Below are 50,029 nucleotides of genomic sequence, written 5' to 3'. Positions count from 1 at the left end.
TGCCCGGTGCTGCGAATGGCGTGCCCGAAAGCGCGCCGCCCCGAAGTGCGGTTCCGCCCGGCGTGTACAGCTCACCCGAGAGCGCAGTGCCCGGTGCTGCGAATGGCGTGCCCGAAAGCGCGCCGCCCCGAAGTGCGGTACCGCCCGGCGTGTACAGCTCACCCGAGAGCGCAGTGCCCGGTGGCGCGAACGCCGTGCCTGAGGGTGCTGTGCCTGGTGGCGCGAACGCCGTGCCTGAGGGTGCTGTGCCCGCCGATGTCGCGCCCGCGAGCGTGCTATCCGGCGGCAACATATCGCCCGAAAGTGCGGTGCCCGGCGGCAACGCCCTGCCAGGAAGCGCCGTGCCCGAAGGCGCGCTTGCGCCCGGAAATGCCGTGTCGCCGGAACATTCCGCAGCACCAGGCGCCGCCATCGCGCCCGAGGTCTCGGTCCCGCCCGGAACCACCGTCGCTCCGACCACCGCATCAACCCCGACCCCGCCACCTCCACGCGCTCCCGCGATCCCCTCGGGCGCGCCGACGAGCGAGGAATCGGAGCTGACCGAAGAGCTCTAGTCGCCCTACCCACCGCTTGCCTCGGCCCCCGGGTGGCTGCGGCTTCCGCGCGATTACCGCTGCTCGTGCCGCGTGGCGTATCGCCCGCACAGGCCCTCATCCCCGGCCCGGCCGCACCTGCTCGCACCCATTCTCGCGGGCGCGCACCGTGCATTGGGTGTGCGGCTCACAAGGGAGTGCTGCCCCTCCGGACGATCGGCGCTGGCGGGACGCCGTGTCGACCGCTGGCGTCGGTCCCTGGGTGGCGCGGCTTGCGACCCATTTGCCGCAGCCCGGTGTCGGTCTTGGCAATCCGCTTGCGCGGCAGTAGTTGTCGGTGGCGTATTCGGCAGTCGTCGAATCAGGACGACGCGGAATCGCCCAGCGATTCGGTCAGGGTTCGCAGCAGATCGGCGAGGTGACCGCGGTCCTGCTGATCGAGTGCGGCGAGGAGGCGCTGCTCGTTCGCCATGTGCAAGGGCAGTAGGTCGTCGATCAGAGTGCGGCCGGTGGCGGTGAGTTGGACGCGGATTGCTCTGCGATCCTCTGGGCAGGGTGCGCGCTCGACGAGGCCCTTGGCTGCGAGGCGGTCGATGCGGTTGGTGATGGCGCCCGAGGTGAGCATGGCGACCTGGTTGAGGGCGCCCGCGGTGAGTCCGTCGGCGCCACCGGAGCGGCGCAGGGTCGCGAGCATGTCGAACTCCCAGAACTCCAGTCCGTGTCCGGCGAAGAACTTCTTCAGTTCCTGTTCCAGCAGGCGGGAAAGCCGCTGGATGCGTCCGATCACCGCCATCGGTGACACGTCGACGTCCGGCCGTTCCCGGTTCCAGTGCGCGGTGAACAGATCGATCGCGTCGGCCACGGTGTTCCTCTCGATAGTGATTATCTCAACATTCATCTACTTGACGGTGAGGTATGCCAGCGAGTAGATATTTCAACGTTGAGATTATCAATGAGGAGCGACCAACATGACAACAACCACCGCCGCGCGTGACTCGTACGCCGGCACCCTGGCGCTCGCCGCACTCGCCCCGATCGCATGGGGCTCCACCTACGCCGTGACCACCGAATTCCTGCCGCCGGACCGTCCGCTCTTCACCGCGCTGATGCGTGCCCTGCCCGCCGGGCTCGCACTGCTCGCCATCACCCGCGTACTGCCGCGCGGGGTCTGGCTCGGGCGCGCCGCTGCCCTCGGTGTCCTCAATATCGGCGCGTTCTTCCCGCTGTTGTTCCTCGCCGCGTACCGGCTGCCCGGCGGCATCGCCGGTGTTCTGGGCGCGGTCGCGCCGATGTTCGCACTTGCCTTCGCGACCGTCGTGCTCGCCGAAAAACCGAACGGGCGCAAGGTGATCGCGGGCCTGATCGGTGTCTTCGGGGTCGCGCTCGTGGTGCTGCGCGCCAATGCGCAGCTCGATACGGTCGGTGTGATCGCCGGACTCGCCGGTGCGGCGGCCATGGCGATGGGCACTGTGCTCACCCAGCGCTGGGGTCGACCCGAGGGTGTCGGACCGCTCGCGATCACCGGTTGGCAGCTCACCGCCGGCGGCCTGTTCATCGCACCGCTCGCCTTCCTGATCGAGGGTGCGCCGCCCGCACTCGACGGCCGGGCCGTCGGCGGCTACCTGTACCTCGGCGTCATCGGCACCGCATTGGCGTACTTCCTCTGGTTCCGCGGCATCGCCAAGGTGCCTGCGACCTCGGTCGCCTTCCTCGGACTGCTCAGCCCGGTATCGGCGGCTGTGATCGGGTGGATCGCGCTCGGCCAAGGGTTGAGCCCGCTGCAGGTGGTCGGACTCGGTATCGCGCTCGGCGGCACGCTGCTCGGTCAGGTGGTCGCAAAGCCGCGGACAGAACCTGCCGTGGTCACACCTCGGGTGCCGGTGGACGCACATTAAGGGTTGACTTTGACGTAACGTCAACTTGCAAGCTGGTTGTACCGACGAGAAAGAAGGGAGAACAGGTCATGCGAACGGGCACCGAATGGTCCATCCAGGATCTGGCCAAGGCGGCCGGTACCACCAGCCGAACGCTGCGCCACTACGGGCAGCTCGGGCTGCTGCCGCCGAGCCGGATCGGCGCCAACGGCTACCGCTACTACGACCAGGACTCCCTGGTTCGGCTGCAACGCATCCTGCTGCTGCGCGAACTCGGCCTCGGCCTTCCGGTCATCGCCGACGTTCTCGCGGGCGAACAGGACACCGCCGCCGCGCTGCGCGCGCACCTGGAACTGCTTCGGCAGGAACAGGATCGGATCCGGCGCCAGATCGAGTCGGTGACCACCACGCTGCACAAGACGGAACGAGGTGAACAACTCATGGCAGCAGAGGTTTTCGACGGTTTCGACCACACTCGGTACAAGGATGAGGTGATCGAACGCTGGGGCAAGACCGCCTACGAAAGCGGCGACCGCTGGTGGCGCTCGCTCACCGAGGCGGATAAGCAGGCGCACTTCCAGACCCACCTGGATATCGCCGCCGACTACGGCCGGGCGCACGCCGCCGGACTCGCTCCGGACAGCGACGAGGTCCAGGCCATCGTCGCGCGGCACTACCACTGGATCGGGGTCGGTTCGCAGCGCCGCCCGTCGTACGAGTACTTCACCGGACTCGGCGAAATGTACGTCGCCGACCCGCGTTTCGCGGCCAATTACGACGTACACGGCGACGGCACAACCGAATTCGTGCGCGACGCGATGAAGACGTACGCCGAGGCCAACCTGCGATAACAACAAGGTAGGGCGCCCGCATCCAGCGGACGCCCTACTCCCGGTCCGCCGGGGTCGTCGTGGCGCGGCAATTCGACAGCACGCCGGAGGCCGGTCCGCGGCCGTAGGATCGAATCGTCCACAACCAGGTGGGGAGGAGTGTCGGCGATGCTTTACCGGAGTGAGGATCGGCCGCCGAGCGGGGCGGCCGCGATGATCGGCGCGGCGCTTGCGGTGCTGTACGGGTTGGGGAGCCTGGTCGGGGGCACGGTGCTGGTCGTCGGTTTCATCGACAATCGAAGCCGGTTCGACAATTCGCTCGTCATCTTCACCACGCTCGGGGCGGCGCTGATGGCCGCTGTCATGATCTTCGGCGGTGTCCAGCTCTGGCGTCAGGACGAGACCGGGCGCTACACCCTGATCGTCGCGTCCGGTCTTTCGATCGCGATCGGCATCGTCGGACTTGCCGTTTCGCTCACCGATTACGAATTCGGGCTCGGCATCTTCTGGTGGTCCACCGCCGACCACCCGACCTGGGTGTCCCTCCTCTTCGGCCTGGTCGGCCAGATGACCGCCCTGATCCAGGAAAACCTGCTCCGCACCGCCATCGACCTCGCCCAACCCCTCCTCATTTTCGTCCTGTGTGCCAACAGATCCGCCGCCCGCTGGACCGCAGCTCGCCCCGCACGCCCGTCCCACCCCGCGCTGATCTACTGATCGCACGCGTCGAGCGAAACCGTTGGGGCGGTACAGTTTCGCGATCGAAGTGGGAGGGAGATCTCGATGGGTTACCCATACGGCCAACCCGGCCATCCGGGTTACGGTCAGCAACCACCGTTCGACTATCCGCCGCCGCAGCCCGCTGGCGGTGGCACCGGAATCACCGCGGGTGTGCTCGCGTTGGTTGCTGGGGGCTTGAACGTAATTGGGGCTGCAGCAATCGCCGCGCTCGATTCCAAGATTCTCGGTGTGACGCCCGGGAAGGTGCAATTCGCCGCGGTCGCAGCCGGATTCATCGCATTCCTCCTGATCATCGGGGGCATTCTGCTGCTCTGCCGTTTGACCATCGGACGAGTGATGGTGCTCTTGGGCTGCGGGCTGGCCCTGGTGGACTTGCTTATCGGCGTGGCCATGTTCGGTGTTTTCAGTCCGACGTCGGCAGTGGGAGTGGCCCTCATGCTCACGACGATGGCACTGGCGGCGGTCGGCTCGACCGGACGCTGGATCGCGGAGCGTCGCCGCCCGCGGGTGCCGGTGCCCCCGCCGTACGGTCAGCCGATTCAGCCGTATGCGCAACCTGCGCCGTATGGCCAGCCGGTGCAGCCATCGGCAACGCCCTATGCGCAGCTCGCGGCCTATGGCCAGCCTGCACCGGATCCCTATCAGCCGTCCGCATTTCAGCCCGGGCACTCCCCGTATCCACAGCAGCCTCCTGCTGCGCAATCACCGTATCCGTATCAGTGAGCTCGGCCCACAGGTTGTTTCGGCCGCACTGACGTACTCCGGACGAGTGCCGCGCGGGCGCATCCGGCGCTAGCCCTGGAGCGCCTGCATCAGTTGATCTTCGGTGATGGGCGGCACCGGGAGGGGGTGGGCGGCGGTGGCTCGGAGGCCGTCCAGGACGAGGGCGAGGTGGCGGCGCCAGGCTTGGGGGGCGATTTTGGCGGTGGCCTCGATGATGCGGGTGTGGGACCAGGTGATGAAGGCTATGTCTTCCAGGACCCAGTCGGGGCGTAGGGCGCCGGATTCCTGTGCGCGGGTGACGATTTGACGCATCAGCCCGTGGCCGTATTCCTGGGCGTGCGCGATCGCGGGGCTGGGGGCGCCGCGTAGGGCGAGGTCGCTGAGGAGGCGGTCGGCCGCCTGGAGTTCACAGACCTTCTCGACCAGGTAGACGAAAGCGTCCCAGGGGTCCTGGATTTCGATCGCCTCCCGGGCAATGCGGCCGCCCGCTTCGATGCGGTCCTCGACGGCGGCGGCGATGAGGTCGTCGCGGGTGGGGAAGCGGTTGTAGAGCGTGCCGATGGCCACGCCGGCGCGGGCGGCGATTTCCTTGAGCGGTGCGTCCAGGCCGCGTTCCTCGAAGACCTCGCGGGCGGCGTTGACGAGCGCGTCCCGGTTGCGTTGGGCGTCGCTGCGTAACGGCTTGTCCACGGGCATTCGCCGATCCTACAAATCCGGTACCCGACTTATCTTGAGCATAGGTTCAACTTAATGCTACCGTCGAAGCTAACTTGAACCCATGCTCAACTTAGCGAGGAACTATGACCAAGACGATCGCGATATTCGGCTTCGGGCCCGGGCTCGGCATGGGGACCGGACGCCGGTTCGGCCGGGAAGGGTTCCGAGTGGCGGTCATCGGGCGGAATCCGGATAAGGCCCGCGGACATGTCGCGGAACTGGCTGCCGAGGGCATCGAGGCCGCGGCCTTCCCAGCCGATCTCACCGATGAAAAGCAGCTGTACAGCGTGGTCGACAAGATCACGGCCGAGTTCGGGCAGATCGATGTCGCGATGCACGGCGCGGCGGGCGATGTGGTTGATCGCATCCCGGCCACCCTCGATGTCGACGCCGCCAACCTGCGCGTCCCGCTGGAATTGAAGGTCTACTCACCGATCTGGATGACCCGCGCGCTCGCGCCCGCGATGATCGAGCGCGGCGCAGGGGCACTGCTGTTTTCGTCCGGATATTCCGACAGGTATCCGGTCCCGTATCTGTCAAATTTCGGCGTCGCACTCGGCGCGCAGCGCACCTACATTCGCCAGCTCGCGATCGAACTGCAAGGCACCGGCGTCTATGTCGGCCTGCTCAATATCGGCGCGCTGATCGGCAACAGCAAGGCCGAGCGCCTGGTCGACGAGCAGCCGGAACTGTTCCCGGCCGGACTCGAGATCGTCCGCATGACCAATGCCGAACTGGGCGACCACTATTGGCGCATGTACACCGATCGCGACGCCGTCGAGTCGGATATCGGCTTTCCGGAGTAGTTCTACGGTGACGGCCGCCGGATCGCCCTGCGGTACGACTCGCGTAGACGTAGGGATGGCGACGCTGGCGATGTGAACGGTCGGCTTCAGCGCCCATTCCCGTGACGAATCCGCAGGATCCCGCGGATCGAGGTCGGGAATGGGCGCTTACGACAACTAAACCGCGCACATCGACTGCAGAACGCCCTTCAGAATCGGCGCACCGTAGGTAGTCGGCGCGAAGACGACCGTCTGCACGATGGACAACGGCGTGAGTACAGCGTTGCTCACCCCGGTCCACCCCGTCGCCAAATTTGCGACGGTGAGCAGCAGACTCGTCACATCCAACGTCAGCGTGGCCAGGTCGAAGGCGTTCTCCACCTGCACATCCGCCAAAGCGACCGTGTCGAGCGCCTTACCCTCGTACAGGTCGAAACCGAGGTTGGACAGGAAGGTCACCGGACCGTAGTCGAGCGCATCGACGATCGGCCCCAGTTCCTCGGTCCGGCGCATCAGTGCCGGCTTCGCGACCCGGTTATCGCGCAGAAAGCGTTGCAGAGACTCGGCCCCGGCGCTCAGCCCGTCTCGATCCAGCGGCAGATCGGCCTGCTCCAGGAAGGCCCTGGTGCGTTCGACCAGCGTCCGGGTGGTCAATTCGGCTATGGGAGTGCAGGTTCCGTTCGCGCGCACCACCGTGTCGGCGAGATCGACCAGCGCCCGGGGCAATTCGACGTGCTCGGTGTAGACGGATTCGTCCAACACCAACTTCGGATACGCGTTCGGCGCTGCACAATTCGCGGCGAGGAAGTCCGGCACTGTGCGCGCCAGCGACTTCACACCGGTGAACGCCGCACCGACGATCGGCTTCAGAAAAAATCCGACCGTGGGCACCAGACCGGCCGCGAACTGCGCCGGAATCTTCACGATCCGGGTCGCGAGGATGAAGACCTCGATCACATCATTCACGGTCAGCCGGGATATCGACGTGGTGGTGTCGAGCCGCCCGGTCCGCACCGCGTCCAGGCCGTTGACCAAATACGTGACGATCGGATCGTCGAGGAATTCGGTGCGCTCGTTCACCGTCGACGGCGCGACCGGCAGCCCGTCCCGATGCACCCGCACAGCGGCGATGGTGCCGCGGAAATCGGCGACCTGACGGTCGAAGGCGGCGACCTGGTCGCCCGGCACCGCCGTGCGCAGCGCGGTCGCGGCGGCGGTGACGCTGGCGATTGTCCAACTGGACATGTGATCAGTTCGCGTCCGTATGTAATAGCGGCTCTATTGCGGCGGCGTATTCGTTTCGGCGAACACCAGGAGAAATTCCGATGGCATCCGTCGCCGAGTGCGCGCAGGTCGCGACTCCACCCGGCCCGCGCGCGGACTTCCGATACGCTGGGCACCCGTGACCGTCGCATCGTCCCCGGGTAACTCCGCAAACTCCGCCTCTCAGTTCGATCTGATCGTCGTCGGCTCCGGATTCTTCGGGCTGACCGTCGCCGAGCGCGCCGCCAATCTGCTCGGTAAACGGGTGCTGGTGATCGATCGTCGCTACCACCTCGGCGGCAACGCCTACTCGGAGCCGGAGCCGCAGACCGGGATCGAGGTGCACAAGTACGGGGCGCACCTGTTCCACACCTCGAACAAGCGGGTGTGGGACTACGTGACCCAGTTCACCGAATTCACCGGCTATCAGCATCGGGTCTTCGCGATGCACAAAGGGCAGGCCTATCAGTTCCCGATGGGCCTCGGTCTGATCTCCCAGTTCTTCGGCCGCTACTTCACGCCCGAGCAGGCGCGCAAGCTGATCGCCGAACAGGCCTCGGAGGTCGAGACCAAGGACGCGCAGAACCTCGAGGAGAAGGCGATCTCGCTGATCGGCCGTCCGCTCTACGAGGCATTCGTGCGCGACTACACCGCCAAGCAGTGGCAGACCGATCCGAAGGAACTGCCCGCGGGCAATATCACCCGCCTGCCGGTGCGCTACACCTTCGACAACCGCTACTTCAACGACACCTACGAGGGTCTGCCCAAAGAGGGCTACACGAAGTGGCTGGAGAATATGGCCGCCGCCGAGCTCATCGAGGTCCGGCTGAACACCGACTGGTTCGACGTGCGCGAGCAGATTCGCGCCGAGAACCCGGACGCCCCGATCGTCTACACCGGACCGGTGGACCGCTACTTCGACTACAGCGAGGGCGAACTCGGCTGGCGCACCATCGATTTCGAGACCGAAGTACTCGAAACCGGTGACTTCCAGGGCACCTCGGTGATGAACTACAACGATTCGGACGTGCCCTACACCCGCATTATCGAACCGCGGCACTTCCACCCGGAGCGCGAGAGCTACCCGAACGACAAGACCGTGATCATGCGCGAATTCTCCCGTTTCGCGCAGACCGGTGACGAGCCGTACTACCCGATCAACACACCGGAGGACCGCGCCAAGCTCACCGCGTACCGGACGCTGGCGAAGAAGGAAACCGCAGCTGCGAAGGTGCTTTTCGGTGGTCGCCTCGGCACCTACCAGTACCTGGATATGCATATGGCGATCGGCAGCGCGCTCAGCATGTTCGACAATGTCCTGCGGCCGCACCTGGAGTCGGGCGAACCTCTTTCGGATGAAGGCGACGAATGACCTCCCAATCGATCCTGGAAGACATGACCACCGAAACCCGCGCGAAATCGCTGCTGCAGCGCATCATCCTGCCCCGGCCGGGTGAACCGCTGGACGTGCGCACCCTCTACCTGGAGGAGTCGCCGACCAACGCCCGGCGCGCGCACGCCACCACCCGCACCTCGCTGTCGGTGGGCGCGGAGTCGGAGGTGTCGTTCTGCACCTACTTCAATGCCCTGCCCGCGAGCTACTGGCGGCGCTGGAGCATCCTGAAGTCGGTGGTGCTGCGGCTGGAACTCGCCGGACACGGACGCGTGGATGTCTATCGCTCGAAGGCGGACGGCTCGCGGATCCACGTGCAGGGCAAGGAATTCGCGGTCGCGCCCGGCACCGAATCGGTGCAGGTGGAATTCGAGACCGATCTCGGCCCGTTCGAGGACGGCGGCTGGATCTGGTTCGACATCACCACCGATACGGCAGTCACGCTGCTCGCGGGCGGTTGGTACGCGCCGGTCGAGGCGCCTGGTGCGGGCACCATCGCGGTCGGCATGCCGACCTTCAACCGGCCGACCGATCTGGTGAAAACCCTTGGCGCGCTGGGCTCGGATCCGCTGGTGCTCGAGAAGGTCGCCGCGGTCATCGTCGCAGATCAGGGCAACCGCAAGGTGGTCGACGAGCCCGGCTTCGCCGATGCCGCCGCGGTGCTCGGCGATCGGCTCGCCATCCGCAATCAGCCCAACCTTGGTGGTTCCGGCGGCTACAGCCGGGTCATGTACGAGGCGCTGAAAACCACCGACGCCGAGTACATCGTCTACATGGACGACGATATCGAGATCGAACCCGATTCGATCCTGCGTGCGCTGGCCTTCGCTCGCTTCGCCAAGTCGCCCATGCTGGTCGGCGGGCAGATGCTCAACCTGCAGGAGCGCTCACACCTGCACAGCATGGGCGAGGTCGTGGATCGCGGTATCTTCATGTGGACCTCCGCGCCGAATGTCGAATACGACCACGACTTCTCGAAGTACCCGCTCAAGGACCGCGACAACTCCAAGCTGCTGCACCGGCGCATCGACGTCGACTTCAACGGATGGTGGACCTGCGTGATCCCGCGCCAGGTCGCCGAGGAGATCGGTCAGCCGCTGCCGCTGTTCCTGAAGTGGGACGACGTCGAATACGGGCTGCGCGCCCGCGATCACGGCTACTCCACCGTCACCCTGCCCGGCGCCGCCGTCTGGCATATGGCCTGGAGCGACAAGGACGACGCGATCGACTGGCAGGCGTACTTCCACCTGCGCAACCGTCTGGTGGTCGCCTCGCTGCACATGCCGGGCAACGGTCGCGGCATGGTCGTCAACACCGTCAAGGCGACCCTGAAACACCTGCTCTGCCTGGAGTATTCGACGGTCGCCATCCAGAATCTGGCGATCAAGGACTTCCTCGCCGGACCGGAGCGACTGTTCCAACTGCTGCCGAGCGCCCTCGGCGTGGTGCACGAAATGCGCAAGCAGTACCCGGATGCGGTCATCCTGCCGTCGTCCACCGAACTGCCGCTGGCCAGCCACATCGGCGTCGGCGCGGTCGGTGAACCGGCGAATCCGATCGCCAAGGTGGTCCGCCTGGCCAAGGGCGTCGTGCACAACTTCCGCCCGGCACATGCCGAGCATCACGAGCGTCCGCAGCTGAATGTGCCTACGCTGGACGCCCGTTGGTTCTTGCTCTCGCAGATCGACGGCGTCACCGTCACCACCGCGGACGGCCGCGGCGTGGTCTACCGTAAGCGCGATCCGCGTCAGGCCCTCGGCCTGTTCAAGGAGGCCATGCGGCTGCGCAAAGAGTTGGCGGCCCGCTTCCCGGAGATGCAGCAGCGCTACCGCGCCGCTCACCCGACGCTGACCAGCACGGCGGCTTGGGAGAACGTCTTCGGTATCGATACGAAGGATGAGCAGTAGTGAGTCTGGAAGCCACCGCCGCGGACGACAACACCGCGGTGCACTCGAGTGCGAACGGCCACGGCGGCCCGGTATCGGCGGTGCCGTCCGCGCCGCAGCCGCCCGAGGTCAAGATCATCAACGCGGTCCAGGCGACCATCGGCACCAAGCCCGAGGTGATCAAGGCCGCGCGCGGTATGTCGCATTTCGGTGAGCATGCGCTCGGCTGGATCGGCATCGCGGCGGCGGGCTGGCTCGTCGACAAACCGCGACGACGGCAGTGGGCCGGGGTCGCGGTCGGCGCGGTCGGCGCGCACGCGGCATCGATCGTCATCAAGCGCGTCGTCCGGCGCCCGCGCCCCAATGATCCATCGGTGCAGGTCAACGTCTCGACGCCGAGCAAGCTGAGCTTCCCGTCCTCGCACGCGACCTCGACCACGGCAGCGGCGGTGTTGCTCGGCAGACTGACCGGGCTACCCTTGCCTGCGGTGCTCGTCCCACCGATGTTGCTCTCCCGGGTTGTGCTCGGGGTGCACTATCCCTCCGACGTGCTCGCCGGTTCCGCGCTCGGCGCCGCGTCCGCCGCTGTTGTGCTTGCCGCCGAAAAGAGACTCGATAGTGACCGCACAAGAAAAGACGTTCGTTGACATGAGTGAAGAGCCGACCAGCACGGACCTAGCCGAAGCAGTAGTCAAGGGTCCGCCCAAGACACTGGGCGGCGGGCTGTTCAAGGCGGTCCGCCCGCGTCAGTGGGTCAAGAACGTGCTGGTGCTCGCCGCGCCGCTGGCCGCGGGTCCGGATACCGCGACCGAACTGAGCGTGCTCGGCCATGTCGGCATCGCCTTCGTGGTCTTCTGCATGGCGGCCTCGGGCATCTACCTGGTCAACGACGCGCTCGACGTGGAGGCCGACCGGGCGCACCCGACCAAGCGGTACCGCCCGATCGCCGCGGGCGTGGTCCCGGTGAATCTGGCCTACCTGCTCTCGGTGGTGCTGCTGGTCGGCTCGATCGCCGGATCGTTCCTGGCCTCCTGGCATCTGGCCGTGGTGATGGCCGTGTACATCGGCATCCAGCTGGCCTACTGCTTCGGCCTCAAGCACCAGGCGGTGCTGGACATCTGCATCGTGTCCTCCGGCTTCCTGCTGCGGGCGGTCGCCGGTGGCGCGGCCGCGAATATCGACCTGTCGCAATGGTTCCTGCTGATCATGGCGTTCGGATCGCTGTTCATGGCCGCGGGTAAGCGCTATGCGGAACTCCAGATCGCGCTGAGCACCGGTGCCAAGATCCGCAAGTCGCTGGAGTACTACACACCGACATATCTGCGCTTCATCTGGACTCTCGCCGCGACCGCGGTGGTGGTGTTCTACGGTCTGTGGGCGTTCCAACAGGACAGCCTCAAGCACACCAACTGGTTCGCAATCTCGATGATTCCGTTTACCATCGCAATCCTGCGTTACGCGGTCGACGTCGATGGCGGCGAGGCCGGTGAACCCGAAGAGATCGCGCTGGGGGATCGCATCCTCCAGTTCCTCGCAATCGCCTGGATCGGAGCGGTAGGTGTCGCTGTCTATCTCACCTGACGAACTGCTGGTAGAGGGAGTGGAGCGAACAGAACAAGTGACGGAGGAGCCGGCCGAAGGGCCGGCTCGTTCGGCCTTGCGGTTCGTCAGGCTATCCCGAGCCACCTTCGTCGGTGGGATCGTGCTCACCGTCGCACTATTCTCGGTCGGCGCCTGGCAGCGACGCTGGATCGCCGACGACGGCCTCATCGTGCTGCGCACGGTGCGGAATCTGTTGGCGGGCAACGGGCCGGTCTTCAACGAGGGCGAGCGCGTCGAGACCAACACCAGTACCGCATGGACCTATCTGGTGTGGTTCTTCAGCTGGCTCACCAGGGCCAGGCTGGAGTACGTCGTCCTCGGCGTCGCACTCACGGTGTCGATGCTGGCGATCGTCTTCGCCATGCTCGGTGCCGCGCGGCTGTGGGGCGGCACCATGTCGGCGCTACTGCTTCCCGCGGGCGTATTCGTCTACATCGCCCTGCCGCCCGCCCGTGACTACGCCACCTCCGGTCTGGAGAGCGGTCTGGTCATCTGCTGGCTGGGCCTGCTGTGGTGGCAACTGGTGCGCTGGAGTCAGACCGAGCGGGTGAAGCTGCCCGCGCTGTTCGGGCTGGTTTTCCTCGCCGGACTCGCACCGCTGATCCGTCCGGAGATGACGCTGGTCGGCGCGCTGTCGCTGCTGATGATCTTCCTGGCCCCGATGCCGCAGTCCCGGCTGCATCCGATCGTGTTGCGCGGCTTGATCGTTGCCGCCGCCGGACTGGTGCCGATGTGCTACCAGGTCTGGCGGATGGGCTATTACGGCCTGCCCTATCCGAATACCGCGGTCGCCAAGGATGCGGGCGGCGCCAAGTGGGGTCAGGGCTTCAAATACCTCTGGGATCTGGTCGGTCCGTACTACCTGTGGGTGCCGCTGCTGGTGCTGCTGGTCCTGGGTGTGGTCGCGGGCCGCTCGGCGCGTGCCGACAAGGCAACCGACGAACGCGGCTGGACGGTGCTCCGAGTCCGCGAATGGCTGCACTCGCCGAGTGCGGTGGTCGCGCTCATGCTCGGCAGCGGATTCGTCCTCACGATCTACGCTCTGCGCGTCGGCGGTGACTTCATGCACGGCCGGATGCTGCTGCCGCAGCTGTTCTGCCTGCTGCTGCCGGTCGCTGTGGTGCCGATCCGGCTGCCGCTTGCCTCGTTCAACCGCCAAGGTGGTCTGCGCGCGGTGACCGCGAAGGACTGGTCCTTCGCGGTGATCACACTCGCGCTGCTCGGCACCGCGGGCTGGGCGCTGTTCGCGGCCAACACCACGGCCATCAAGTCCGGCACCAAGATCAGTGCCTCCGGCATCGTCGACGAGCGCGTCTACTACGTCCTCAATACCGGCCACGACCATCCGATCCTGGCCGAGGACTACCTGGACTACCCGCGCGTGCGGGCCATGGTGAACAACATCGCCGAAACCCCCGACGGCGGTCTGCTGCTGAACTCGCCGTCGTTCATGTTCTGGTACATCGCGCCCCCGCCGCAGCCGATTCCCGATGGCGGCGCCGGGCATACCGTCTACTTCCTCAATCTCGGTATGACCAGCATGAACGTCCCGCTGGACGTGCGCGTCATCGACCAGATGGGCCTGGCCTATCCGCTGGCCGCGCACACCGACCGGCTCACCGACGGCCGGATCGGCCACGACAAGAGCCTGTATCCGGACTGGGTCGTGGTGGATACCGGCATGGTCGACCGGCATCCGTGGATGCCCTGGTACATGGACGAGAAGTGGGTCACCCAGGCGCGTATCGCCATGAGCTGCCCGGACACCGTGGCACTGAATATCTCCTACCGTGATCCGCTCACTTGGGGTCGCTTCAAGCACAACCTGATCCACGCACTGCACTTCGCGAAATACCGGATAGATCGGGTGCCGAAGTACGAGATCGAGCGGTGCGGGCTGGTGGATCCGTATCCTCAACCGCAAAGGTAAGACGCAACTCCTGTCACACGGGGCCCATGGATCTCTGTGGGCCCCAGTTCTTTCACTGACCAGGGCAAATAAACGTGGCGCATATCGCTTTATCTCTTTTTGATAACGCCACCGCATCGATGTCGCGATATGGTACGTGGGAACGCCCGTTGGGGCTTCCGATTCGACATGGGCCCATCCAGTGGTCAACGTAGAGACGCGGTCGAAGTACGACCGCATAACGAAAGGCCGAAAACCAGATGCGAGGCGTGATCGGGCGAAGGACGCACAATGGACGTCTGAAAACCCGTAGAGCCGGTTCGTGGCTCAAGCGGTCGGTGCTGATGTCGCTGGCTATCTTGCTGCCGCTCGGGGTGTCAGTAGCAGGTCCGGCGGGTTCCGCGTCGGCTGCGTTCAACCCGGACGGTTTCGATTTCTGGGTCGACTCCAGCATGGGGCCGATCAAGTCGCGGATCTTCCGCGCCGCGGACGGCAATACCGGGCGTGTGGTCTACGCGCTCGACGGTATGCGGGCCCGCGGTGACCTGAGCGGCTGGGAGATCGAGACCGAGGTCGCCCGCGAGCTGACCAAGTGGAATATCAATGTCGTCATGCCGGTCGGCGGCCCGTCCAGCTTCTACGCGGACTGGAACGCGCCGGGTAACTTCCTCGGCCTGAGCACCGGTTCGTCGGGGTCGGCCAACGGTTCGTCCTCCGGGTCCGCGATGACTGGGTCCTCGGGTTGGAACGAGACCCTCGGCAAGTCGAACACCTACAAGTGGGAGACCTTCCTGACCAGCGATCTGCGCAATGCCCTGCGTGATCGCCTGGGCTTCAGCCCGACCCGCAACGGTGTCTTCGGCCTGTCCATGGGCGGCAGCGCCGCGCTGACGCTCTCGGCCTACCACCCGGACCAGTTCGTCTATGCCGGTTCGTACTCCGGCTACCTGAACATCTCCGCGCCGGGTATGCGCGAGGCGCTGCGCGTCGCGATGATCAGCGCGGGCGGCTACAACATCGACGCGATGGCGCCGCCGTGGGGCCCGCAGTGGCTGCGCATGGATCCGTTCGTCTTCGCGCCGCAGCTGATCCGGAACAACACCAGGCTCTGGGTGGCCGCAGGCAGCGCACTGCCCGGTCCGTCCGATGCGAGCTCGCCGCTCGACGTCATCCAGGGCACGCCGCTGGAGGCGCTCGCACTGGTCAACACTCGGGCCTTCCAGGTCCGGATGGCGACGCTGGGTGCGCAGAATGTCACCTACAGCTTCCCGTCCGTCGGCATCCACAACTGGCACAACTGGGAGTCCGAGGTCTACCGCATGATCCCGGATCTCTCCGCCAATATCGGGTAAAACTGTGTTTGATTTGCAGCGCCTGCGTCGCTCGTAAGACTCGCTCGGAGCGGGGCTGGTAATGCGGTGATCTGACCGCCTGGTGTGTTCGCACACCAGGCGGTTTTTTTTGTTTGCTCGCATCCGTCCGGAACCCCCGTTGACAACGAATCAGCTGCTGGATGCCCTTCGATGGTTGTGGGTTGGATCACTTTTCAGCAACATAGAAGCATTCGCTGGAGATTGATGTGCGAGCAGCATGTATGCAGGTGGTATGTCTGTTTTGGACAGGGTTGGCTGTCTTTGTGCCCGATGAGGCGTCAGTCGAAAATTGCTTGAAGTTTGCCGACTGGCCGTCTGGATGAAAGGTCGAGTCGAATGCGAAGTGCGCGCTGGCAACGTAGGCCCGGAAGCTCGGCCGGTTCGTCGGCCGGGGCGGCCGGTGGTTCCTGGGCGAAGAAATGGGTGCTCGGTGTGGCGACGGTGATGCTGTTACCGCTCGGGATCTCCCTCGCGGGCAGTGGCGCCATCGCGTCGGCGGGCCTCAACCCGGCGGCCTTCGACTTCTGGGTCGATTCCCCGGTGATGGGTCCGATCAAGAGCCGGGTGCTGCGCGCGGCGGACGGCAATACCAACCGCGTCGTCTATGTGCTCGACGGCCAGCGGGCACCGGAAACGCTCAATGGCTGGGAGATCGAGACCAACGTCCCCGAGATCCTCGCCAACTGGAATATCAATGTGGTCATGCCGGTCGGCGGCATGTCGAGCTTCTACGCGGACTGGAATGCCCCGAGTAACTTCTTCGGCGTCACGCCCGGTTCGATGGGGTCGGCCACCGGATCCGGTGCGACGGAAGCCTTTTTGGCGGGGCCCGGGAAGAGCTATCGCTACGACTGGGAAACGTTCCTGACCCAGCAACTGCGATCGGCGCTGCGGGATCGCTTGGGCTTCAACCCGAATCGCAATGGTGTATTCGGGCTGTCGATGGGTGGCAGTGCGGCGCTTACGCTTGCGGCCTATCATCCGGACCAGTTCAGCTTCGCCGGAGCGTTCTCGGGCTACCTCAATATTTCGGCGCCGGGTATGCGGGAGGCGATTCGGACGGCGATGGTCGACGCGGGGGGCTACAACGTGGACTCGATGGCGCCGCCGTGGGGTCCGCAGTGGCTGCGGATGGATCCGTTCGTCTTCGCGCCGCGCTTGATCGCGAACGGCACCCGGGTGTGGGTCGCCGCCGGTAGTGCGCTGCCGATGCCCGAGGATCTGAATATTCCATTCCCGGTTGCCGCGGATCGTCTCCTCAGGGGCTCGCCGCTCGAGGCGCTCGCCTTGGCGAATACCAGGGCATTTCAGGTCCGCATGATGTCGTTGGGGGCGCAGAACGTGGTGTATTCGTTCCCGCCCGCCGGGCTGCATGCGTGGACCAACTGGCAGGACGAGGCCTATCGGATGATTCCGGACATGTCCGCCAATATCGGCTGAGTTATCGGCCGCCGCGACGCTCGCTCCCGCGGGCATGTGTTGCGGTGCACGAGCCGCCCGGTGCACGGACCGGGCGGCTTTGTTTTGTCCGCATCGAGCATTTGCCCCGCTGGTTGGCTGGATGATCGCTGGCTCGGGAGTCTCGGCGCCGCATGCCCGGCGAAGGTTCGTGGTAAGAGTTCGCGTCGGTAATTCCCGGACCTCATCACCATCCGACATCGCGGCGGCTTCTGGTTCGAGCACTTGCCGGTCAGAAGAGCGATAACGCCGAGACCTTCTGTGCGCGGGGAGCATCGGTGTCGAGTGTCGATCCTCATGCTCGACAGCGTGAGCAATGCTCGACAGCGGCGAGCAATGGTGCTCGCACGGGCGAAAGGTCGAAACCGCTGCGGCATCGCTGAGTGCGCTGAATAGTTGCCAGTGACTGACTGCGAAGCTCGGCGGTTGGGGTGGCATTCGTATTGGCGGATCTCCCGGGTGCTGCCGCAGTGGAATATCAACGTTGTCATTCCGGTCGGCGGGCAATCCAATTCCGCTATGCAGGTTCGTATTCGGGCTACCTGAATATTCGGCGCCGGGTATGCGCGAGGCGCTGCGGCTGGATTTCCGCGGCCTGGCGAACACGGTCTTCCGCTACCCGGCGGTCGGTGTGCACGCCTGGCGCTACCGACCCGACCGAGTGCTCGAGATGCTGCCGGATCTGAGCCGCTACCCGGGGTCAGGATTCGGACTCCCTAGTGACCCCCTAATCTTTGTCCGAAATTCCCGTTCCGACACGACATCTCCGCACGAACGCGATAAGGTCTCCGCACGATCACAGCTTGTGAACGGGCGGAATTCGGCCACTCGAATACCCCGGTCTTGCTAAGGCTTCGCACGTCGAATAACCTCCAGCGAGCGCAAGTGTGACCAGATCGTTGTAGCGCCGTCTCTTGTGCCGGAATGTCGGGTACCGGTTCGCATGTGACGCGCGTCTCGTTGGCAGCACGGGTGTTGCCCGGCCCGCAAGGGCTACGGGCAACACCACAACAGCAGAAAGAGAGCAGGATTCATGCGTTTCGGCAGGGCGGCCGCGCCGAAGAGAACCAAGTCGGGACGGCGAGGCACCCCTCGTGGTTGGCGGAATCGAATTCTGGCTGTCGGTGCGGCGGCGTTGGCGCTACCGATCGCCGCAGGCGTGACGGGCCCGACCGTTGCTTTGGCTGCGCCGGTGCACGGCCCCGCGCTGCGGACGCCGTCGGGCGGCTTAGAGGATCTGATGGTCCCGTCGCAGATGGGTCCGATCAAGGTCCAGGTGCAGTGGGCGGCGCGCGGCGGTAACGCTGCGCTGTATCTGCTCGACGGCTTGCGGGCACGTGACGACCGCAATGCGTGGTCGTTCGAGACGAACGCCCTCCAGCAGTTCGGCAACGACAACATCTCGCTGATCATGCCGGTCGGCGGCCAGTCGAGCTTCTACGCCGACTGGTACAGCCCGAGCAACACCAACGGTCAGAAGACCACCTACAAGTGGGAGACCTTCCTTACCAAGGAACTCCCGGCCTTCCTCGAGGGCTACGGTGTGTCGCGCACGAACAACGCGGTTGTCGGCCTCTCGATGGGTGGCTCGGCCGCGCTGGCGCTGGCCGCCTACCACCGCGACCAGTTCAAGTACGCCGCGTCCTACTCCGGCTACCTGAACATCTCCGCGCCGGGCATGCGTGAGGCGATCCGCATCGCGATGCTGGACGCGGGCCGCTACAACGTCGACTCGATGGCCGCGCCGTGGAGCTCGCAGTGGCTGCGGATGGACCCGTTCGTGTTCGCCCCGCAGCTGAAGGGTCTGCCGATGTACATCTCGGCGGCCAGCGGTCTGCCGGGTCAGTACGACAACCCGAACTCGGCCGTCGGCTACTTCAACACCGCCAACGGTATGGCGCTCGAGGCGCTGTCGCTGGTGAACACCCGCGCGTTCCAGTCTCGCCTGGCCTCGCTCGGCATTCCGGCCACGTTCGACTTCCCGGCCGCGGGTACCCACTCGTGGAAGTACTGGGAGGGTGAGCTGTGGAACTCCCACAACGGCATCCTCGACGCCACTGGCGGTTGGTGAGCTAAGGATCTAGACGCCGAACGGCGCCGTCTGCTTCCGAACGGAAGCGGCGGCGCCGTTTCGCATTCGCCAGGCGGATAAGCCTGTCCGCGTGTCTTACCCGCAACCGCGCCGCAACCGGGGTAGGAAACACTTGTGGCAGGACTTGCATTGGGCAGCTGGGGGCGGCGCGGGCGACGTAGCGGACGTGTGACCCGTGGCCGGGTCGCGATGCTCGCCGCCGCCATCGCGATTCCACTCGCCTCAGGGCATTCCCCGAGCACCGCACCCGCAAACGCCCAGCCCGCCGCCGCACCCGCTGTCGGTGCGATCGTGCAGCGGGTGGTGTGGCTGACCGATCGGCGGGTGGCGCTGTGGATCAATTCGCCATCGATGGCAACACCCATCCAGGTGCAGCTGCTGCTGGCCCGGGATTGGAACACACACCCGGAGGTCAGGTTCCCGGCTCTGTTCATGCTCGACGGTCTGCGCGCCACCGATGACGAGAGCGGCTGGACCCACGACGCCGGTGCGGTGGATTTCTTCGCCGATAAGAACGTCACGGTGGTGCTGCCGGTCGGCGGTCAGTCCAGCTTCTACTCCGACTGGCTGCAGCCCGACAACGGTCGCAACTACAAATGGGAAACCTTCCTGACCAAGGAACTTCCGCCGCTGCTCGAGAGTCAGTGGCGGACCACGGATGTGCGTGGCATGGAAGGCATTTCGATGGGCGGCACGGCCGCGATGTTCCTGGCCGGGCGCAATCCGAACTTCGCGAAATACGCCGCGTCGTACTCCGGTGTGCTCACTACGACCACCCTCGGGATGCCGCAGGCGATCCAGTACGCCATGCACGATGCGGGCGGATTCGATTCGGCCGCCATGTGGGGTCCGCCGGGCGGTCCGGAGTGGGAGAGCCACGACCCGTATGCGTTGGCGGACAAGCTCAAGGGCGTCAGCCTGTATATCTCCAGCGGTAACGGCTCGATCGGACCGTTCGACCAGGCCAGCGGTATTCCCGGGGTCAGCACCAATTACGCGGGCATGGGGTTGGAGATCCTATCCCGGCTGACCTCGCAGAACTTCGTCACCAAACTCGGCAAGCTGTCCATCCCGGCCCAGGTGAATTACCGTCCCTCCGGCACACATTCGTGGCCGTACTGGGATTTCGAAATGCGCCAGTCCTGGCCGCAGGCCGCCGCCGCGCTCGGGGTCGACCCGAACAAACCGGCCTGCCAGACCGGGGGCGCGATCGCCGCCCTGGCGAGCGGCAACGGCTGGCTCGGTGAATGCCTCACCGGTGAGTACCAGGTGGTGGGCGGCAACGCACAGGACTTCAAGGGCGGCCGGGTCTTCTATTCGCAGGCCGACGGCGCGCACGCGGTCGGGGGCATGATCGGCGGCGGCTACCAGGCCGCGCTCGGCCCGGGCGGTGCGCTCGGCCTGCCCACCGATGACGAACGCGGGCTGCCGGACGGCCGCGGACGCATGCAGGCCTTCCAGAACGGCCTGCTCTACTGGACTCCGCGGACCGGCGCCCAGGTGGTGCGCGGCGCGATTCTCGACGAATGGGGTCGGCAGGGCTTCGAGCGCGGCCCAGCCGGATATCCCACCGGACCCGAGACCAAGGTCCCCAATAGGGACGGTGTGGTCCAGTCCTTCGAAAACGGTCCGCTCTACTACAGCGCGAAGACCGGTGTGCATCATGTGCAGGGAATGATCTTGGGCAAGTACGCCGAATTGGGTTATGAGAACAGCCAACTCGGCTTCCCCACCGCCGACGAGGCCCCGAGCAAGGATTTCGGTCGCTACTCCAAGTTCGAGGGCGGAAATATCTACTGGAGCCCGCTGTCGGGTGCGTGGCCGGTGCGTTCGGGTCCGATCATGGATATGTGGTCGGTGGTCGGCTACGAGAACGGCAGGCTCGGGTACCCGACAAGTGACGAGTTCGCCGTTCCGGGGGGCATCCAGCAGAATTTCCAGACCGGATTCATTACGGTGCGCGATGGCAAACCCGAAGTCCACGGCATTTAATTCCAACCGGTCTGTTTGCCGACCGCCTGCACCTATGCTCGGCTTTCCTCTAGCCTGGGTGGCGACCCGTCCCCTTAGCGAACAGATCGAGGACACGAATTCATGCATCGGACCCGCGGAAAGGTTATCGGCGTAGTCGTGGGGATCGCCGCTACCGGCTTGCTCGCCGCCTGTGGCAATAACGATTCGACTGTGTCGAACACGCCGACGCTGTCCCACACCACGACGGCGGCGGCAACGACCTCCGCCTCGGCCCCTGCCTCGCCCGGCGCCGGTGCAACCGGTCAGCCGTCGCAGGCCCCCGAAACGCCCGCGGATACGGCGACGCCGGAGCGCCCCCAGCCTGTCCCGACCAATGCCGCACCTGGTGACACGTCGAAGCTCACCGATAAGGACAAGAAGTTCCTCGACGCGCTCAAGGCCGCGGGCATCACCCCGTCCAGCCCGGATATCGCGCTGAGCATCGGCACCTACGTCTGCCAGGGCGTCGCGGCGAATGCCTCCGATCAGGATCTGATGACCTTCGCCACCGCGATGGCCGGATCGGATCCGTCCTTCGATCCGGCGAAGATGCCGGTGGAGCAGGCCGGCAAGATCTACATCGATACGGCTAAGTCGACGTACTGCCAGTGAGTGCGCGCACTTCGGCCTCCCGCCGGTCCCGAAAACCGGCGGGGTGCCTGCTCTTCATCGGTCTGGTAGTGCTCGTCGTCGTCATCGCGCTGCTGCTGTGGTTCGTGCTCGCCGGACCGCTGCGCAAGCCGAAGCCTGGTCCGAAGCCGCCGCCGACACCGCCGACCTCCCAGCCGGCCTGGTGTCCCGACGTGCAGATGATTTCGATACCCGGTACCTGGGAATCGAACAGCAACGACGATCCGCACAATCCGACGGCCAATCCGATCTCGTTGATGCTCAACGTCTCCGGGCCGGTATCGCAGCAGTTCCCGGAGGGACGGCTCGATGTCTACACCGTTCCGTACGTCGCGCAGTTCTCCAATCCGATCGCGATTCCGCCGGACGGCCAGCAGTCGTACAACAACAGCCGTTCCGAGGGCTGGCAGCGCACGCAGGACGCGATGGCGAATCGATATCGCGACTGTCCGCTGACCACCTATGTGGTCGCCGGGTTCTCCCAGGGCGCGGTGATCGCGGGCGATATCGCCAACCAGATCGGCGCTGGCAAGGGACCGGTACCCGCGGACAAGGTGCTCGGCGTCATGCTGATCGCCGACGGCCGCCGCACCGGTGACAACGGACCGGGCCAGGCCATCCAGATCGGCACCGCGCCCGCCGGAGTCGGCGCCGAGGTTTCGCTCAATGGGTTGAAGGTGCCCGGGATCACGATGACCGGTGTGCGTTCGGGTGGTTTCGGCTCGCTCGCCGATCGCACCTACACCATCTGCGCGCCCGGCGACATGATCTGCGATTCGCCGCGCGATGCGTTGAGTCCCCTGAACATCGTCGGCAGCGTGCTGACCCTGGTCCGCGCGGTCGGTAACCCGGTGCACAGCCTCTACAACGGCTACGTGGTGGACGGCGATGGCACCACCGCGACACAGTGGACGGTGAACTGGGCCAACGGTTTGATCGAAGGCGCACCACATCCGGCGCATTCGTGAGATAGCACAGCGGACACGGTCACAACCTGTGTTCGAGCGGGCGGACCGCGACAACCGCACTGGAGTTGCGTCACACGCTGTAAAGTGCGCCTGATGATCGCGACGCCGGCCCTCGAGCCCCCAGAAGCGTGGGCACGATGCGGCCCGGCGTCGCGCCCACATTTCCTTACAGCCAGGAGCATGAGTTCATGACAGAAGCCGCACCGGCCACCACGGCGAGCCGTGAAGCGGATGCTGAGTCGACCGCGCTGGGTACTCCGCTGCGGCCCTTCCGCTTCGCGGCCGCGGGCGAGGGAAATAAGCAAGAGGGCGGGGCCAGGAAGTTCGTCCAGACCGCGCAGACGGCCGAGGAGTACGGCTTCGACACCTTCGTCGTGCCGGACCACCTGGGTGACCAGATCGGCCCGATCGCCGCACTCGGCGCGCTGACCCAGGCCACCGAGCGTATCCGGCTGGGAACCTCGGTGCTGGCCAACGGTTTCCGGCATCCGGTGGTGCTGGCCAAGGACCTCGCCACCATCGATGTGCTGTCCAAGGGCCGCCTCGAGGTCGGCATCGGCGCGGGCTGGAAGCAGGACGAATTCGTCGCCGCGGGTCTGCCGTACGAATCGCCGGGCGTGCGCCTCGCGAAGCTGGACGAGACCCTGACCATCCTCGATGTGCTGCTGCGTGGCCAGGAATGCACCTTCGAGGGCAAGTACTACCAGGTGAACGGCATCAAGGGGACGCCACGGCCGCGGCAGGGTCCGCGCCCGCCGATCTGCACCGGCGGCGGCGGTCCGAAGATGCTGAGCCTGGCCGCCAAGCACGCCGACATCGTTTCGGTCGTTCCGGTCACCACCAAGAACGGCAAGGGCCTGCTGTCCGGCATCACCTTGGAGAAGACCATCGAGAAGGTGAACCTGATCAAGGAAGTCGCGGGTGAGCGTTTCGCCGATATCGAGCTGAACTGGGCCATTACCGCGATCGTCATCACCGACGACCGGGAGAAGACCGCCGAGATGGCGCTGTCCGCGATCGAGCGCGGACTGCACCCGGACCTCGAGGTCGACGTGAAACTGTCGGTCGAGGAAATCCTCGCCTCGCCGTATGTGGCGATCGGCACATTCGAGGAAATCGCCGAACAGATCCGTCAGGTGCGGCAACTCACATCGATGTCCTATGTCGGTGTGTTCCCAACCCAGATGGACGCGTTCGCGCCGATTATTCCGCTGCTGCGGGGGGAGTGACCCGGTCTTCTCTGTAACATGACTCTGGTTTGAGAACATCTAGCCGATAGCGGTCTACCGCGCAGACCGCAATAAAATCTGCAGGCTGGCTCTCGCATGTAGAGCACCCGCGGGCGATAGCGAGTCGGGGCCTCACAGGTAACAGCGGCGTTGTCGCCGTCTTGCTGCGTGTGCCTCGGAGGAGATGAAGGAATGGAAGAGACTTTCGACGATTACCTGGATGAGACCGGGAACATCCGTATTCCCGATGATCACACCCTGGTAGACCACGTCGAGAAGCACACCCGCAACGACGCGAACACCCTCGCGTACCGCTACATCGATTATTCGCGCGAGCGCGACGGTGAGGCGCAGGAGCTGACGTGGCGTGAGTTCGGTATTCGGCTGCGCGCGGTGGCCGCTCGACTGCAGCAGGTGACAAACCCGGGTGACCGGGTCGCGATCCTGGCCCCGCAGGGCCTGGATTACGTGATCTCCTTCTTCGCCGCGATCTACGCGGGCACCATTTCGGTGCCGCTGTTCGACCCGGACGAGCCTGGCCACACCGACCGCCTGCACGCGGTGCTCGGCGACTGCGAACCCTCGGCCATTCTGACCGCGAGCTCCTCCGCGGCCGGTGTGCGCCAGTTCTTCCGCTCGCTGCCCGCCGCCCAGCGTCCGCGCATCATCGCGGTCGACGCGATTCCGGATGCTGTCGGCGAGAGCTGGGTGCGTCCCGATGTCGCCGTCGATGACATCGCCTACCTGCAGTACACCTCGGGCTCCACTCGCGTCCCGGCCGGTGTCGAGATCACCCACCGGGCGGTCGGCACCAACCTGCTGCAGATGGTCGATGCGATCAACCTGGACTGGAACTCGCGCGGTGTCACCTGGCTGCCGCTGTTCCACGATATGGGTCTGCTGACGGTGATCCTGCCCGCTGTGGGCGGCAAGTACATCACCATCATGTCGCCGAGCGCGTTCGTGCGCCGCCCGTACCGCTGGATCAAGGAACTGGCCGCCCACAACGACGGTGCCGGAACCTTCGCCGCCGCACCGAACTTCGCCTTCGAGCACGCCGCGGCGCGTGGCCTGCCGAAGAACGGCGAATCGCTGGACCTGTCGAATGTCATCGGCCTGATCAACGGCAGCGAGCCGGTGACCACCTCGTCGATGAAGAAGTTCAACGACGCGTTCGCCCCGTACGGCCTGCCCAAGACCGCGATCAAGCCCTGCTACGGCATGGCCGAGGCGACACTGTTCGTCTCCGCGACCAAGGCCGAGGACGAGGCCAAGGTCGTCTACGTCGACCGCCACGAGCTCAACGCCGGTCGCATGGTCAAGGTCGAGCAGGGCGCCGAGAACGCCATCGCGCAGGTCTCCTGCGGTTATGTCGCACTGTCGCAGTGGGCCGCCATCGTCGATCCGGAGACCGTCGATTCCGACGGCGGCGGGCACGAGTTGGCCGACGGTCAGGTCGGCGAGATCTGGCTGCACGGCAACAACATGGGCATCGGCTACTGGGGTCGTCCGGACGAGACCGCAGCGACCTTCCACAACAAGGTCGCGCATCGTCTCACCGAGGGCAGCCACACCGAGGGCACCGCGGCCGACGCCAACTGGATGCGCACCGGCGACTACGGCGTGTACTTCGAGGGCGAGCTGTACATCACGGGGCGGGTGAAGGACCTCGTGATCGTCGACGGCCGCAACCACTACCCGCAGGACCTCGAGTTCTCCGCGCAGGAGGCCTCGAAGGCGCTGCGGCCCGGTTTCGTCGCCGCCTTCTCGGTGCCCGCGAACCAGCTGCCCGCCGAGGTGTTCGAACAGGGCAGCCATTCCGGCCTGAGCTTCGATGCCGACGATGCCTCCGAGCAGCTCGTCATCGTGGGCGAGCGCGGACCCGGCGCTGGCAAGGCCGATCCGCTGCCCATCGCCGACGCGGTCCGCGCGGCGGTATCCCAGCGTCACGGTGTGACCGTGCGCGACGTGCTCTTGGTTCCCGCGGGTTCGATTCCACGGACCTCCAGCGGCAAGATCGCTCGACGCGCCTGCAAGACTGCTTATCTGGAGGGAACGCTGCGGGGTGGTTACACCCAGCAGGCCTTCCCGGATGCACCGGAAGAGTAATTGCCCGAGGGTGGCTCGATCCGAATATCGACGCCTGGGCGTGGCTTCCCACGTCAGGCGTCGATTCGCGGCGCGCCCGGTACGCAGACAGGTAGCTTGAGGAACTGATGGCTGACAACGAGGGCACGCCCGACCAGACGACCGAGATCGTGCTCGCCGATGCGGACGCGATCGATCCCACTGGCGCCGGGGACGTTTCGCAATCCGCCCCGCGGACCGATATATCCGTCGCGGAGCTGCGCGAGTGGCTGCGCCGCTGGGTCGCCGACGCGACCGGTCAATCGATCGAGCAGATCACGGTGGACCGGCCGATGGAGGAGTTCGGGCTGGCCTCACGCGATGCCATCGCACTCGGCGGTGATATCGAAGAGCTGACCGGTGTGGTGCTGACGGCGACGATCGTCTATCAGCATCCGACCATCGCGTCGCTGGCCGAGGTCGTCGTCAACGGTGAGCCGGAGTTGCCGCAGGAATCCGCCGACGATTCGTTCTACACCGCCGGTTACCAGCCGGGCGAGGCGCACGATATCGCGATCGTCGGCCTGTCCACCCGGCTGCCGGGCGCGGGCGATACCCCCGAGTCGACCTGGGAATTCCTGATCAACCGCGGTGACGCGATCCGGGAGCGTCCCGAGGGCCGGTGGGACGAGTTCACCAGCGAACCCGCGGTCGCCGAGGCGGTCGCCGAGGGCAATACGCTGGGCGGCTACCTCGATCAGGAGGTCGTCAAGGGCTTCGACGCGGAGTTCTTCGCGATGTCGCCGATCGAGGTCGAGCGGGTCGATCCGCAGCAGCGGCTGGCCATGGAGTTGACCTGGGAAGCGTTGGAGCACGCCCGAATTCCGGCCAGTGAGCTCAAGGGTGAACCGGTCGGTGTCTTCATCGGTTCGTCCAGCAATGAATTCCAGCTGATCGCCGCGCTGGGACTCGGCACCCCGGATCCGACTGTGCCCGCCTCGGCCGAGGCATACGCCATCATGGGCAGCGTTTCCAGCATCATCCCCAACCGGGTGTCCTACTTCTTCGACTTCCGTGGCCCGTCGGTCGCGATCGACACCGCCTGCTCATCCACGATGGTCGCGGTGCACCAGGCGGTGCGCTCGCTGCGCGACGGCGATTCGAATCTGGCGCTGGCCGGCGGCGTGAATATGCTGCTGTCGCCGATGGCGACGCTCGGTTTCGACCGCAATGGCGGTGTCGCAAAAAACGGTCGGATCAAGGCTTTCTCGTCCGATGCCGACGGTATGGTCCGCTCCGAGGGCGGCGGTCTGGTCGTGCTCAAGCGGCTCGCCGACGCCGAGCGTGACGGCGACAAGATCTACGCGGTGATCAAGGGTTCCGCGGTCAACAATGACGGCCGGTCCAACGGTCTGCTCGCGCCCAACCCGGATGCGCAGGCCGAGGTGCTGCGCCGGGCCTACCGGGACGCCGGTATAGCCCCCTCGACGGTCGACTACATCGAGGCGCACGGCACCGGCACCCTGCTGGGTGACCCGATCGAGGCCGATGCACTCGGCCGGGTGGTCGGCCGCGGACGCGAGGACGATAAGCCCGCGCTGCTCGGTTCGGCCAAGTCCAACTTCGGTCACCTGGAGTCCGGCGCGGGTGCGGCCAGCCTGGCCAAGGTGATCATGGCTTTCCAGCACAATGTGCTGCCGCCGAGCATCAACTTCGCGGGCCCGAATCCGTATATCCCGTTCGACCAGGCGCATTTGCAGGTTGTTGCCGAGCCCACGGAGTTCCCGCGTTACAGCGGCACCGCGACGGTCGGCGTTTCCGGATTCGGTTTCGGTGGTACCAACGCGCACATCGTCCTGCAGGAGTATGTGCCCGCCGCGGCGTCGGTGGCCGCTGTGGCGCCGGTAGCTGCCGAGCCGGTGGCCGCGGAGGTCGACGAAGAGTCGACCGATGTGATCGAGGAAGCCACCGAGATCGTCGAGGCCGCGGAAGCCGTTGTGCCCGAGGCGGAGTGGTCGACCGAGCGGGATGAGCCGCTGCCGGTGATCATCGCCGTTTCGGCCTACCTGCCCTCGCGGCGTCGGCGGGCCGCCGCGGATCTGGCCGACTGGCTGGAATCCGATGCGGGGCGCGATGTTCCGCTCGCGGATGTGGCCCGGTCCACGGCCAAGCGCAGTCACGCGCGTTCGCGCGGTGTCGTGCTGGCCAAGACGCACGAGGAGGCCGTCGCCGGTCTGCGCGCCATCGCGGCGGGTAAGCCGGGGTTCGGTGTGTTCACCGCGGATGCCCCCGCCGCCAACGGCCCGGTCTGGGTGCTCGCCGGATTCGGCGCGCAGCACCGCAAGATGGGTAAGCAGCTCTACCTGGAGAATTCGATCTTCCGCAAGGCCGTCGACGAGGTCGACGAGCTGGTGCAGGACGAGGCCGGGTATTCGGTGCGCGAGATGATCCTGGACGACGCCCAGGATTACAACGTCGGCACCTCGCAGGTCGGCATCTTCACCATTCAGATCGGTCTGGCCGCACTGTTGCGCGCGCACGGCGCGCAACCCGATGCGGTGGTCGGTCATTCGATGGGTGAGGTGGCCGGGGCCTACATCTCCGGTGGCCTCGTGCTCGAGGACGCGGTGCGCGTGATCTGCGCCCGTTCGCGCCTGATGGGCGAGGGCGAGGCGATGATCAGCGATGACGATGTGCGCAATATGGCGCTGGTCGAGCTGAGTGCCGCCGATGTCGAGGCGATGCTGGTCGATTATCCGGATGTCGAATGCGCGGTGTACGCGGCGCCGACGAATACGGTGATCGGTGGTCCGCAGGATCAGGTCGCGGCGATCGTGGCCAAGGTCGAGGAGGCGGGCAAATTCGCCCGCGTGCTGGCGACCCGCGGCGCCGGGCACACTTCGCAGATGGATCCGCTGCTCGGTGAGCTGGCGGCGGAACTGGCCGGTATCGAGCCGACCAAGTTGACGGCGGGCCTGTACTCGACCGTCAACAAGGAACAGTTCTACCGGCCCGGCAGCGATCCGGTGCACGACGAGGCCTACTGGGTCAAGAACATGCGCCACTCGGTGTACTTCACCAATGCGGTGAAGCTCGCGGTGGACACCGGCCACACCACCTTCCTGGAATTGGCGCCGAATTCCGTTGCGCTGATGCAAGTTCTGGGCACGACCTTCGCGGCGGGGGTGCACGATGCGCAGCTCATCCCGACGCTCAAGCGCAAAGAAGACGAGTCGGCGGGCGTAATCTCCGCGCTGGCACAGCTTTACGTGCACGGGCATCGCGTCGATCTGCCGTCGCTGCTGCCCGCGGGCGGCTACGCCGATATTCCGCGCACCGCATTCCTGCGCAAGCAGTACTGGCCGAAGGCGAAGATGGCCGGTGGCGGCGGCAATGCCCGCGTGCCCGGTGCGCATGTCGCGCTGCCGGACGGCAGGCACGTGTGGGAGGTGCAGGCCTCGGCCGTCACCGATCTCGCGGTGCTGGTGAAAACCGCTGCGGCACAGGTACTCAGCGAGGTCTCGTTGGGCGCGTCGGTCCCGCACGCGGTGCTGCCGACCGCTGGAACGCTGACCACCACGTTGATCCCGCACCTCGGTGGCGCGTCGGTACAGGTGCATGCGCGCGAGGGTGCGAGCTTCCAGCTGCTGTTCGAGGCGGTCGTCGCCTCGGGTGCGCCGCTGCCCGAACCCGTTGTCGCCGCTGAGGTTCCGGGAGCCGAGGTCGCGACCACCGGCGAGGCCGATCTGGAGATCGTCGAAACCTTCGGTGAGCGTTGGGATCCGGCGGGCAGCCAGACCCTGGAGGAGCGGCTGGCGCTGATCGTCGCCGAGTCCATGGGTTACGCGGTCGAGGATCTGCCGATGGAAATCCCGCTGATGGAGCTCGGCCTCGACTCGCTCATGGCCATGCGCATCAAGAACCGGGTGGAATACGAATTCGATATTCCGCAGCTGCAGATCCAAGCCGTGCGCGATGCCAACCTGAACGAGGTCGGCAAGGTGCTGCATTACGCCATCGAGCACCGCGACGAGGTGCAGGCGATTGCCGATAAGCAGGCGGCCGGTGAGGAGATCGCGGTCGACGGCGGATTCATCGCCGCGGCGCGTGCTGCGGTTGCGGCGGGTGCGGACCCGGCGGCCGTGGTGGCGAATGCCGCTGCCGGTGAAGGGGTTTCGCTGGATACCGAGAACACCTCGGTGCAGGCGGAGGCCGAGAAGATCGTCGTCGAGGCGGAGACGGCCGCCGGTATCACCGGTGCTGCCGCCGGTACCGCCGCGCCTGCCCCGGCCACTCCCGCGCAGGCCGCTGCGGCCGAGGCCGACGAAGCTGCGATCGAACGCGCTCTGGATACCGAGGACACCACCGCGGTGGGTGGGGCCGAGGCCGTGGCTGCCGCTGCGATCTTCGGCGGTCAGCCCACTGGTGCCGATGAGGACGATGTGCCGCCGCGTGATGCCGCCGAGCGGTTGACCTTCGCCACCTGGGCGATCGTCACCGGTAAGTCGGCGGGTGGAATTTTCAATACCCTGCCGATCCTGGAGGAGGAGGTCGCCGAGAAGTTGGCGGCCCGACTCACCGAGCGGATCAAGGCGGAGGTCACCGTCGACGACGTGCTCGACTGCGAGACCATCGAGCAACTCTCCGATATCGTGCGCAATCTGCAGGACAGCGGTGCGGATGTGGACGGGTTCGTTCGCACGCTGCGCCCGCGCGCGGAGGGCTCGGATGCGGTGCCGGTCTTCGTCTTCCACCCTGCGGGTGGCAACACCCTGGTGTACGAACCGCTGCTGAAGCGCCTGCCCGCCGACACCCCGATGTACGGCATCGAACGTGCCGACGGCGATATCGAGGACCGTGCCAAGCAGTACGTGCCGCAGCTGCGCCGCATCCAGGGTGACGGCCCGTACGTGCTGTACGGCTGGTCGCTCGGCGCGGTACTCGCCTTGGCGGTCGCGCATCTACTTCGTGCCGAGGGCGCGGAGGTTCGCATGGTCGGCCTGATCGACCTGGCCATCCCGACCGAGCCGGAGGACAACAGCCCGGAGGAACGGATTCGCCGTATCCAGCGCTACCAGGCATTCGCCAAGAAGACCTATGGGGTCGAGGGCGAACTGCCGCAGGAGCAATTGGAAGAACTGGCGCTGGCCGATGACGAAGATCAGTTCAAGATGATCAGCGATCTCGTCAAGATCAGTGGAACCAAGATTCCGGGCGGTGTGCTCGAACATCAGCGCACCTCGTGGATCGAGAATCGCGCGTTGCAGAAGCTGCGCCCCACCCGCTACGAGGGCGACGTCGTGCTCTATCTTGCCGATCGCTACCACGACGGCGCGATCGAGCTGGAGCCGCGTTTCGCGGATCGGCGGCCCAATGGCGGTTGGGATGAATACATTCCGAACCTCGAGGTTATACATATTCCGGGTGACCACCTCCAGATCGTTGACGAGCCGCGGATCGGAAAGATCGGAGCCGACCTCACCGCGAAGCTTGCCGTTTTTGCCCCGTAGGGGTGCACCTGATGAGAGGGGCCAAGTGAGCACTACTGCCGAGAAACTTGCCGACCTGCGAAAGAGACTGGAATTAGCGCAGGAACCGGCGGGCGAAGCGGGGGTGGCGAAGCGGGCTGCAAAGGGAATTCCGAGCGCTCGCGACCGGATCAATATGCTGCTCGATCCGGGTACCTTCGTGGAAATCGGTGCGCTGGTTCGCAAGCCGGGTGATCCATCGGCACTGTACGGCGACGGTGTGGTCACCGGGCACGGCCTGGTCGAGGGCAGGCCGGTGGCGGTTTTCTCGCACGACCAGACCGTCTACGGCGGTTCGGTGGGGGAAATGTTCGGCCGCAAGGTCGCCGCTGTCCTGGAGTTCGCGACCAAGGTCGGCTGCCCGGTGGTCGGCATCAACGATTCCGGCGGCGCCCGGGTGCAGGAGGCGGTGACCTCACTGGCCTGGTACGCCGAGCTGGGTAACCGCGCCGAGCCGCTATCGGGCATGGTGCCGCAGGTTTCGATGATTCTCGGCAAGTGTGCGGGCGGGGCGGTGTACGCCCCGATCAATACCGATGTGGTGGTGGCCACGCACGAGGCCTACATGTTCGTCACCGGGCCCGGCGTAATCCGGGAGGTCACCGGTGAGGACGTCAGCCTCGAGGAACTCGGCGGCGCCGATAGCCAAGCGCAGTACGGCAATATCCATCACGTCGCCGATGACGAGCAGTCCGCGTTCGAATGGGTGCGCGCGTATCTGGGCTTCCTGCCGACGAGCTGCCAGGAACAGCCGCCGATCGTGAATCCGGGGCTGGAGCCGGAGATCACCGAATCGGATCTGGAACTGAATTCGATTGTCCCGGACTCGGATAACTCCGGGTACGACATGCACGACATCCTGTTGCGCATATTCGACGACGGTGATTTCCACGAGATCGGCGCCTCGGCGGGGCGCAATATCATCACCGGATTCGCGCGGGTGGACGGCCGCAGCGTCGGTGTGGTCGCGAATCAGCCGATGGTGTCCGCCGGTGCGCTCGATGCCAGGGCCTCGGATAAGGCCGCGCACTTCGTGCGGATGTGCGACGCGTTCGAGATTCCGCTCGTATTCGTTGTCGACACACCGGGATTCCTACCCGGTGTGGAACAGGAGAAGATCGGCGTCATCAAGCGCGGCGGCCGCTTCCTGTTCTCCTACGTCGAGGCCACCGTGCCGAAGGTGACCGTGGTAATCCGCAAGTCCTATGGCGGCGGATATGCGGTGATGGGTTCGAAACAGCTCGGTGCGGATGTGAATCTGGCCTGGCCGACCGCCCGGATCGCGGTCATGGGCGCGGAGAGCGCGGTCAGCCTGATCGGCCGCAAGCAGATCGAGGCGGCGCCGGAAGACCAGCGCGCCGCGGTGCGTCAGCAGATGATCGACTTCTACAACGCGACCGTCGCAACCCCGTGGGTCGCCGCCGAGCGCGGCTATATCGACGCCGTCATCGAACCGTCGACCACCCGCCTGGAACTGCGTCGCGCCCTGCACCTCCTGCGCGATAAGGCCCTCGTCCGCAACCCCCGCAAACACCACCTCCTGCCGCTCTGACGGGATCGGGCCGCATCCCCGGCGGGATACGGCCCGATGCTCTTCGTGGCAGCGGAAGTCAGGCGATGGTCGCCGACTCGATGATGACGTCGTCCTGCGGCACATCCTGGTGCATGCCCGACGAACCGGTGGATACCGCGGCGATCTTGTCGACCACCTCGGAGCCCTCGGCGACCTTGCCGAAGACCGCGTAGCCCCAGCCCTGCGGGTTCGGCGCGGTGTGGTTCAGGAAGCCGTTGTCGGAGATGTTGATGAAGAACTGCGCGGTGGCCGAATGCGGGTCGTTGGTGCGGGCCATCGCAACGGTGTACTTGTCGTTCTTCAGGCCGTTGTTCGCTTCGTTCTGAATCGGGGGCTGCGTGCCCTTCTGCTGCATCTCGGGGGTGAAGCCACCGCCCTGGATCATGAAACCCGGAATGACGCGGTGGAAGATGGTGCCGTTGTAGTGACCGGCGTTCACATAATTCACGAAGTTCGCGACGGTGCTCGGGGCCTTCGCGTCGTCGAGCTCCAGCACGATCGGTCCGTAGTTGGTTTCGAGATTCACCTTTGTCATAAAGCCCACCTTTCCATCCCTATGGCAACCGGTCAGCAGTTCGGGTCGACTTTGCTGACCATGAAGGTCGCCGGCGTTGTAGCCGCACCCGTCTGCGCGCTTGTGCAGCCTCCAGTTCGCTGTGGCCGCACATATCGGCATTGCCGACCACGCGGCTCAGCTCAGGTTTTCGAGCGAAGCGAGATCGAGCATGCGCCGTTCGCGGCCCGGCTTGCGTCCGGGTGGCCGAAGCGCATGCGACGCAGTCGCGAGTCTCGGCCGCGCCGCTTGCGACTGCTTGCAGGTCGCTCGAAAGGGTCGGACGCAAGCCACGAGGGGGCCGCGAACACGCCGTGCCGCAGGCGCGGCAAATCCAACACAGCTAGCATTGCCAACCGTGCCCGACGCCGCTACCGCTGTCTTGACAAAACCGCCCGCCGCGCCCGAAGTCGCACCGAGCGATTTCCGAACCGCGCGCCTCGTCGCGCTGGTCGCCGGTGTGCTCGGCGCGCTGTTCGCGCTGGCAGCCCCGTTCTTACCGGTCAGCCAGACCACCGCGACGCTGAACTGGCCGCAGGACGGCGCCCTCAACAGCGTGCAGGCGCCGCTCATGTCGCAGGTGCCCATCGATCTCGACGCGCGCATTCCGTGTTCGGCAATCGATCAGCTGCCGAGCTACGGCGGGATGCTGCTGGCTACCGCGCCGCCGCAGGGCGACCGGGCCTCGCTCGAGGCGTTGTTCGTGCGGGTCTCGGACACCACGGTGGATGTGGTCGACCGCAATGCCGTGGTCGCCTCGGCCGAGCGTGCGCAGCTGGGCGCGTGCACGTCGATCACCATCGGCTCCGACATCAATCGAACCAGGGCGTCGTTCGACGGTGTGACCACGACGATCGAGCGGCCGGTCGAGGGCGCGGCGCCCGGGACGACGCAGAAGGTCGAGGTGCCGGTCGAGGGGCAGCTGAACGGTGATCTGCGGCCGCAGGTGGTCGGCGTGTTCACCGATCTGAAGGGCGCGGTGCCCACCGGCCTTTCGTTCCACATGACGGTGGACACCCGGTTCTCCTCCAGCCCTACCCCGGTCAAGTTGATCGCGATGATCGCGGCGGTGCTGTGCACGCTGATCGCGCTCGGCGCACTGGCTCGGCTCGACGGCAGTGACGGGCGCGGGCACCGCCGGATCCTGCCCGCCAACTGGCTGAAGCCGAACTGGGCGGACGGCGCGGTCGTCGGCACGCTGCTGCTGTGGCATTTCGTCGGCGCCAACACCTCCGACGACGGCTACATCCTGAGCATGGTGCGGGTGGCGCCGCACGCGGGCTATATGGCCAACTACTTCCGCTGGTACGGCGTGCCGGAGGCGCCGTTCGGCTGGTACTACTACGTCATCCAGGCCTTCTCGGAGATCTCCACCGCGAGCCCGTGGGTCCGGCTGCCCGCGCTGTTCTGCGCGATTCTCTGTTGGATGGTGATCAGCCGCGAGGTGGTGCCCCGGCTCGGGCGCGGTGTGCGCAACAACAAGGTGGCGCTGTGGACCGGTGGGCTGGTCTTCCTGGCGTTCTGGCTGCCGTTCGACAACGGTCTGCGCTCGGAGCCGATCGTCGCGCTCGGCGCGCTGCTGACCTGGGTTTCGATCGAGCGAGCCATTGCGACGGGTCGGCTGCTTCCGGCCGCGGTAGCGATTCTGGTGGCCGCGTTCACCCTGGCTGCGGCGCCGACCGGTCTGATGTGTGTGGCGGCGCTGCTCGCCGGTATCCGGCCGCTGGTGCGGATCGTGGTGCGGCGGCATCGGCAGTTCGCGGCGCAGGGTGTCGGCAAGTGGGGTTCCACGCTGCCGCTGCTCGCGCCGATCGCGGCGGCGGGTCTGCTGGTACTGATCGTCGTCTACACCGACCAGACCTTCGCCGGTATCCAGGAGGCCAACCGGGTGCGGCAGGTAACCGGCCCGAACCTGGCCTGGTACGAGGACTACCTGCGCTACTACTACCTGTTCGTGGAGACCGTCGACGGATCGCTGTCGCGCCGCTTCGCCTTCCTGATCATGCTGCTGTGCCTGTTCACCACCATGCTGGTGCTGTTGCGGCGCAGGCAGGTTCCCGGCATCGCCAGCGGTCCGACCTGGCGGCTGATGGGCGTGGTCTTCGGAACCATCTTCTTCATGATGTTCAACCCGACGAAGTGGACCCACCACTTCGGCGCGTACGCGGGCATCGCCGGATCACTGGCCGCGGTCACCGCGGTGGCGGTTTCGGCAAGTGCGTTGCGGGCCAGGAAGAATCGGGCGATCTTCCTCGCCGGATTGCTGTTCGTGCTGGCGATCGCGTTCTCGGGCATCAACGGCTACTGGTACGTGTCCAGCTTCGGTGTGCCGTGGTTCGACAAGCGGATCTCGCTGCACGGCTACCAGTCGAACACGCTGATGCTGGTGCTGTTCGGGCTGGCGCTGGCGCTGGTCGGCTGGTCGGCGCTGCGCGAGGATTACACCAAACCGCAGCCATCGGCGAAGTCGGTGCGCGGCAAGCGGATTCGTAAGTTCGCCGCCATCCCGCTGACCGTCGTCGCCGCGCTGATGGTGCTGCTCGAGGTGTGCTCGCTGCTCAAGGGCGCGGTGTCGCAGTACCCGGCGTATTCGCTCGCGCGGTCGAATTTCGATGCGGTGCAGGGCAATTCGTGCGGTCTCGCCAATGACGTGCTGGTGGAACCGGATGTGAACAAGGGCAACGGCATGCTCACGCCGATCGTCGATCCGGCGAATCCGCCGAAGAACGGTGATCCGCTGGCCGGCGCCGATCCGGTCGGCTTCGATCCGAACGGTGTGCCCGAGAAGCTCAGCGCCGACACTATCGAGGTGAAGCCGGGCACCGGCAATACCTCCACCCAGTCGGTCGGCCCGGTCGGTGCGGACGGTCAGAACGCGGGCACCGACGGTGGTTTCGGCGCGACCGGTGTCAACGGCAGCCGGGCCACCCTGCCCTTCGGCCTCGATCCGGCCACCACGCCGGTAATGGGCAGCTACCAGCCGGGCGTGCAGCAGCCCGCGCATCTGGTCTCCAGCTGGTACCAGCTGGCGCCGCGCTCGGATGATCGTCCGCTGGTGGTCATTTCGGCCGCGGGTCGCATCCTGTCCATCGACGACACCGGCGACACCCGGTACGGCCAGTCGCTGACCGTCGACTACGGCAAGCACCTGCCCGATGGCAGCGTGCAGATGCTCGGCACCTACCTGCCGCGCGATATCGGTCCGTTCCCGTCGTGGCGCAATCTGCGCATCCCGCTCGACGAAATCGCGCCTGATGCAGATGCGGTGCGCATTGTCGCCAACGACCCGATCCTGATCGGCGATCAGTGGTTGGCCTTCACCCCGCCACGGATGCCGAAGTTGGCTACGCTCAACAGCTTCATCGGCTCCGAACAGCCGGTGCTGCTGGACTGGGCGGTCGGGCTGCAGTTCCCGTGCCAGCGGCCACTGGACCACAAGAACGGTGTGGCCGAGGTGCCCGGGTACCGGATCCTGCCGGACCGGCCACTGGCCATCAGCTCGACGAATACCTGGCAGGCCGAGGAATTCGGCGGCCTCCTCGGCTTCGGTCAGATGCTGGCGAAGTCGAGCACCGTTCCGACGTATCTGAAGAACAACTGGGCGCGGGACTGGGGTTCACTGGAGCGGTACGACCAGTACTACCCGAATGCGGTTCCGGCCAAGTTGGATACGGGTACGGCCAGCCGTTCGGGGCTTTGGTCGCCCGGACAACTGCGTGTGTTCTAGTTCGTGAGACAGACAGGCCCGTCGAATTCGGCGGGCCTGTTCTCGTTTCGGGGCCGAGATGTACTCAGCGCCCACTCGTCTTCGGTTCCGCCGGTCCCACAGCATCCGGGCGCTCAGGCCAACAGTGTCCGCGGTGACGAAAGGCCGCGGCGTCGGGTGTTGGCCGACGCAACGGCCTGGTGGATGGCGTTCGGTAATCCGGCGGGGTCAGACCTTCGTCATACGAAGCCCCAGTTCGCGACGGAGTAGCTCCTGCGGGGTCTGGCGGGATAACACGCGCAGCAGCGCCGGTCGAAGCTCCCGTTGTTCATCTTCGGTGAGCAGTCCGACGAGGTCGCGCAGATCCATATCATCGAAGGCCGCGGTCATGAATAAAAGGTTAAGGCCAGCTTCACGTGTGGGAAGGCTTTCGCGGCCAACATTTACGACACGGTCACGCTGGTTCACCGTCGTAACGTGCGCGGGCCGCGAGCACTTCATCCATGCGCTCCTCGGCCCACGTTTTTATGGCCCGCATCACAGGCCGCAGGCTGTGGCCGAGCGCGGTGAGTTCGTAGTCGACGCGGACCGGCACCTCGGCGGTGATCCTGCGCTCCAGGAGGCCGTCGCGCTCCAGGGTTCGCAGGGTTTGGGTGAGCATTTTGGGGCTGACGCCGGAGATGACGCGGTTGATCTCGGCGAAGCGCAACGGGCCGTCGGCGAGGGCGTTGAGTATCAGGCTGACCCATTTGTCGCTGATGCGGTCGAGCAGTTGGCGCGTGGGGCATTCGGCCACGTAGGCGTCGTATTTCTGTTTTGCCAGGTTACGGCGTTGTGCCGCGGTTGTTGTCGCCATCTGCTTCCCCTGCTGCCTGTTACGCACTTCTGGGTAACTACTACCTAATGGATAGTAACTCGCTCTAGGTTTGCCGATGTACCCGACAAGCGATAAGGAGCGCCATGCGTGCAGTAGTAGTCCGTCGACCCGGTCCGGAGGCCGTCGCGGAGATCATCGAAGTGCCGACGCCCGAGCCGGGTCCCGGTGCCATTCGGGTGAAAGTCGCTGCGGCAACGGTCAATCCGGTGGATCTCATGGTTCGCAACGGCGTCGGCGGTACCCCGTTCGCCGCCCCGCGCGATCAGTGGGGGATCGGATGGGATGTCGCCGGTGTCATCGATGCTGTCGGTGCCGGTGTCGATTTCACGGTCGGTCAGCAAGTGATCGGCATCAGCGACCGTCTCGACGTCTCGTTGGCAGCGCAAGCCGACTATGTCGTCCTCGAAGCCCAAAACGCGGCCCCCGCGCCGACTTCCGTACCGGCAACCGCCGCGGCCACCATCCCGCTGAACGGCCTCACCGCTCTCCAGGCCCTGGCCGCCCTCGACCTGACAGCTGCTGATTCGCTCCTCATCACCGGAGCCGCAGGCGCGGTAGGCGGCTTCGCCGTCGAACTGGCTGCTGCCCAAGGCCTTCGAGTAATCGCCTCAGCTTCACCTGCCGACGAACCCACCGTCCGCGCCCTCGGCGCCACCGACTTCATCCCCAGAGGAGCGAACCTTGCGGATGCCGTCCGAGCCCTCATACCCGGCGGCGTGGACGCGGCCCTCGACGCCGCGGTCCTCGGCCCCGAAACCCTCGCCGCCGTCCGCGCCCGCGGCCGCTTCGTCTCCATCAGCGTCCCCGCCACCCCGATCCCCTTGCGCGGCACCGAGGTAACCACGGTCCTGGTCCACGCCGACCGCCCCCAACTCGACGAACTCGTCGCATTGGTCGACAAAGGCCACCTCACCCTCCGCGTAGCCGAAACCTACCCGTTGGATGCGGTAGCCGCCGCCCACCAGCGCCTCGCGGAAGGTGGTCTCCGCGGCCGCCTCGTTCTCATTCCCTGATCCGTCGAATTATGTTGAGGCCGAGAGAAGTTGACTCACGCGCTGGTGCGAAGTGCCGATCAGTGCCGCAATATCGCGCACGGGCAGTCGCTTCGCCGCCAACTCCTTGGCCAGCGCGGCTGACTTCGCCGTGATCTGCTCTTGAATGTCATCGGCCATGGCGCGCAGTGCGCGCAGCTCCTCGGACCGTGTCAGCGCCTCAGCGGTCAGTCCGACGTCATCGAGAACCACATGAACCTCGACATTCGACGGCGCGACATCCATGGTCACGGCGATGTAGTCCCTGGCTTCGCGCGCAACCTCGGACAGTCGCCGCGCCTGGGTGAGCGCGTCCTCGCCGAGTTCGGGAATGGCCAGTGCCCACCACCGGCCCTCTCGGGATACACGAACTGTGTACGCCATCAGACACCTCCTTGACAGTCGCACGGCATGATCGCCTTGCGAATCACGCGGACCACGCCGGGACGGATCGTGCGATGTCCGTCTGGAACCGTGACAGTGTGTCGGCCGTCGCGGCATTGCCAAAGGCTGTGACTGCCTTTCGCATCGCGCTTGCGGCTCCATCCGGCATCGGTCAGTTCCTTGATGATCACACGGGTCGCGTGTTCCGCAATCCTCAGTATTGTCTAGTTGATAGACGATGGCAAGGCTAGCAACTAGACGTTTGATCAGGGACAGGGCGGGGATGCCGAACGCGAAAGCTAGCGCGCCCGGATCGGGTCGGCTTTCTTCCAGCCGTTGACCGATTTCACGGTGGTGGCGATGGTTGCGGGGGTGGCGGTGGGGTCGTAGCGGGTGAATTGTTCGAGGGAGCCCCAGTCTCGGGTCCAGTTGTGGGCGAGGTAGGTGGGGATGGTCTGGGATTTCAGGATCAGACCGGTCCAGCCGAGGGGGCCGCCGCCGATATCGTCCTGCCAGGCATTGGAGGCGTCGGAGCCGACGCGGTCGGGCAGGATGCGCCAATCGGGGACCTCGGCGACGCCGTCGTGGTGGTCGAACGGGCGCTGGCAGGGGAAGGCCAGGCCGACGTGCCAGTCCAGCAGGACCGGGGCGGTTTCGCCGACAACGGAATTCAGCGTGGCCAGATGCGGCAGCCGGGGCGGGGTGACGGCCAACCACTGTTTCTGGGTGATGTCGTTGTCGACCGCGACCAATCGCACCGCGTTCACTCCGGCGGGCAACTTGTCCAGTGGCACACGGAGATTGCGCCAGGACGGTGCGGGCCCGATATCGAGCGGATCCACCGAACCGAGCGTTTGCACCGCGCCGTCCGCTCCGCGAACGCCGTACTCGAGGTGCAGTTCCTGCCCGTAGGTGAGCACACCGTCGGCATCGATCGAGCGGATCCGCCCCGCCGCGGTTATGGCGAGCACCTGGTAGGCCGGGTCATCGCGCATGCTGTCGGTCAGATCGAGCCGGTACCACTGTGAGGTGAGCTTGGCCTGCTGCTGATCGGCCCCGTCCTGGTAGCTGCCCATGATCGGGGTCCGCGCCGGATCCAGGCCGAACGGCAATGCCACTGTGCTGCCGTTGATTCCGGCCTGTTGCGTGGTGCCGCCGCCGGTGCCCGCACCGGTCGTTTTGGTGGTCTTGTTCTTCGAATCCTTGTTCACCGAATTCGCACCGCCGGTGACGGTTTCCTCGGCATCGGCGGTGAGGTCGGCGGCCACCCCGTTGGACGTGAAGCCCTTCGATTCGGTGGACAATCCGTCGGCGGGGGAGCCGGTGTAGGGGAGCAGCAGCGAATTCGCGGTATCGGTCTCCACCAGCACCTCGTTGGCGAGCGCGCAGGTATTGCCGCTCAGCGATTCGAGATTCGACTTGGCGATCGAGTACGCCGGGTACTGCGTGACCGCCGCCTTGGCCAGCGACGCCACCTCGAACAGCACGAGCAGCGCCGCCGCGATCGTCAACGGCGCGGAGGCATAACGCTCGAAACGGCGTGGCGCATCGGTCTTCTCGCGGTACGGCTCGCGATAGTGCAGCCACACCGCGACGATCAGCGCCACCCCGCTGAGCCCGAGAAACAGCGTGGACAGGCCCTTACCCGCGACCAGCGGCGCCTTGTCCCACCACGGCACACCATAACTGGATACATACCACCAGCCATTGGATCCGGTGAAGGTGATCGCCAGCAGGAACAGCACGGCCGCCGCGAACAGCGCCCGGTTGCGCGGCGAGCGAATCCCATTGGTGCCCACCGCAACCGCCGCCAGCGCCGCCAGCGACCCGGCCAGCCCGGCGTAAACGCCGAAGTGGTGTGTCCATTTGGTCGGCGTGAACATCATCAGCAGCAGCGAGGCGAAGACGATGCCGAGAATCCGCACCGACGGCCCACGCGACGTTCCCGGAATCCGTCCCTTGCGCAGCACCTGCAGCACACAGACCAGCAGGCACAGCAGCATGATCAGCACACCGAACCGCCGCGCCAGCGATCCGTCCGGCGAGAGCATCAGCAGCGAATCCCACCGCGTCCGCTCGTCGAACCAGGCGACATTCGGCCCGACGAGGGTGCGCACCCGGGTCGCTTCCATTACCGTCGCGAGCGTCTGATCGGCGAAAACGACTACCAGCACGAGCGTTCCTGCGGCCAGGCCCGGTGCCAGCAACGCGGCATATCGGAAGAAGGTGGCCAGGCGTGAGGTGCTCCGATCAGTACGCACGTCGACGCGAGTCTGTCGTCCTGACTGTTCGGCACTCGGATTTCCCTGGTCCCCACCAGGATTCGCGGCATAGGCGGGCTCTCTTCCGACAGTGTCGGGTTCGTCGGCCAATGTGCCGGCCGCATCGCGCGCCCGCCGAATAATGATCTGCAGCACCGGCCGCGAACCGGCGATCAGCGCCGCCACGCAGATCAACCCCGTGGGACCGGCCGCCAGCGAGAACGCGGCGATCAGCACACCGACCGCGGCGGGCAGCAGCCGTCCGGTCGCAATGGCCCGCTCGATCGAGCACCAGGTCAGCAGCGCACCCGCGGCGATCAGCGGTTCGGGCCGCAGGCCGTTGTCGTAGGGCAGCCAGAACGCGAGGAAGACCAGACCGGCGGTCCACAGCGCCACCTTGTTCCTGCGCACTCGAGCGCCCAAGCGCGGCAGCACCTCTCGGCTGATCACCATCCAGCACACGATGCCTGCGGCCAGCGTCGGCAGCCGCATCCACGGGCTGGCATCGGAGACCTTGGTCATCCAGGCCAGCACCTCGTAGGACCAGCCGAACGGCGCCTCGGGCACCGCGAACCAACGGTAGTAGTTGGCCATGTATCCCGAATGCTCCGAGACGCGGGCCATATTCAGGATGTAGCCGTCGTCGGAGGTATTCGCGCCGATGAAATGCCACAGCACCAGGAGCCCGAGCACCGCCACATCGGCCAGGGTGAACCGCCACCAGTGCGCGGGCAGGAACCGGCGCGCCCGCCGGCCATCGGCATTGTCGAGCAGGTGCAATGCGATCAGCGCGATGATCGTGCAGATCGCCGCCGCGATCATGGCGCCGAGCTTCAGCGCGGACGGGGTCGAGGAGAAGCGGGAATCGATATCGGCGTGCAGCTTCGCGCCATCGAGCTTCGCGGCATCCAGATCGGTGAAGACGCCGACCACCTGCGGGCGGATATCGCGGCTGATGGTGTTGCGGAAGGGCGAACCGTCCTGGCGTTTCGCACCGACGAATTCGACCGAGGTCGCGGCCGCCGTCGTGGTGATGGTGACGGACTCGCACCCGGCGATCTCCGCGACCGGCGCGGACAGCAGCGGCACATCACGCTGCAGCACGGCGAGCGTGCCATCGGTGACCGAGACGATCAGTCCCTTGGCACTGGCCTGGCCCGAGGCGTGCGGAATGGTCGACAGCACCGTGCCCGACCCGGCCGCGGCCACCACCGAACACGGCAGCGTCGCGTCCAACCGCAGCGGCACATACGAAACCAGGGGCGCCTCGACACTGGTACGGCCCGCCTGGGGCCAGTCGAGCGCGGCCTGATCCTGTTTCACCGGAAGCAACGGCGTCAACAGTGCCAGCACGAATCCGAGCAACCCGGAGACGAGGGCGATCAGGCGGTTTCGGGTGAACGCTGCAGAAGTTCGGTCCGGTCGCACGAGGCACCATGCTAGCCACCCGCATTGGTGACGCTCGCCACCGAGATCACCGCCGCCGCCTATCGCAGCTGCCGGACGTCCCAGAGCCACACGTCGTCGACCTGTCGCGGCGCGACGCCGAGCAGTTGCGTCACGGTCGTGCGCAGCACCTCGGAGTTCTTGGTTGCGGGCAGGACCATCACGTCGGCCTCCCAGAAGCGCAGGTCGTCGAGTGCCTGTGCGCGGGTGTCGTCGTCGATGGGCGGTACCACCCCGGTGTCCAGGGCGCCGACGAGCAGGGCGGTGGTCGGACGGAAGTCGGGTCCGTAGATGCCCTTCTTGTTCGCGCCGGTCGGGCCGACGAAATAGCCGCCGGCGAGCGGGAAGTCGAAGTCGGCGTCGGCTTGCCAGCGCAATGCCTGCGCGTCGGGGGGACGCGGCGGCGGCACCATGACAACCGAGCCGCCACTCACGTACTTCTTTACCGTCCCGTCGGCGAAGAACTCCGGAGTCGGTGCGCGCTCGATCACCGGAAGGACGGTTGGGATAAGCGGAGCCAGGGCCAGGGCGAGCGCCGGGAACCAGGCCAGCGGCCGCCAGTCGACCGGCGACTGCTTCCACCAGGTGAGCGCCTGCTGGGTTGCCAGCGCCAGCACCGCACCGATGGCCGGAATCGCGGCCATGGTCAGCCGAGTCTCCAGCACCGTATTGAGCAGCGGGACCAATTCGGCCCAGCGCCACGGCAATTCGAACCCGGTCGACACCTTGCCGAACATGGCCGTCGCACCGAGTGACAGCACTCCGAAGACAACCATCACCGCGGTCGCCGCCCGGACCACCCGGTTGCGCCACAGCAGCGCCACCGTGACCAGCAGCAACAGCAGCAGTGGCCAGCCGAAATAGGCGTTCTGCTCGGTGTCGTTCATGGACACGTACTGGCCGGGCGCGAACATACCGCCGAGCGATTCGGCGGGGAACTGCACGATGGCCTTCAGATCGTTGCCCATCGGCCCGTGGTCGATCGAGCGATAACTCTGCGGCCCGAAGAACTGCCACCACAGCGGAATTTCGGTGAGCATCAAGGTGATCCCCGCAGCCAATGCGATGGTCGGGGCGAGCGCACGCACTACTTGCCAGCCGATGCGCGGTGTGTGCAGGTAGTACACGAGGCCGAAGAGTCCGAAGGCCAGTGCGAAGATCAGCAGCGGTTCCTCGCCGAGTGCGATCTGCAGCGCTACCAGGAAGCCGAGCGTGACGGCATCGCGAACTCGCCTGCGTGGCTTGGTCGTCTCCGCACCCGACACACGTCGCGCGATGCGGATCAACAGCAGCGCGATCACCGGAAGCAGCGCCAGCAGCACGAAATTCGGGTGCGCATTGGCATGGGAGATCATCGCGGGCGCGAAACCACAGAACAGTCCGCCGATCGCGGCGCTCGGCCGGGACTCCACCAATTCCCGGGAGAACAGCCAGTACCAGGCGAAGGCGGTGGAGGCGAGGCCGAGCGTGAGGACGAGCACGAAGGTGACGGTCGGTCCGAACAGCAGCGTGACCGGCGTCAACGGCACCCCGACCCCGAACATGGCCGTATTGGCCATCATGTTCACCCCGGCCGGGAAGTTCTGCAGATTGGTGCCGAGCGGATTCTCCAGATGCGCCACCGAATGTGCGGTGACCGCGAAGAACCACTCCCACATGGTCTGGTCCTGACCGCTTTTGATCAGGTACCCGCTATGTGTGTTGCGCCACTGTCCGGACAGCACCGTGACGGCCAATGCGAGATAGCTCACCGAGGCGACCAGATCACTGCGATCGACCCGGATCCGTCTCCGCTTCGCGGTGCGCTGCTCGGGTCTGGCCCCGCCAGCCGGTGTCGATCCCTTGGTGACGACGCCTACTGCTGGTGGTGCTTCGACCTGCAAAACAAACTTCTCCCGTAAGTGGTCAGATCAGCGATCCACCGTAACCGAATACCCTGTGAACCGCCTCCCCGCGCCTTCAGGCCGGACTCGAGTGCCGCGACGCCGCTGTTGGCGGCCGCCGGTCAGTGCCCGGCTGGGTTGGCAGTTCCCCACGAGTTACCCATGTCCTCGCGAAATCATGCGTCGAGCGAGCGCACCGGCCGCGCTGATGAGTCGGGTGGGCGGCGTCAGCGATTGACGACGATCAAGGTGAAAGGGCCGATATTGGTAGTGGTGAAGTGTGGGTCCGCGAAGAGCTCCTTGGGGAAGCTCACGGTGTAGCGCTTCACATTGGGGTCGTTCGGGTAGACGTCCTTGGCCAAGCGCAGGGTGTAGGTATCGCCGCTGCTGCGGAAGAGGAACGCATCCGGTGCGCGCCACGGGGTCTTGCCGAGTGCGTCGACCAGGGCGGCGGAGGAGTTCAGCTTGCTCCACGACTCGATGGTGGCGGCGCGGCCCGCGAAATCAGCCAGCGGGTTCGCATAGTGCGAGGTGAGCGCCTGGAAGCCGTAGTACGGGTAGAACGAAAGGAAGCTGGTGTCGGCGGTGAGGACCACCGAATCCGAACGTGGACGGCCGGTCTGCGCGATCAGTGCCGCATCGATTTCGCGGTAGTACGACGCCGCACCCGGTGCCCGCTTATCGGCGCGTTCGCCGTTGCCGTCGGTATCGGTGTATGCGGTGGTGATCTCCGGCTTCAGCACCTGCGGGATGTCCTGTGTGAACGCGAGCGCACCGACGACGGCAACCACGACGACGGCGAACTTGAACCGCGCCGGCTTATCGAGTGCCTGGTAGGCCGCCCGCGCGCCTTCGACGAAGCCGAATGCACCGGCGGCTGCCAGCAGCACTTCGAGCACGGGCGTCAAGCGGAACGAGAGCAGGGTGGTACCCGCCGCGGTCGCCGTCATCGACAGCAGACACCACAGATAGATCGCCACCACGCCGATCCCGAGGGCCTGCGCCCGCCGCGACGACGCCGCCCGCAACACCAACCACACCGTCCCGAGCAGGAAGAACGCCCCCGAAAGCGAGAACTCCGCCATCGGCAGCGGCAACTGCGCCCCGCCCTCGGGCAGATAGTGGAATGCCGTCCCCGAACTCGGCATCGTCCCACCGAGCATCTTCAATACGAACGGCAGCCAGACGACCAGCGCCACCACACCCGCGATCGCCGCAATGACAACGAGCCGAACCAGCGGCGGCACCGCGGCCCGCCACACCGAACCCGACCCGCCGTCGCCGGTGCCGTGCCGCGCTCGGTCCGCCGCCCGCTGTGCCCGCATCGCGAGCCCCGCCGATACGAGTCCCATCAGCCCGACCGCAAAGGCCGCCACCACGAAATACAGCGTGTAGAACGACGCCGCCATCCCGAGGAACAGCCCCGCGCCGAGCACCGCTCCCCAACCCCCGGCAGTCGCGATGCCAGCCGATGTGGTGCCGTCTTGCACACCGTTGCCCGTTGCGACTCCGCCATCAGATGCAGCGCCGCCATTCGATGCGGCGGTGTCAGTTGATGCGGCGGTGTCAGTTGATGCGGCGGTGTCAGTTGATGCGGCGGCGTCAGTTGATGCAGCCGCGCCACTTGATGTGCCTCTGTCGCCCGATCCGGTGGCGCCACCTGACGCACCAGCGCCGCGCCGTGCCACATCGCGAACAGCAGCGCCCGACACCTCGAACGGCCGGTACAACGCACCCCACGCAAGAATCAACGCGGGCGGCAGCAGCAGCACGATGACCGCGCTGTACGCCTCCGGGGAGGCATAAGCCACCGTCACTGCGGTCGTCGCCGCACTGACCGCGATCGCCCAGTCGGCGCGAATCAGCTTGGACCACAATACGAGTGCGATCACCGCGACCACCGCGAGCGAACCGATGGCGTACGGCTTGAACGCCTCCCAGCCATCCATTCCGAGCACATTCGCCACTCGGCCGCCGATCCAGAACCAGCCGGCCGGATAGAACGGCGGCAGGTCGGCGTAGGTCATATCGTGCAGCGCCGCGCTATCGGTCAGCCGCGTCAGATATTCGGTGCGGAATTCCTGGTCCACCGAGACGCCGAACAAGTACAGCTTGGTCGCCGCCAGCGGCATCCCCAATGTCACCGTGACGAACGTCGAAATCCCGACCCAGGACAGTACTTTCGCCACCCACGGCCACCGCCGCGCCCGCACCAGCCAGATCGCCACCCCCAGCAGCACCGCCGCGCCGACCTGTCCGACCGTGGTCAACGACCTGGTCACATTGGACGAGTTGAATGCGGGCCACTGCACCATCGAAAACGCCACCAGCCCAACGGCGGCAACGATCGCGGCCACCACGGCAGCCAGCAGCGCCTCGCCGATCCCGGAGCCGATGTGCCGGATCAGCAGCGCCCCACGGCCGCGCTCCGGTGCGGAGTGCTCGGCGCGTTCTGCCGTGACTGTGCTCAACGGAGTGCTCCTTCGACAATGCGACGGCTCGAGGTCGGCTCCGAACTTGCCACGCCGCCCGGCCGCTCGCACGGGCAGGGTGCCGAATGCCACATCGACCGGTCCCGGTGAACCGCGAGGATGGCATCCACCGAAATGGCACAGTGGCGTGCGCTGATGCCGGACTTGCTGTCACGTTGGGCACCGAACTCGCCGGGCAGCCACGGAACGCGTGTTGCTGATATAGACGAGCCGCACCTGTCCCGCGCAGCGAATGCGCGGCCGACAGGGTGCGGCTCGGGGAAATCAGATGGGCAGCTTGCGGAAGATCGGGCGCGGGATGTGGCGCAGGATCATCATCACGAAGCGGAAGGTGCCGGGCGCCCAGACGAGCTCCTTGCCCCGCTGCGACGCCGAAACCGCCAGTGCCGCAATATCTTCCTTGTTGACGGTGAGCGGAGCCTCTTTGACGTGCGCCGAGAACCTGGTCCGCACCATGCCCGGCCGGATCACCAGCACGCGCGGTCCGTACGGCCGCAGCGCCTCGCCGAGTCCCAGGTAGAAGCCGTCCAGTCCGGCCTTGGTGGAGCCGTAGACGAAGTTCGAGCGACGCACCCGCTCACCGGCCACCGAGGACATGGCGATGATCCGCCCGAAGCCCTGCTTCTTCATCTTCTCGCCGACCAGCACACCGACGGAAACCGCCGCGGTGTAATTGATTCCGGCGACCTGCACGGCCTTGCGCTGGTTCTGCCAGAGCTCTTCCGGATCGCCGTCCAGGGCGAACGCGACGATGGCGACATCCACATCGCCGCCGTCCCAGGCCGCGTCGATAACCCTGGGATGGCTCTCGGTGTCGAGCGCGTCGAAGTCGATGACGTCGACCTGCGTCGCACCGGCCGACTTCAGCTCGGAGACGGCGTCCTCGCGCAGCGGATCACCGGGCAGTGCGGCCAGGATGATGCGCGCCGGACTCTTGCGCAGGTACTCGGCGCAGATCGCCAAGCCGATCTCCGAGGTACCGCCGAGCAGCAGGATGGTCTGCGGGTTGCCTACGGCATTAATCACTGGAGCTCCAGCCTTCTCGCCATATCGGACATGAAAACGCCTGTGGGATCGACACTTCGGCGGATCTTGATCCACTCGTCGATCCGCGGGTACATCTGGTGGAAGGTCTCCGCGGTAGTGCGCGAATCCTTCGCGGTGTACAGCCGCCCGCCGAACTCCGTGACGCGGCGGTCCAGCTCGCTCACCAACTCGTTCAGACCCGGCTTGATCGGGAAGTCGACGCAGATGTTCCAGCCCGGCATCGGGAAGCTCAGCGGTGCGGGATTGCCCGGTCCGAACAGCTTGAAAACGTTCAGTGCCGAGTAGTGCCCGGAGCCCTGGATATCGATGATGATCCGCTTGAACTCCTCGACCGCCTCGGTCGGCACCACGAACTGGTACTGCAGGAAGCCGTTGGAACCGTAGCCGCGGTTCCACTCCGCGATCATGTCGAGCGGGTGGTAGAACTGCGTCAGATTCTGCACCTTGCCGGTGTAATTGCCGCCCATGGCGTAGTACGCCTCACCGATGGCCTGGAGCGTGAGCTTGTTCATGGTCCAGTTCGGGAAGATGTCGGGCACCGTCATCAGCTGCGGCGCGTCGAACTTCAGCGGCTTCTTGCGCAGGCGCTTGGGTAGTTCGTCGACCTTGGCGAGGCGGCCGCGGGTGATGGTGGCCCGGCCGAGCTTCGGCAGCGGGCTGATCACGTCGAACCACGCGCTCGAGTAGGTGTAGTTCGCCTCGCTGCCGTCGCTGTGCGCGGCGATGGTCTCGTCGAGCGTCGTGGTCTTCACGCCGTCGTTGAGGAAGTACGCCGTCTCGGTGGGTGCCATCTCGATGGTCGCGCGCAGGATGATGCCGGTGAGTCCGTTGCCCCCGACGGTCGCCCAGAACAGCTTGGCATTGCGCTTGGGCGTGATGTGCTGCACCTGTCCATCGGCGGTGAGCAGATCGATCGAGCGCACGTGGTTGCCGAAGCTGCCCTCGCTGTGATGGTTCTTACCGTGGATATCGGAGGCGATGGCGCCGCCGATCGTCACCTGACGGGTGCCGGGTAGCACTGGAACCCACAGCCCGAACGGCAGCGCGGCCTTCATGAGCTGGTCCAGGCTGACGCCGCCGTCCACGTCGACGATCCGGGTGTCCCGGTCGATCCGGTGGATATTGTTCAGCGCCGTCATATCGACGACGAGGCCGCCCGCGT

35 protein-coding genes and 1 pseudogene (1 of these 36 cut by a window edge) are annotated in these 50,029 nt (G+C 65.9%); 23 read left to right on the top strand and 13 right to left on the bottom strand.

Features of this window, described 5'->3' with window-relative positions:
* Window positions 1-554 (top strand): annotated as a pseudogene (locus tag ACZ60G_RS33710) (hypothetical protein); the annotation flags it as partial.
* 340 nt (window positions 555-894) lie between these two features.
* Here ACZ60G_RS33710 and ACZ60G_RS33705 read toward each other — a convergent pair.
* Window positions 895-1,431, bottom strand: a complete 537-nt coding sequence (locus tag ACZ60G_RS33705) for a MarR family winged helix-turn-helix transcriptional regulator (protein WP_465815296.1) — start codon at window positions 1,429-1,431, stop codon at window positions 895-897.
* Window positions 1,432-1,501: 70 nt separating this feature from the next.
* Between ACZ60G_RS33705 and ACZ60G_RS33700 the strand changes: the two genes are divergently transcribed.
* From ACZ60G_RS33700 to ACZ60G_RS33685, 4 genes are all read left to right on the top strand, one after another.
* A complete protein-coding gene (locus ACZ60G_RS33700; protein ID WP_465815295.1) occupies window positions 1,502-2,428 on the top strand; it encodes an EamA family transporter in 927 nt (308 codons plus the stop codon).
* 68 nt (window positions 2,429-2,496) lie between these two features.
* The gene (locus tag ACZ60G_RS33695) at window positions 2,497-3,258 is read left to right on the top strand and encodes a MerR family transcriptional regulator (RefSeq protein ID WP_465815294.1); all 762 of its coding nucleotides are present in this window, start codon (window positions 2,497-2,499) and stop codon (window positions 3,256-3,258) included.
* A 147-nt stretch (window positions 3,259-3,405) separates the two neighbouring features.
* Window positions 3,406-3,954 (top strand): hypothetical protein, encoded by a 549-nt coding sequence (locus ACZ60G_RS33690; RefSeq protein ID WP_465815293.1) that lies wholly within the window; start codon window positions 3,406-3,408, stop codon window positions 3,952-3,954.
* Between the two features lie 66 nt (window positions 3,955-4,020).
* Window positions 4,021-4,701 carry a hypothetical protein gene (locus ACZ60G_RS33685; RefSeq protein ID WP_465815292.1) on the top strand — a complete coding sequence of 227 codons (681 nt, stop codon included), beginning with the start codon at window positions 4,021-4,023 and terminating at the stop codon, window positions 4,699-4,701.
* Between the two features lie 69 nt (window positions 4,702-4,770).
* Here ACZ60G_RS33685 and ACZ60G_RS33680 read toward each other — a convergent pair whose 3' ends face one another.
* The gene (locus ACZ60G_RS33680) at window positions 4,771-5,397 is read right to left on the bottom strand and encodes a TetR/AcrR family transcriptional regulator (protein ID WP_465815291.1); all 627 of its coding nucleotides are present in this window, start codon (window positions 5,395-5,397) and stop codon (window positions 4,771-4,773) included.
* A gap of 104 nt (window positions 5,398-5,501) precedes the next feature.
* Here ACZ60G_RS33680 and ACZ60G_RS33675 point away from each other — a divergent pair, with 104 nt between their 5' ends.
* Window positions 5,502-6,224 (top strand): SDR family NAD(P)-dependent oxidoreductase, encoded by a 723-nt coding sequence (locus ACZ60G_RS33675; protein WP_465815290.1) that lies wholly within the window; start codon window positions 5,502-5,504, stop codon window positions 6,222-6,224.
* 156 nt (window positions 6,225-6,380) lie between these two features.
* Here the strand turns inward: ACZ60G_RS33675 and ACZ60G_RS33670 are convergent, their stop codons facing one another.
* A complete protein-coding gene (locus ACZ60G_RS33670) occupies window positions 6,381-7,448 on the bottom strand; it encodes a hypothetical protein (RefSeq protein WP_465815289.1) in 1,068 nt (355 codons plus the stop codon).
* Between the two features lie 157 nt (window positions 7,449-7,605).
* On the opposite strand from ACZ60G_RS33670, the gene glf reads away from it, so the two are divergent.
* From glf to ACZ60G_RS33595, 15 genes are all read left to right on the top strand, one after another.
* On the top strand, window positions 7,606-8,838 hold the full coding sequence (gene glf, locus ACZ60G_RS33665; protein ID WP_465815288.1) for a UDP-galactopyranose mutase: 1,233 nt from the start codon (window positions 7,606-7,608) through the stop codon (window positions 8,836-8,838).
* A complete protein-coding gene (locus tag ACZ60G_RS33660) occupies window positions 8,835-10,766 on the top strand; it encodes a glycosyltransferase (RefSeq protein WP_465815287.1) in 1,932 nt (643 codons plus the stop codon). The genes glf and ACZ60G_RS33660 overlap by 4 nt, the downstream gene beginning before the upstream one ends.
* A gap of 80 nt (window positions 10,767-10,846) precedes the next feature.
* On the top strand, window positions 10,847-11,392 hold the full coding sequence (locus ACZ60G_RS33655; RefSeq protein ID WP_465815335.1) for a phosphatase PAP2 family protein: 546 nt from the start codon (window positions 10,847-10,849) through the stop codon (window positions 11,390-11,392).
* A gap of 1 nt (window position 11,393) precedes the next feature.
* A complete protein-coding gene (locus ACZ60G_RS33650; RefSeq protein WP_063039856.1) occupies window positions 11,394-12,326 on the top strand; it encodes a decaprenyl-phosphate phosphoribosyltransferase in 933 nt (310 codons plus the stop codon).
* 7 nt (window positions 12,327-12,333) lie between these two features.
* A complete protein-coding gene (locus ACZ60G_RS33645; RefSeq protein WP_465815334.1) occupies window positions 12,334-14,277 on the top strand; it encodes an arabinofuranosyltransferase AftB family protein in 1,944 nt (647 codons plus the stop codon).
* A gap of 323 nt (window positions 14,278-14,600) precedes the next feature.
* Entirely contained in the window at window positions 14,601-15,608 is a 1,008-nt protein-coding gene (locus tag ACZ60G_RS33640; protein ID WP_465815286.1) for an alpha/beta hydrolase, read from the top strand.
* A gap of 357 nt (window positions 15,609-15,965) precedes the next feature.
* Window positions 15,966-17,069 (top strand): alpha/beta hydrolase, encoded by a 1,104-nt coding sequence (locus ACZ60G_RS33635; RefSeq protein WP_465815285.1) that lies wholly within the window; start codon window positions 15,966-15,968, stop codon window positions 17,067-17,069.
* A gap of 1,051 nt (window positions 17,070-18,120) precedes the next feature.
* The gene (locus tag ACZ60G_RS33630) at window positions 18,121-19,158 is read left to right on the top strand and encodes an alpha/beta hydrolase (RefSeq protein ID WP_465815284.1); all 1,038 of its coding nucleotides are present in this window, start codon (window positions 18,121-18,123) and stop codon (window positions 19,156-19,158) included.
* A 210-nt stretch (window positions 19,159-19,368) separates the two neighbouring features.
* Entirely contained in the window at window positions 19,369-21,171 is a 1,803-nt protein-coding gene (locus tag ACZ60G_RS33625; protein WP_465815333.1) for an alpha/beta hydrolase-fold protein, read from the top strand.
* Between the two features lie 102 nt (window positions 21,172-21,273).
* Window positions 21,274-21,804, top strand: a complete 531-nt coding sequence (locus tag ACZ60G_RS33620; protein WP_465815283.1) for a DUF732 domain-containing protein — start codon at window positions 21,274-21,276, stop codon at window positions 21,802-21,804.
* The gene (locus ACZ60G_RS33615; RefSeq protein ID WP_465815332.1) at window positions 21,795-22,790 is read left to right on the top strand and encodes a cutinase family protein; all 996 of its coding nucleotides are present in this window, start codon (window positions 21,795-21,797) and stop codon (window positions 22,788-22,790) included. The genes ACZ60G_RS33620 and ACZ60G_RS33615 overlap by 10 nt, the downstream gene beginning before the upstream one ends.
* A gap of 188 nt (window positions 22,791-22,978) precedes the next feature.
* Entirely contained in the window at window positions 22,979-24,019 is a 1,041-nt protein-coding gene (locus ACZ60G_RS33610) for an LLM class F420-dependent oxidoreductase (protein WP_465815282.1), read from the top strand.
* Window positions 24,020-24,211: 192 nt separating this feature from the next.
* Window positions 24,212-26,128 carry a long-chain-fatty-acid--AMP ligase FadD32 gene (fadD32, locus tag ACZ60G_RS33605; protein WP_465815281.1) on the top strand — a complete coding sequence of 639 codons (1,917 nt, stop codon included), beginning with the start codon at window positions 24,212-24,214 and terminating at the stop codon, window positions 26,126-26,128.
* A gap of 107 nt (window positions 26,129-26,235) precedes the next feature.
* Entirely contained in the window at window positions 26,236-31,596 is a 5,361-nt protein-coding gene (gene pks13 / locus ACZ60G_RS33600; protein WP_465815280.1) for a polyketide synthase Pks13, read from the top strand.
* 25 nt (window positions 31,597-31,621) lie between these two features.
* Window positions 31,622-33,166, top strand: a complete 1,545-nt coding sequence (locus ACZ60G_RS33595) for an acyl-CoA carboxylase subunit beta (protein WP_465815279.1) — start codon at window positions 31,622-31,624, stop codon at window positions 33,164-33,166.
* Window positions 33,167-33,224: 58 nt separating this feature from the next.
* Here the strand turns inward: ACZ60G_RS33595 and ACZ60G_RS33590 are convergent, their stop codons facing one another.
* The gene (locus ACZ60G_RS33590) at window positions 33,225-33,722 is read right to left on the bottom strand and encodes a peptidylprolyl isomerase (RefSeq protein ID WP_465815278.1); all 498 of its coding nucleotides are present in this window, start codon (window positions 33,720-33,722) and stop codon (window positions 33,225-33,227) included.
* A 376-nt stretch (window positions 33,723-34,098) separates the two neighbouring features.
* Here ACZ60G_RS33590 and ACZ60G_RS33585 point away from each other — a divergent pair, with 376 nt between their 5' ends.
* Entirely contained in the window at window positions 34,099-37,467 is a 3,369-nt protein-coding gene (locus ACZ60G_RS33585) for an arabinosyltransferase domain-containing protein (protein ID WP_465815277.1), read from the top strand.
* Window positions 37,468-37,674: 207 nt separating this feature from the next.
* On the opposite strand, the gene ACZ60G_RS33580 is transcribed toward ACZ60G_RS33585, so the two are convergent.
* Both ACZ60G_RS33580 and ACZ60G_RS33575 read right to left on the bottom strand, forming a co-directional pair.
* Entirely contained in the window at window positions 37,675-37,836 is a 162-nt protein-coding gene (locus tag ACZ60G_RS33580; protein ID WP_169814469.1) for a hypothetical protein, read from the bottom strand.
* Window positions 37,837-37,900: 64 nt separating this feature from the next.
* Entirely contained in the window at window positions 37,901-38,302 is a 402-nt protein-coding gene (locus ACZ60G_RS33575) for a winged helix-turn-helix transcriptional regulator (protein WP_465815276.1), read from the bottom strand.
* A 104-nt stretch (window positions 38,303-38,406) separates the two neighbouring features.
* On the opposite strand from ACZ60G_RS33575, the gene ACZ60G_RS33570 reads away from it, so the two are divergent.
* Window positions 38,407-39,336, top strand: a complete 930-nt coding sequence (locus ACZ60G_RS33570) for an NADP-dependent oxidoreductase (RefSeq protein ID WP_465815275.1) — start codon at window positions 38,407-38,409, stop codon at window positions 39,334-39,336.
* Window positions 39,337-39,345: 9 nt separating this feature from the next.
* Here ACZ60G_RS33570 and ACZ60G_RS33565 read toward each other — a convergent pair whose 3' ends face one another.
* From ACZ60G_RS33565 to ACZ60G_RS33535, 7 genes are all read right to left on the bottom strand, one after another.
* Window positions 39,346-39,738 carry a hypothetical protein gene (locus tag ACZ60G_RS33565; RefSeq protein WP_465815274.1) on the bottom strand — a complete coding sequence of 131 codons (393 nt, stop codon included), beginning with the start codon at window positions 39,736-39,738 and terminating at the stop codon, window positions 39,346-39,348.
* On the bottom strand, window positions 39,738-39,929 hold the full coding sequence (locus ACZ60G_RS33560; protein WP_465815273.1) for a type II toxin-antitoxin system HicA family toxin: 192 nt from the start codon (window positions 39,927-39,929) through the stop codon (window positions 39,738-39,740). The genes ACZ60G_RS33565 and ACZ60G_RS33560 overlap by 1 nt, the downstream gene beginning before the upstream one ends.
* 108 nt (window positions 39,930-40,037) lie before the next feature.
* Entirely contained in the window at window positions 40,038-43,427 is a 3,390-nt protein-coding gene (locus ACZ60G_RS33555; RefSeq protein ID WP_465815272.1) for an arabinosyltransferase domain-containing protein, read from the bottom strand.
* A gap of 59 nt (window positions 43,428-43,486) precedes the next feature.
* Complete coding sequence (locus ACZ60G_RS33550; protein WP_465815271.1) at window positions 43,487-45,328, bottom strand: glycosyl transferase; 1,842 nt, start codon at window positions 45,326-45,328, stop codon at window positions 43,487-43,489.
* Between the two features lie 227 nt (window positions 45,329-45,555).
* Entirely contained in the window at window positions 45,556-47,733 is a 2,178-nt protein-coding gene (locus tag ACZ60G_RS33545; protein WP_465815331.1) for a galactan 5-O-arabinofuranosyltransferase, read from the bottom strand.
* Window positions 47,734-48,084: 351 nt separating this feature from the next.
* Entirely contained in the window at window positions 48,085-48,846 is a 762-nt protein-coding gene (locus ACZ60G_RS33540; protein WP_327094567.1) for a decaprenylphospho-beta-D-erythro-pentofuranosid-2-ulose 2-reductase, read from the bottom strand.
* Window positions 48,843-50,029, bottom strand: the 3' portion of a protein-coding gene (locus ACZ60G_RS33535) for an FAD-binding oxidoreductase (RefSeq protein ID WP_465815270.1). It continues 268 nt past the right edge of the window; only the last 1,187 of its 1,455 coding nucleotides appear in the window; its start codon lies off the right edge, out of view — the gene reads right to left on this strand; its stop codon occupies window positions 48,843-48,845. Before ACZ60G_RS33535 ends, ACZ60G_RS33540 begins: the two co-directional genes overlap by 4 nt.

This window comes from Nocardia sp. NPDC102475, assembly GCF_055584605.1.
The sequence above is the reverse complement of the archived record's forward strand: the minus strand, read 5'-3'. Positions and strand labels throughout refer to the sequence as shown.

Bases quoted from the DNA above. Each gene is read 5' to 3' on its own strand.
- ACZ60G_RS33705 (WP_465815296.1), bottom strand. From the start codon at position 1,431: ATGAATGTTGAGATAATCACTATCGAGAGGAACACCGTGGCCGACGCG.
- ACZ60G_RS33700 (WP_465815295.1), top strand. From the start codon at position 1,502: ATGACAACAACCACCGCCGCGCGTGACTCGTACGCCGGCACCCTGGCG.
- ACZ60G_RS33695 (WP_465815294.1), top strand. From the start codon at position 2,497: ATGCGAACGGGCACCGAATGGTCCATCCAGGATCTGGCCAAGGCGGCC.
- ACZ60G_RS33690 (WP_465815293.1), top strand. From the start codon at position 3,406: ATGCTTTACCGGAGTGAGGATCGGCCGCCGAGCGGGGCGGCCGCGATG.
- ACZ60G_RS33685 (WP_465815292.1), top strand. From the start codon at position 4,021: ATGGGTTACCCATACGGCCAACCCGGCCATCCGGGTTACGGTCAGCAA.
- ACZ60G_RS33680 (WP_465815291.1), bottom strand. From the start codon at position 5,397: ATGCCCGTGGACAAGCCGTTACGCAGCGACGCCCAACGCAACCGGGAC.
- ACZ60G_RS33675 (WP_465815290.1), top strand. From the start codon at position 5,502: ATGACCAAGACGATCGCGATATTCGGCTTCGGGCCCGGGCTCGGCATG.
- ACZ60G_RS33670 (WP_465815289.1), bottom strand. From the start codon at position 7,448: ATGTCCAGTTGGACAATCGCCAGCGTCACCGCCGCCGCGACCGCGCTG.
- ACZ60G_RS33660 (WP_465815287.1), top strand. From the start codon at position 8,835: ATGACCTCCCAATCGATCCTGGAAGACATGACCACCGAAACCCGCGCG.
- ACZ60G_RS33650 (WP_063039856.1), top strand. From the start codon at position 11,394: ATGAGTGAAGAGCCGACCAGCACGGACCTAGCCGAAGCAGTAGTCAAG.
- ACZ60G_RS33640 (WP_465815286.1), top strand. From the start codon at position 14,601: ATGTCGCTGGCTATCTTGCTGCCGCTCGGGGTGTCAGTAGCAGGTCCG.
- ACZ60G_RS33635 (WP_465815285.1), top strand. From the start codon at position 15,966: ATGCGAAGTGCGCGCTGGCAACGTAGGCCCGGAAGCTCGGCCGGTTCG.
- ACZ60G_RS33630 (WP_465815284.1), top strand. From the start codon at position 18,121: ATGCGTTTCGGCAGGGCGGCCGCGCCGAAGAGAACCAAGTCGGGACGG.
- ACZ60G_RS33625 (WP_465815333.1), top strand. From the start codon at position 19,369: ATGCTCGCCGCCGCCATCGCGATTCCACTCGCCTCAGGGCATTCCCCG.
- ACZ60G_RS33620 (WP_465815283.1), top strand. From the start codon at position 21,274: ATGCATCGGACCCGCGGAAAGGTTATCGGCGTAGTCGTGGGGATCGCC.
- ACZ60G_RS33610 (WP_465815282.1), top strand. From the start codon at position 22,979: ATGACAGAAGCCGCACCGGCCACCACGGCGAGCCGTGAAGCGGATGCT.
- fadD32 (WP_465815281.1), top strand. From the start codon at position 24,212: ATGGAAGAGACTTTCGACGATTACCTGGATGAGACCGGGAACATCCGT.
- pks13 (WP_465815280.1), top strand. From the start codon at position 26,236: ATGGCTGACAACGAGGGCACGCCCGACCAGACGACCGAGATCGTGCTC.
- ACZ60G_RS33590 (WP_465815278.1), bottom strand. From the start codon at position 33,722: ATGACAAAGGTGAATCTCGAAACCAACTACGGACCGATCGTGCTGGAG.
- ACZ60G_RS33580 (WP_169814469.1), bottom strand. From the start codon at position 37,836: ATGACCGCGGCCTTCGATGATATGGATCTGCGCGACCTCGTCGGACTG.
- ACZ60G_RS33575 (WP_465815276.1), bottom strand. From the start codon at position 38,302: ATGGCGACAACAACCGCGGCACAACGCCGTAACCTGGCAAAACAGAAA.
- ACZ60G_RS33570 (WP_465815275.1), top strand. From the start codon at position 38,407: ATGCGTGCAGTAGTAGTCCGTCGACCCGGTCCGGAGGCCGTCGCGGAG.
- ACZ60G_RS33565 (WP_465815274.1), bottom strand. From the start codon at position 39,738: ATGGCGTACACAGTTCGTGTATCCCGAGAGGGCCGGTGGTGGGCACTG.